This is a genomic window from Paenibacillus sp. J31R98, from assembly GCF_056269245.1.
Genome location: NZ_JBWDNO010000002.1, coordinates 921,559 through 979,229 on the forward strand (window position 1 = coordinate 921,559; position 57,671 = coordinate 979,229).

The 57,671-nt window shown below is 52.7% G+C and carries 54 protein-coding genes and 1 other annotated feature (2 of these 55 only partly in view); of the genes, 8 read left to right on the forward strand and 46 right to left on the reverse strand.

Going from position 1 to position 57,671, the window contains the following annotated elements; genetic code table 11:
- Nucleotides 1-2,808: the 5' portion of a helicase-exonuclease AddAB subunit AddB gene (gene addB, locus AC0YNX_RS12895; protein ID WP_475816059.1), read on the reverse strand. It extends 741 nt beyond the left edge of the window; 2,808 of the gene's 3,549 nt are visible here — the first part of the coding sequence; its start codon is at nt 2,806-2,808; its stop codon lies beyond the left edge, outside the window.
- Between the two features lie 482 nt (nt 2,809-3,290).
- Between addB and AC0YNX_RS12900 the strand changes: the two genes are divergently transcribed.
- Nucleotides 3,291-3,611, forward strand: coding sequence for a CD3324 family protein (locus AC0YNX_RS12900; protein ID WP_475816060.1), 321 nt, complete (start codon nt 3,291-3,293; stop codon nt 3,609-3,611).
- 84 nt (nt 3,612-3,695) lie between these two features.
- On the opposite strand, the gene AC0YNX_RS12905 is transcribed toward AC0YNX_RS12900, so the two are convergent.
- Nucleotides 3,696-5,111, reverse strand: a complete 1,416-nt coding sequence (locus AC0YNX_RS12905; protein WP_475816061.1) for a class I SAM-dependent rRNA methyltransferase — start codon at nt 5,109-5,111, stop codon at nt 3,696-3,698.
- Nucleotides 5,112-5,230: 119 nt separating this feature from the next.
- Between AC0YNX_RS12905 and AC0YNX_RS12910 the strand changes: the two genes are divergently transcribed.
- A complete protein-coding gene (locus tag AC0YNX_RS12910) occupies nt 5,231-6,217 on the forward strand; it encodes a Na/Pi cotransporter family protein (RefSeq protein ID WP_475816062.1) in 987 nt (328 codons plus the stop codon).
- A gap of 60 nt (nt 6,218-6,277) precedes the next feature.
- Here the strand turns inward: AC0YNX_RS12910 and AC0YNX_RS12915 are convergent, their stop codons facing one another.
- The 19 genes from AC0YNX_RS12915 to gpr form a co-directional block, all read right to left on the reverse strand.
- Entirely contained in the window at nt 6,278-6,703 is a 426-nt protein-coding gene (locus AC0YNX_RS12915) for an NUDIX hydrolase (RefSeq protein WP_475816243.1), read from the reverse strand.
- A gap of 123 nt (nt 6,704-6,826) precedes the next feature.
- The gene (gene mtaB, locus AC0YNX_RS12920; RefSeq protein ID WP_475816063.1) at nt 6,827-8,194 is read right to left on the reverse strand and encodes a tRNA (N(6)-L-threonylcarbamoyladenosine(37)-C(2))-methylthiotransferase MtaB; all 1,368 of its coding nucleotides are present in this window, start codon (nt 8,192-8,194) and stop codon (nt 6,827-6,829) included.
- A 5-nt stretch (nt 8,195-8,199) separates the two neighbouring features.
- Nucleotides 8,200-8,970 (reverse strand): 16S rRNA (uracil(1498)-N(3))-methyltransferase, encoded by a 771-nt coding sequence (locus AC0YNX_RS12925; protein WP_475816064.1) that lies wholly within the window; start codon nt 8,968-8,970, stop codon nt 8,200-8,202.
- Between the two features lie 135 nt (nt 8,971-9,105).
- Entirely contained in the window at nt 9,106-9,813 is a 708-nt protein-coding gene (locus AC0YNX_RS12930; RefSeq protein WP_475816065.1) for a site-2 protease family protein, read from the reverse strand.
- A 53-nt stretch (nt 9,814-9,866) separates the two neighbouring features.
- Entirely contained in the window at nt 9,867-10,832 is a 966-nt protein-coding gene (prmA, locus tag AC0YNX_RS12935) for a 50S ribosomal protein L11 methyltransferase (RefSeq protein ID WP_475816066.1), read from the reverse strand.
- A gap of 160 nt (nt 10,833-10,992) precedes the next feature.
- On the reverse strand, nt 10,993-12,018 hold the full coding sequence (locus AC0YNX_RS12940) for a Gfo/Idh/MocA family protein (protein ID WP_475816067.1): 1,026 nt from the start codon (nt 12,016-12,018) through the stop codon (nt 10,993-10,995).
- Nucleotides 12,018-12,392: a cupin domain-containing protein gene (locus AC0YNX_RS12945; protein WP_475816068.1), complete on the reverse strand. Its 375-nt coding sequence runs from the start codon at nt 12,390-12,392 to the stop codon at nt 12,018-12,020. Before AC0YNX_RS12945 ends, AC0YNX_RS12940 begins: the two co-directional genes overlap by 1 nt.
- Nucleotides 12,393-12,502: 110 nt before the next feature.
- Nucleotides 12,503-12,697 carry a hypothetical protein gene (locus AC0YNX_RS12950; RefSeq protein WP_475816069.1) on the reverse strand — a complete coding sequence of 65 codons (195 nt, stop codon included), beginning with the start codon at nt 12,695-12,697 and terminating at the stop codon, nt 12,503-12,505.
- A gap of 19 nt (nt 12,698-12,716) precedes the next feature.
- A complete protein-coding gene (locus AC0YNX_RS12955; protein ID WP_475816070.1) occupies nt 12,717-12,881 on the reverse strand; it encodes a YfhD family protein in 165 nt (54 codons plus the stop codon).
- An 82-nt stretch (nt 12,882-12,963) separates the two neighbouring features.
- Nucleotides 12,964-14,094 carry a molecular chaperone DnaJ gene (dnaJ, locus tag AC0YNX_RS12960; RefSeq protein WP_475816244.1) on the reverse strand — a complete coding sequence of 377 codons (1,131 nt, stop codon included), beginning with the start codon at nt 14,092-14,094 and terminating at the stop codon, nt 12,964-12,966.
- Between the two features lie 188 nt (nt 14,095-14,282).
- Entirely contained in the window at nt 14,283-16,118 is a 1,836-nt protein-coding gene (dnaK, locus tag AC0YNX_RS12965) for a molecular chaperone DnaK (RefSeq protein WP_475816071.1), read from the reverse strand.
- 61 nt (nt 16,119-16,179) lie between these two features.
- Entirely contained in the window at nt 16,180-16,752 is a 573-nt protein-coding gene (gene grpE / locus AC0YNX_RS12970; RefSeq protein ID WP_475816072.1) for a nucleotide exchange factor GrpE, read from the reverse strand.
- A 48-nt stretch (nt 16,753-16,800) separates the two neighbouring features.
- A complete protein-coding gene (gene hrcA / locus AC0YNX_RS12975) occupies nt 16,801-17,826 on the reverse strand; it encodes a heat-inducible transcriptional repressor HrcA (protein WP_475816073.1) in 1,026 nt (341 codons plus the stop codon).
- A gap of 149 nt (nt 17,827-17,975) precedes the next feature.
- Nucleotides 17,976-18,437, reverse strand: coding sequence for an N-acetyltransferase (locus AC0YNX_RS12980; protein ID WP_475816245.1), 462 nt, complete (start codon nt 18,435-18,437; stop codon nt 17,976-17,978).
- A gap of 119 nt (nt 18,438-18,556) precedes the next feature.
- Nucleotides 18,557-19,714, reverse strand: coding sequence for a radical SAM family heme chaperone HemW (hemW, locus tag AC0YNX_RS12985; RefSeq protein WP_475816074.1), 1,158 nt, complete (start codon nt 19,712-19,714; stop codon nt 18,557-18,559).
- 233 nt (nt 19,715-19,947) lie between these two features.
- The gene (gene lepA, locus AC0YNX_RS12990) at nt 19,948-21,765 is read right to left on the reverse strand and encodes a translation elongation factor 4 (protein WP_475816075.1); all 1,818 of its coding nucleotides are present in this window, start codon (nt 21,763-21,765) and stop codon (nt 19,948-19,950) included.
- Nucleotides 21,766-21,831: 66 nt separating this feature from the next.
- Nucleotides 21,832-22,302 (reverse strand): hypothetical protein, encoded by a 471-nt coding sequence (locus AC0YNX_RS12995; protein WP_475816076.1) that lies wholly within the window; start codon nt 22,300-22,302, stop codon nt 21,832-21,834.
- Between the two features lie 31 nt (nt 22,303-22,333).
- Entirely contained in the window at nt 22,334-23,665 is a 1,332-nt protein-coding gene (gene spoIIP / locus AC0YNX_RS13000) for a stage II sporulation protein P (RefSeq protein ID WP_475816077.1), read from the reverse strand.
- 486 nt (nt 23,666-24,151) lie between these two features.
- Nucleotides 24,152-25,156 (reverse strand): GPR endopeptidase, encoded by a 1,005-nt coding sequence (gpr, locus tag AC0YNX_RS13005; protein WP_475816078.1) that lies wholly within the window; start codon nt 25,154-25,156, stop codon nt 24,152-24,154.
- A gap of 190 nt (nt 25,157-25,346) precedes the next feature.
- Between gpr and rpsT the strand changes: the two genes are divergently transcribed.
- A complete protein-coding gene (rpsT, locus tag AC0YNX_RS13010) occupies nt 25,347-25,619 on the forward strand; it encodes a 30S ribosomal protein S20 (protein ID WP_475816079.1) in 273 nt (90 codons plus the stop codon).
- Nucleotides 25,620-25,694: 75 nt separating this feature from the next.
- Here rpsT and holA read toward each other — a convergent pair whose 3' ends face one another.
- The 4 genes from holA to AC0YNX_RS13030 all read right to left on the reverse strand — a co-directional run bounded on the left by holA (nt 25,695) and on the right by AC0YNX_RS13030 (nt 29,920).
- Complete coding sequence (gene holA / locus AC0YNX_RS13015; RefSeq protein ID WP_475816080.1) at nt 25,695-26,717, reverse strand: DNA polymerase III subunit delta; 1,023 nt, start codon at nt 26,715-26,717, stop codon at nt 25,695-25,697.
- Nucleotides 26,718-26,964: 247 nt separating this feature from the next.
- The gene (locus AC0YNX_RS13020) at nt 26,965-28,185 is read right to left on the reverse strand and encodes an anti-sigma factor family protein (protein ID WP_475816081.1); all 1,221 of its coding nucleotides are present in this window, start codon (nt 28,183-28,185) and stop codon (nt 26,965-26,967) included.
- Nucleotides 28,182-28,730, reverse strand: coding sequence for an RNA polymerase sigma factor (locus AC0YNX_RS13025; RefSeq protein WP_475816082.1), 549 nt, complete (start codon nt 28,728-28,730; stop codon nt 28,182-28,184). The genes AC0YNX_RS13020 and AC0YNX_RS13025 overlap by 4 nt, the downstream gene beginning before the upstream one ends.
- Before the next feature lie 230 nt (nt 28,731-28,960).
- Nucleotides 28,961-29,920: a D-2-hydroxyacid dehydrogenase gene (locus tag AC0YNX_RS13030; protein ID WP_475816083.1), complete on the reverse strand. Its 960-nt coding sequence runs from the start codon at nt 29,918-29,920 to the stop codon at nt 28,961-28,963.
- Between the two features lie 161 nt (nt 29,921-30,081).
- Between AC0YNX_RS13030 and AC0YNX_RS13035 the strand changes: the two genes are divergently transcribed.
- A complete protein-coding gene (locus AC0YNX_RS13035) occupies nt 30,082-30,417 on the forward strand; it encodes a hypothetical protein (RefSeq protein ID WP_475816084.1) in 336 nt (111 codons plus the stop codon).
- 73 nt (nt 30,418-30,490) lie between these two features.
- Here AC0YNX_RS13035 and AC0YNX_RS13040 read toward each other — a convergent pair whose 3' ends face one another.
- The 3 genes from AC0YNX_RS13040 to AC0YNX_RS13050 form a co-directional block, all read right to left on the reverse strand.
- Nucleotides 30,491-33,106, reverse strand: coding sequence for a DNA internalization-related competence protein ComEC/Rec2 (locus AC0YNX_RS13040; protein WP_475816085.1), 2,616 nt, complete (start codon nt 33,104-33,106; stop codon nt 30,491-30,493).
- A gap of 392 nt (nt 33,107-33,498) precedes the next feature.
- Complete coding sequence (locus AC0YNX_RS13045) at nt 33,499-34,017, reverse strand: deoxycytidylate deaminase (protein ID WP_475816246.1); 519 nt, start codon at nt 34,015-34,017, stop codon at nt 33,499-33,501.
- 100 nt (nt 34,018-34,117) lie between these two features.
- The gene (locus AC0YNX_RS13050; protein ID WP_475816086.1) at nt 34,118-34,687 is read right to left on the reverse strand and encodes a ComEA family DNA-binding protein; all 570 of its coding nucleotides are present in this window, start codon (nt 34,685-34,687) and stop codon (nt 34,118-34,120) included.
- Nucleotides 34,688-34,877: 190 nt separating this feature from the next.
- Between AC0YNX_RS13050 and comER the strand changes: the two genes are divergently transcribed.
- Entirely contained in the window at nt 34,878-35,717 is an 840-nt protein-coding gene (comER, locus tag AC0YNX_RS13055; protein WP_475816087.1) for a late competence protein ComER, read from the forward strand.
- Between the two features lie 62 nt (nt 35,718-35,779).
- Here the strand turns inward: comER and leuS are convergent, their stop codons facing one another.
- The 14 genes from leuS to AC0YNX_RS13125 form a co-directional block, all read right to left on the reverse strand.
- The gene (gene leuS / locus AC0YNX_RS13060; protein ID WP_475816088.1) at nt 35,780-38,221 is read right to left on the reverse strand and encodes a leucine--tRNA ligase; all 2,442 of its coding nucleotides are present in this window, start codon (nt 38,219-38,221) and stop codon (nt 35,780-35,782) included.
- A 75-nt stretch (nt 38,222-38,296) separates the two neighbouring features.
- Nucleotides 38,297-38,530 (reverse strand) — a binding site (T-box leader).
- Nucleotides 38,531-38,609: 79 nt separating this feature from the next.
- The gene (locus AC0YNX_RS13065) at nt 38,610-39,377 is read right to left on the reverse strand and encodes a class I SAM-dependent DNA methyltransferase (RefSeq protein ID WP_475816089.1); all 768 of its coding nucleotides are present in this window, start codon (nt 39,375-39,377) and stop codon (nt 38,610-38,612) included.
- Between the two features lies 1 nt (nt 39,378).
- The gene (locus AC0YNX_RS13070; protein WP_475816090.1) at nt 39,379-40,290 is read right to left on the reverse strand and encodes a CvfB family protein; all 912 of its coding nucleotides are present in this window, start codon (nt 40,288-40,290) and stop codon (nt 39,379-39,381) included.
- Complete coding sequence (gene rsfS / locus AC0YNX_RS13075) at nt 40,287-40,634, reverse strand: ribosome silencing factor (protein WP_475816091.1); 348 nt, start codon at nt 40,632-40,634, stop codon at nt 40,287-40,289. The genes AC0YNX_RS13070 and rsfS overlap by 4 nt, the downstream gene beginning before the upstream one ends.
- Nucleotides 40,631-41,206: a bis(5'-nucleosyl)-tetraphosphatase (symmetrical) YqeK gene (gene yqeK / locus AC0YNX_RS13080; RefSeq protein ID WP_475816092.1), complete on the reverse strand. Its 576-nt coding sequence runs from the start codon at nt 41,204-41,206 to the stop codon at nt 40,631-40,633. Before yqeK ends, rsfS begins: the two co-directional genes overlap by 4 nt.
- Nucleotides 41,196-41,783, reverse strand: coding sequence for a nicotinate-nucleotide adenylyltransferase (gene nadD / locus AC0YNX_RS13085; RefSeq protein WP_475816247.1), 588 nt, complete (start codon nt 41,781-41,783; stop codon nt 41,196-41,198). The genes yqeK and nadD overlap by 11 nt, the downstream gene beginning before the upstream one ends.
- A 100-nt stretch (nt 41,784-41,883) precedes the next feature.
- Nucleotides 41,884-42,174 carry a ribosome assembly RNA-binding protein YhbY gene (yhbY, locus tag AC0YNX_RS13090; protein ID WP_475816093.1) on the reverse strand — a complete coding sequence of 97 codons (291 nt, stop codon included), beginning with the start codon at nt 42,172-42,174 and terminating at the stop codon, nt 41,884-41,886.
- Between the two features lie 24 nt (nt 42,175-42,198).
- Nucleotides 42,199-43,059, reverse strand: coding sequence for a shikimate dehydrogenase (gene aroE / locus AC0YNX_RS13095; protein ID WP_475816094.1), 861 nt, complete (start codon nt 43,057-43,059; stop codon nt 42,199-42,201).
- 51 nt (nt 43,060-43,110) lie between these two features.
- Nucleotides 43,111-44,232, reverse strand: a complete 1,122-nt coding sequence (gene yqeH / locus AC0YNX_RS13100) for a ribosome biogenesis GTPase YqeH (protein ID WP_475816095.1) — start codon at nt 44,230-44,232, stop codon at nt 43,111-43,113.
- Nucleotides 44,229-44,759, reverse strand: coding sequence for a YqeG family HAD IIIA-type phosphatase (locus AC0YNX_RS13105; RefSeq protein ID WP_475816096.1), 531 nt, complete (start codon nt 44,757-44,759; stop codon nt 44,229-44,231). The genes yqeH and AC0YNX_RS13105 overlap by 4 nt, the downstream gene beginning before the upstream one ends.
- Nucleotides 44,760-44,876: 117 nt before the next feature.
- Nucleotides 44,877-47,120 (reverse strand): DUF4129 domain-containing transglutaminase family protein, encoded by a 2,244-nt coding sequence (locus AC0YNX_RS13110; RefSeq protein WP_475816097.1) that lies wholly within the window; start codon nt 47,118-47,120, stop codon nt 44,877-44,879.
- Nucleotides 47,117-48,370, reverse strand: a complete 1,254-nt coding sequence (locus AC0YNX_RS13115) for a DUF58 domain-containing protein (RefSeq protein ID WP_475816098.1) — start codon at nt 48,368-48,370, stop codon at nt 47,117-47,119. Before AC0YNX_RS13115 ends, AC0YNX_RS13110 begins: the two co-directional genes overlap by 4 nt.
- 5 nt (nt 48,371-48,375) lie before the next feature.
- Complete coding sequence (locus AC0YNX_RS13120; protein ID WP_475816099.1) at nt 48,376-49,332, reverse strand: AAA family ATPase; 957 nt, start codon at nt 49,330-49,332, stop codon at nt 48,376-48,378.
- Between the two features lie 135 nt (nt 49,333-49,467).
- Nucleotides 49,468-50,325: an endonuclease/exonuclease/phosphatase family protein gene (locus AC0YNX_RS13125; protein WP_475816100.1), complete on the reverse strand. Its 858-nt coding sequence runs from the start codon at nt 50,323-50,325 to the stop codon at nt 49,468-49,470.
- 81 nt (nt 50,326-50,406) lie between these two features.
- Between AC0YNX_RS13125 and AC0YNX_RS13130 the strand changes: the two genes are divergently transcribed.
- Complete coding sequence (locus tag AC0YNX_RS13130) at nt 50,407-51,459, forward strand: hypothetical protein (protein ID WP_475816101.1); 1,053 nt, start codon at nt 50,407-50,409, stop codon at nt 51,457-51,459.
- 31 nt (nt 51,460-51,490) lie between these two features.
- On the opposite strand, the gene spoVAE is transcribed toward AC0YNX_RS13130, so the two are convergent.
- The 3 genes from spoVAE to spoVAC are packed head-to-tail and all read right to left on the reverse strand — an operon-like array spanning nt 51,491 to nt 53,339.
- Nucleotides 51,491-51,841 (reverse strand): stage V sporulation protein AE, encoded by a 351-nt coding sequence (gene spoVAE / locus AC0YNX_RS13135; RefSeq protein ID WP_475816102.1) that lies wholly within the window; start codon nt 51,839-51,841, stop codon nt 51,491-51,493.
- A 24-nt stretch (nt 51,842-51,865) separates the two neighbouring features.
- Nucleotides 51,866-52,882 carry a stage V sporulation protein AD gene (gene spoVAD, locus AC0YNX_RS13140; protein ID WP_475816103.1) on the reverse strand — a complete coding sequence of 339 codons (1,017 nt, stop codon included), beginning with the start codon at nt 52,880-52,882 and terminating at the stop codon, nt 51,866-51,868.
- 1 nt (nt 52,883) lies between these two features.
- Complete coding sequence (gene spoVAC / locus AC0YNX_RS13145) at nt 52,884-53,339, reverse strand: stage V sporulation protein AC (protein WP_475816248.1); 456 nt, start codon at nt 53,337-53,339, stop codon at nt 52,884-52,886.
- A gap of 300 nt (nt 53,340-53,639) precedes the next feature.
- Here spoVAC and AC0YNX_RS13150 point away from each other — a divergent pair, with 300 nt between their 5' ends.
- On the forward strand, nt 53,640-54,293 hold the full coding sequence (locus AC0YNX_RS13150; protein ID WP_475816104.1) for a transcriptional regulator: 654 nt from the start codon (nt 53,640-53,642) through the stop codon (nt 54,291-54,293).
- A gap of 476 nt (nt 54,294-54,769) precedes the next feature.
- Here the strand turns inward: AC0YNX_RS13150 and AC0YNX_RS13155 are convergent, their stop codons facing one another.
- On the reverse strand, nt 54,770-55,900 hold the full coding sequence (locus AC0YNX_RS13155; RefSeq protein WP_475816105.1) for a LacI family DNA-binding transcriptional regulator: 1,131 nt from the start codon (nt 55,898-55,900) through the stop codon (nt 54,770-54,772).
- Between the two features lie 154 nt (nt 55,901-56,054).
- On the opposite strand from AC0YNX_RS13155, the gene AC0YNX_RS13160 reads away from it, so the two are divergent.
- Nucleotides 56,055-57,671, forward strand: the 5' portion of a protein-coding gene (locus tag AC0YNX_RS13160; protein WP_475816106.1) for a beta-galactosidase. Its footprint extends 1,533 nt past the window's final position; only the first 1,617 of its 3,150 coding nucleotides appear in the window; its start codon is at nt 56,055-56,057; the stop codon falls past the right edge of the window.

Genomic DNA, 57,671 nt, shown 5'->3' on the forward strand with positions numbered 1-57,671 from the left:
TCCGCCGGACAGTGGAATCGTAACCGGAGGCAGCGGGCCATCCGGTCCGAAGCCGATTTCAAGACCAATCGGCTGGAATTGTGCACGCCGAGCATGCTCGCCAAGAATAATCGCCGCCTGGCTAATAATATCGCGCAGCTTGCGCGCCACATATTGATGACGGCTGCTGCTGAACAAGATTTGCGATTGCAGCCGCTGCGCCAATTCGCCAACGACTTCAGCGGACAGCTGGCGCAGCTGCTCCGGCGTGTACGCGCCGAACTGATCGCCAAGCGCCTCCGTGAGTCGGTTCAGCGCAGCGTGGAATAGCTGTCCGATGTCCGGCGCAGCAAGCTTGTACATGTCTCGCTCACGAAGCCGTAGACCATGTATGGCAAAATGCTGAAACGGACAAGATACGAAACGTTCCATCCGCGATACGCTGCCGCGAAGCCTCTGTCCATAGAGCAAATGAGCGGTTTCATAGGACAGCGATACTTCTTCATTGTTATATTGGAGCGAAGCAACTAGCCTCTGCAGCTTGTCCTGCCACTGCGGGCGGACAGCGAACCAGTTGTACGCTTCCCACCAGATCGGAGCAATCTCGCCGCCATGCTTCCAGCTTCGCAGCTGTGTAATCAGATAGGACAGCGTACGCTCCGAATGCGCCATGAAGGCTTGCTGCTCGCTCTCCGGCATGCTCGGAACCGGCTCGCCAGCTACATTCTCTTCCTGTAAGCCAGGGAAGAGCTGTTTCAAATGCCTTATGACCTCAGATGGATGCAGGCTCTTGCCTTCCTCATCCGCCAGCGGCCAGCTAATCCACAGATGTTTACTTGGCGTTGTCAGCGCGCCATAGATCATGAAGCGCTCGTCGAGCAGCTTCCGGCGTACGCCCGGCGCCATCACGAGACCCCCGTACTCAAGCGTCTCGCGCTCAGCCTCCGTTAGTACGCCGTCTTCCTGCATGCGCTGCGGCATGACACCATCGTTCGCGCCAAGCAGGTAGCATACCGACACTTGTCCTGAACGCGTCCGATCCATGCTACCGATCAGCACTTGGTCGAGCGATGGCGGTACCGAGGCGAGCTTCAAGCTCTCAAGCCCCGTCTCCACCATTCCTGCGAAGAGCTCTACCGGCATCGCTTCCGCGCCGGTCATCTCTGTCAGCTGATCGAGCAGATCCATTACACCGTCCCACAACTGGCGATGCTCTCGCGCCTTTAGCGGATTGCCGCCGGCAACCGCTTTGCGGCTCCAACGCTCCAGCCGATCCGGCACTTCGATAGCAATGAATAAGCGATACAATGCCTCGCACATTTGCCTGACGCTACTCGCCTTCTTCAATTCGCGCGTAAACTTACGGATTACAGGTATCACGGCTTCTCTTGCAGCCATAATAACTTCGAACTCGCGCAGTTCCTTCTCTCCCGCCAAGGCAGGATCGCCTTCGAGCGTATCCCGCATCATAGGCTTCCATTGGCTGAGCGTCGTCCAGCGATTGCCGTTCATCCCTGTCGCGAGCGCATGATTCTCTAGCAAATCAAAGCTCTCGCGCGTCAAGCTGCCGTCCTCTGGTATGAGCAGCTCCGTCTTAATGCAGCGGAATACGGCCTCGAACCGCCAGCCATGCACCGCAATCTCCAGTGCCGAACGAATGAACTCGACAAAAGGATGATGCAGCGCTGCGTTCTTCTGATCGAGAAAATACGGTATTTCATAATCAGCAAATACCGCTTTAATATAGTCGTTATAATCCGGCGCATTGCGAACCATAACCGCCAAGTCGCGGTATCTTGCGCCTTCATCGCGCACTCTGCGCACAATATCACGCGCTACCGCTTCTACTTCAGCCCTACGTCCTGCTGTTGCGTGCAGCGAAACGCCGCCATCACGCAGCTCATCTTCGGTGAGCGTAAGCCGTCCCCGTCCGCCATAGTACCGTTCCACATGCGCGAGCATTGGGTTCTCCCGGAATCGGTACGGCGTTCCTTCCAGAAACAGCGGTTCCTCTATCGTCACGCCGTTCGCAATCGCTATATCTCTCAGCTTCATATACGTCTCTGCCGTCGGACGGAATAAGTCCAGCTCATGAGGCTGCTCGCCTAGCTCATAGAGCTTATCGAGGCAGAGCGTGATCGTCATTGCTTTGCTATGCTTCATGAGCGATGCCAGCGCATCAAATTCCTTTGGCGTGAAGCCGTGGAACCCATCCACCCATATTTGTGTATCCGCCATGGAAGGCGCTTGATGAAAGCCGCGAATAAGCCAGCTCAAATAATCCTCTGCATCTACATAGAGCCCTTCCAGCTCTTGTTCGAGGTGTTCGGAAATTCGCATAAGATCATTCAGCTTCCGCCCGAGCAGCGAAGTGCTCTTCTGCGGCAACCGATTGATCGCATAGTCCGATAGCTGCGAAGCGTCAATGCCATATCGCTTGAGCTCCGTCATCAGCTCGCCCAGCCGCTCGATAAAACCGTGCTGCGTATGCGACCCTTGGAACAGCTGCAATTGCTCCTCGAGACGATGGACGATTTTGTACAGCAGCATGTTCTTGCCGTTCTCGCTAATCGGAATAAGCGCTGTACCGCCGGTTTCCTGCATGATCCGGAACGACAGCCGCCGGAAGCTGAGCGCTTGCGCCCTTATACTGCCTTTAAGCTCCGAATGATTCAGCAGCTCGTATTCCGTCTGGAATGTCGCCTGCTCCGGCACCAAAATCACGATAGGCGGTCCTTCCGGCTGCTCCAGCACCTGCTGTCTAATCTCATCCAGACAATGGTGCGTCTTGCCTGAGCCTGAGCGGCCAATTACAAAACGAAGCGTCATGACCTGCCAACCTCTCTCCTCTATTCGATTCTATTATTCTACCATAGGCGATCCACTCATTTCATCCTATAATACAAACATTTGTTCTTATTCTTACAAGGTAAATAGTGCAATGGAGGGATTAGCCAGCGTAACAAATGATTATAGCTGTTCTTTCGCTTGCTGGTTGTTCGCTTGCTATGGCTTAATATAGATGTCGGGCCCGACGAATCTTCGCGAAAGGAGATGATCCAATTGATCAACCAAAACGAGGTGGCTTTCGCCTAACAGCGGAAGTCATCTTCAGAGGGAGGCTGCGATGCCTCCCTCAACTACCATAAAAAGGATGACGGATTGAACCGTTTTCAATTATAATGAATGTGTGAAGCACGATTTCGCAGTGTGATCGTGTTTTTTTATATTTTGATTAGAGGAGGTGTACGACATGGTAATCTCGACTTCTGGTGCTGTTGCAACGGGCGATATGAACAAGGAGGTTTACCTTGAACTACAAAAATGGAAAAGATGTGCTTCCCCCTAATCTGCTGAAAGAACTTCAGAGCTACATTCAAGGAGAATTGCTGTATATCCCGAAGCCGCACAACGAACGTGCCGCCTGGGGGGAGAAGAGCGGATCTCGCATTATGATCAAGCGTCGCAATGAAGAGATTTTCCAGCATTATGCGAGTGGAAGCTCTGTGCAGGAGCTGGAGCGGCAATACCACCTATCCAGCGAGAGTATCCGGAAGATCATTATGAAGACACGCAGTGCAAGTGCGATATCCGTACAAGCCGAATACGAGGCTGCAAAGGCACGTATATGACAATAGAGAAGAGCCCTCCAGATCGAAGCCGCATGGCTGATACTGGAAGGCTCTTTTTAATGTGTTATGAAATCGATCCGCCTTCTAGCGGCTCCGCACTTCAAATATGCCAAATTTCAAATAATGACCCTCGTTCACGCCGACGATCTGCGGATGATCCTTGCCAGCAGCGCGCCATTCGATAAGACGCAGCGTCTTGCCAGCGTCAATCGCTGCTGCCTGAATCGTCTCCAGGAACAAGTCAGGACGCATATGGTAGGAACAGCTCGCGGTTACGAGATAGCCGCCTTCATTGACGAGCTTCAGCCCGTGAAGGTTAATATCTTTGTAGCCTCTGACCGCGCCTTCAATTGCGCTTCTCGACTTCGTGAACGCCGGCGGATCAAGAATGACAACGTCCCACTTGCGTCCCGCATCGCTGAGCGGCTTCGAAGTATCGCTCTTACCTGCTGCGCGATCATGGCGTTCCTCGATTCCCTTCACTTGCTTGCGAAGGTACTCGAACGCATCGGCTACGACAAACTCCACACGATCCTCAAATCCATTGCGGATGACGTTACGGCGGGCCGTATCGATGGCATGCTCGGATACGTCCAGGCACGTCACCTTCTTCGCCCCGTATTTGCATGCGTGGAGCGTAAAGCTGCCTGTATGCGCGAAGCACTCCAGCACAGTTGCACCGTCCCAGAACGGGAACGTGACGACTTTGCCGTTGGCGTTGACAGGGACAAGCTTCTCTTCGTTTAACGATGCGATTGTGCCAGTATCATCCGACTGCGCCGCTTTCGTCTCTGCCGCATCGTCTGTCGGCACCGGAGCAAGCTTGATGCCGCTCCGCGCTCCCCAGCCAAGCATAAGCGGCGCGATTGAAGCGCGGTTCTCGCGCTGATCGAAGAAATAGCCCGTCTTCTGCCCTTCTACAATATCGACTTCCATCTTCAGTCCGTTCTCGATGATCTCCACGATCCGCGGGCAATCGCCATAGAGAACGCCTGTCCGCTGCTCCAGCCCTTCCAGCTCGCGCACCGACACGTCGCTGCGCTCATAGATCCCTTGAGGCGCAAACGCTTGGATAAGTGCCGCTACGATGTCATCACGGCGCGCATCCATACCGAAAGTGAGAAGCTGGACAACAAGTACGCCTCCGAAGCGATCCACAATTAGACCCGGAAGAAAATCCGCCTCTCCGTAGACCAAGCGGCAATCACTGCCTTGAACGAACCGGCTGCGATGCTGCTTGCATTGGTTGAATCGGTCAACGAAGAATTCTTTGTCCATCGCTGCATCTTGTTTATACGAAATAACACGCACCGTAATTTGCGAGCGCGGGTTCCAGTAGCCCGTTGCCAGATAACGCCCTTGATGCGTCACGAGATCAACTAAATCACCTGGCGATGCTTCTCCCTCCACCCGATTGATCTCGCTTGCGAACACCCATGGGTGCCCGGCTTCCAATCTTTTTTTGCGATCACGCTGCAAAATCGCTTTTGCCCGTTCCATTCCATCTCCACCTTTTCTTCATGCATGTTGCTTGTTGATGCTTGTCATGCTCGTCCTGCGCCTAGCATATGTATTTATATTCAACGATTGAGCTGTGTTACGAAAGGAGAATGAGTGCAATGCTCCATACAATCTTCATTCCGATGACGCTCGGCTTTATTCTCTTCCTGCTCGGCATGCGGGCAATGGAGCTTGCGCTTCAACGCTCCGTTGGCAACCGTCTGCAATTGGTGCTGCAAAAGTTTACCTCAACGCCGCTGCGGGGAATGCTTGTCGGGACAGCAACAACGGCTGTACTGCAGAGCAGCACAGCCGTTACCGTTATCGCAATCGGGCTCGTTAACGCCGGGGTCCTTACGTTCCCGCGTACGCTCGGCCTCATTCTTGGCACCAATATCGGCACTTGCCTGACAACCGAGCTCATTGGGATGAACTTGAACCGGCTTGGCTGGCCGCTGTTTCTGCTAGCGCTCGCACTATGGTTCGCGACCGTCGTCTTCGGCGAGCTTGGACTTGGCGCTTGGCTTAGCCGAAGCAGAAATGGGCTGCTCCGCTTCCTTCTGCCGCTGCGCAGCCTAAGTGTCGTCCTCGGCGGCTTCGCCCTGCTGCTCATCGGCATTGGGCTTATGCAATCCGTCGCTCCGGCGGTGCAGTCGACGAAGTTCTTCCACGAGTTCCTCGCGCGAGCCGAAGTTAGCGTGCTGTGGGGAATCGCGGCAGGAGCCGTACTGACCGCGATGGTGCACAGCAGTGCCGCCGTCATCGGCATCGTCATGGGCCTCGCCCAGTCCGGCGCGATGCCGCTACCGATCGGCATCGCCATTGTGCTCGGCGCGAATGTCGGCACCTGCGTCACCGCCGTCATTGCAGCGCTCGGCGGCACGCGAGCCGGGCGGTTCGTGGCGTTGTCGCATGTGCTGCTCAACGTCGGCGGCGCAGCGCTCTTCGCTCCTTTCGCTGCCGAGCTCGGCGCGGCAGCGGCCTGGCTCACACCTTCGCCAGCAGGGCAAATCGCCCACGCGCAGACGCTGTTCAACGTACTCAGCTCGCTGCTGGCGCTGCCGCTATGTTATCTTCCGAAACTGCGGAAGCTAACCCCGGCTTGAGCTGCTGTTTACTTTCAATCATAACTGCCTTTTGCAGTTATCCAATGTCTCACGAAACACCTACACGCTAATCCCCAGCAGCTTAAGCGCCCCCGCCACGATCCGGTCATTATTGTTATAGCCGGACTGCTTCTGCCGTCTCCATGCTTCGGATGGCTCGAACCACTCGACGCCGCGGATTTCCTCGACCTGCGCCTGCAGCTTGCCGCCTACTGCCTCCACGAGGTAATAGTGGACTTCTTTATCGACAAGCCCTTTGGATTCGTGATTGTACTTGTATTTGATCTGGTCAATCGGCGCGATAATAACGCCTTCCATGCCCGTCTCTTCTACAATTTCACGCAGCGCTGTCTGTTCGACCGTCTCGCCGGGCTCCATTTTGCCCTTCGGCAACGAGATTTTGCCATAGCGATCCTGAATCAACTGAATCTGCAGCGCACCTTCATGCTTGCGGAACACAACTCCACCTGCTGAGATTTCTTTCATCCCGTTCGTTCCCCTTTGCGCTTTCATGAAATGGCTCGTATGTAGAGCAAGGATTCTCTCGCAGCCCAAACGTGGACAGCTAAAGAATCCCTGCAGCAAGTTTACTGTTGCACTTCGAAGTCATTACGCCTGCATCGCTTGCGGCAAAGTAGCAGAAGCTGCAGTCTTCGCATCAAGAACACGTACCAGCTGGCCTCGGCATTCATTAACGCCAGCTTCCGTAATTTTCACTCGGCACAGCTCGCCGACCAGATCAATTGAACCCTCGAACACCACTTGAATGTAGTTGTCCGAGTAGCCCATGATGAGACCGGAACCTTCCGAACCCTTATGCTCGCGCTCCGGAATGATATCAAGCACTTCACCGACGTACTTCTTCGCATATTCCAGCTGCATTCGCTCGGAGAGATCAATCAGCTTATGAACGCGTTCGTTCTTCACTTCATCATCAATCTGGTCTTCCATACGCGCCGCAGGAGTACCTGTACGCTTGGAATAAGGGAATACATGCATCTCGGCAAAATTCATCTCTTCCATGAATTTAAAGCCGTTCTCGAACATTTCATCCGTCTCGCCCGGGAATCCGACGATAACGTCTGTTGTGATCGCTACACCTGGCATCGCCTCGTGCAGCAGCTTGATTTTCTCAGCGAACTCTTCCGTAGTGTACTTTCTGCGCATGCGCTTCAGCACTCCGGTATCGCCGGCTTGCAGCGGAATATGGAGATGACGGCACATTTTGCTCGAACGGTTGAGCACGTCAATCATATCTTCATCAATCTGGCTAGCTTCAATGGAACTGATTCGAATACGCTCGAGGCCTTCGATCTTATCCAGATCCCAGATCAGATCCGACAATTTGTAGTTCTCCATATCATCACCATAACCGCCGGTATGAATGCCTGTCAGGACGATTTCCTTGTAGCCCGCATCCACGAGCTGGCGCGCCTGGTTCAGGACACTTTGCGGATCACGGCTGCGGGAAAGACCGCGCGACCATGGAATAATACAGAAGGTGCAGAAGTTGTTGCAGCCTTCTTGAATCTTCAGGAATGCACGAGTACGCTCAGCAAAATCAGGCACGTCGAGCTCTTCGAACTCCCGTGTCTTCATAATATTGCGTACGGCATTGACCGGTTTGCGTTCTTGGTGTAAATCGGAAATATAAGACATCAGCTTGTCTCGGTCCTGCGTTCCGATAACAAGGTCAACGCCTTCAATCGCGAGAATCTCGGCAGGCGACGTCTGCGCGTAGCAGCCCGTAACCGCGATAATCGCATCAGGATTACGGCGAATCGCACGGCGGATAATCTGTCTGCTCTTCTTATCCCCTGTATTCGTAACCGTACAAGTATTGATTAAATAAACATCAGCTGTCGTCGTCTCGAAGTCAACCTGTTCGTAGCCTTCATTCTTAAACAGCTGCCATACCGCTTCTGTATCATAGAAGTTAACTTTGCATCCAAGTGTATAAAAAGCAACTGATGGCATAGTTGTTAAACGCCTCCCATTTCTCCGGATTCATACATGAGGCAGGCGAGTCCAACCATCGCAGCCGTTTCCGTGCGTAAGATTCGCTTGCCCAGGCCGACGATTACTGCGCCGGCTTCCTCTACTTCACTCGCTTCACGCTCAGTGAAGCCGCCTTCGGGACCAACGATGAGCAATATGCTGCGCTCCTCGCTGCCCCAGCCATGGCGTGCCCGCTGCGCGGATATTGCATCCCGCAAGCCGAGGCCGCCGCCTTCCTTCTCATAACAGAACAAAGCCAGGTCGTAAGCCTTGATCATCGCGACCAGCTCTTTCCATGAAGCAACGGCTTCAATGGCTGGAATTCGGCTGCGATGCGCCTGCTCCGCCGCTTCCTTCGCGATTTTGCCCCAACGCTCCAGACGCTTGGCTTCCTTCTTACCGTCATATTGAACAATCATTCGCTGAGACTCAAACGGTACGAAGCTGACTGCACCGATTTCGGTTCCCTTCTGAATGACAATTTCCATTTTATCGCCCTTTGGCAAGCTTTGCGCAACAGTAACCGACCATACCGGCTCACTGCTTACAGGCAGCCACTCCGATATCTCGGCCTCCACATTGCTCGGCGAGAGCGTGCGAATGACCGCTTCAGCGACTCGCGACTGTCCGTCGCTCACTATAATGCTATCTCCTGCTTCCATCCGCATCACGCGAACGACGTGATGGGCATCGTCACCGGTAAGCACGACGCGATTGTCCTGCATCTGCTCCGGCGTTACAAAATAACGTTGCATGGGCCAAACCTCTCTACTCCAAAAATACGGGCTTGAGGACGAAACGAACATCGCCTCACGAAAAACTCCAACCTACATGATACACGTTTTGACGTACCTTTGCTAGGGAGGGCAAACATTTTCCAAGCTGTCTAATTACTTGAGGAAGTCGTTGTCAAACTGCTGCCAATCCACTTGCTTGAAGAATAGGTCGAAGAAATGGATGAGCCCGGAAATGATATTGCTCGAATACATAAACAATGGATCAAGCGTTGCAGCGCGAAGCGGCGGAATGAAGACGATGAGGAGAAAAATAAAGATGCCCCAGTGTGCATTCTGATCCATGCGAATTCGCAGCGACGTCGGTACAAGATCCTGGATAATACGGTAGCCATCAAGCGGCGGAACCGGAATAAGGTTAAAAATAAAGAGCACGATGTTGAGCGTAATCAGATAGTGCAAGAAATGAACGATGGCCCGGTGAACACCGATCGAACCCGCATCCAGCAAACCCGTTTCGTTCAGAACATAAACAGCGAAAATGCCGATTGCTGAGAGCAGCAAGTTGCTAAGCGGCCCCACAGCCGAGACAACAATCCCCATCAATCGGGGATACTTGAAGCGTCCCCGGTTGACAGGTACCGGTCTTGCCCAGCCGAAGCCGGCAATCAGAATAAGGATTGTCCCCATCATATCGAGATGGACGCGCGGATTGAGCGTTACACGACCAGCATCATATGCGGTCCGATCTCCGAATAGATAAGCAAAATACGCATGCGCGAATTCATGTACCGTAAAGGCAATCATGATAACTAGAAAAACAAACGGTAAATCATTTAAAGGGTACCATAACAAATCCGACACCGATTATATTCCTCCTAAGGATATAAGCTTCGGCTACAGCCGAGTCTCCCCGCTTATTCCGGCTTCTTCGCTACGAAAGCGATCCAGTCTTGATCGCGCTGGCGGTCGATAATCGTAAATCCTGCTGCCTGCAAGCCTTCCTCAACCGCATCTTCCTTGTTCTTCCAAATCCCCGATGCGATATAAGTGCCGCCTGGCTTCAGCGCAGCATATACGTCATCAATGAAGAGAAGAATGATCTCTGCCAAGATATTCGCCACAACAACATCAACCGGAACCGTAACATTCAGCTTCTGATCGCTGTTCAGGACGCCAAGCAGGTCGCTCAAGTACACTTGGATATCGTCTTGCAGGTTGTTGAGACGCGTATTCTCCGTTGCAGATGTGACTGAGATGGGATCAAGATCAAGCGCGAGAACACGACGCGCGCCTAGCAGCATCGCGCCAATGGCGAGAATACCGGAGCCTGTACCAACGTCGATGACTTCTTCATCGCCTTTGATGACCGATTCCAATGTCCGCAAGCACAGCGCTGTCGTCGGATGCGTTCCTGTTCCGAAAGCCATACCCGGATCAAGCTCAATGATGCGCTCTTCCGGCGAAGGCGTATAATCCTCCCAAGTCGGTTTAATCGTCAGACGCTCCGATACACGGATTGGCTTGAAGTACGTTTTCCATGCATTCGCCCAATCCTCTTCGTCAACCATCGCTTTGGAGATCGTATATTCGCCTGGTTCAATATCATACTCGCGAAGCTCATCAATGCGGGCAATCAGCGTTGTCGTTAACGCCTCCACATCCGTATCCAACTCAGAGAAGTATCCTTTAATAACTGCATGTCCTTCCGGAATATCGTTCAGCGGATGCTCATACCATTGGCCGAGCGAAGTATCTCTTTGTTTATTGAGTGTGCCTGATTCTTCAATGGATACTCCGTCTGCATCCATTTCATGCAAGAAGTTGGATATCATCTCAATCGCTTCTTCGGTTGTCGAGATCGTTATTTCATGCCATTTCACTTGAATATGTCCCCCTGAATTTAACACTAGTTTGGTGTATATTGCTTCTATTTTACACTGTTACACGCTTCCAAGCAAAAACAGGCCACGCATGCAAAACAAGCCTCCTCAGCATCCGATGCGAAGAGACTTGTTCAAGCGAGCGTATGATGATGAAATATTAGTTCGTAACGATATAGCTCTCAGGATACTTAACCGCACCGCTCGCAGAAGAATCTGCGAATGCAATAAGCGCAGCCAGTGTATGCAAGTTATCTCGACCGGACAAGGCCGGCTCAGCGCCATCCTGAATCCGTGCAGCGAACTCCTCAAGCACGCTATGAATGCCTTGCTTCGAATCAGGCAGCGGACCGTCTTCATATGGGATATACCGCTTATTCTGCTCCTGATCAACGATATAGACGCCATAGCCTTGTCCAAGATCGCCTAAGTGGACAGAGCCGTCCTGGCATTGAACCCGCCATTCCCCTTCCCATGGCGATGACAGCCCTTTGGATACGAGACTGCCCAGGTAGAATACCGGCATGCCGTTATCCAGTTCCATGCTAGCTTGAACGTTCGGATGGCCTTTGTACATGCTGCCTTCGATGTTCCACGTCTTCCCCGACACCGAGCGGATATTCGACTCGAACAAGTAGCGGATCATGTCAATATGGTGGACCGCCATCTCAAGAAGCATGAAATTATTCATCACCTGCTGATAGTCTTTGCCGAAGTGATCGTAGAAGAACTGCGCTTGTACGAAGAGCGGCTTGCCTACTGCGCCTATCGCGTTCTTGAGCGAAAGCACATGGTTCTGGTAGCGGTAGTTCTGGCTAACCATCAGAATAAGCTGTTTCTCCTTCGCTAGTTTAACAAGCTCGCAGCCTTCTTCGACATTGAGCACGAACGGCTTTTCGACCAAGACATGCAGCCCTTGCTCGAGGGCAGCTTTACAGATTGCATAATGGTAAGGAGAAGCTGCTGTAACGAAGACGGCATCTGCTTTCAGCGCCGCGAACGCTTCCTTGTAATCCGTATAACTGTGCTCATCGGCTACGCCAAGAGTTGCAGCACATTCTTTCAATCGGGCTGGATTAATCTCCACTACGCCGGCATACTCGAAGTCAGGCGATTGCTTGACGAAGGCTTGCGCGACGCCGAAGCCATGCATGCCAAGACCAACTTGAATGATTCGAAGTGTCATTATACATCGTCAACTCCTTTGAATAAGTAGCCCACTTTTCCGCCTTCCGGCATAATGCCATAAATATATACAGCAACCATTTCCTCAGTGACGACCAAGGAATGCTCGTCGCCTCGCTTTGTCAGGACCATATCGCCAGGACCGATTTCGTATGGATCGCCTTCCGTGGTGCAAGTGCCTCTGCCGCTAATAATAATCCAATACTCATTGGCATCGTGATAATGCAGCTTGACGATATCTCCGACTTTCAGATGGTTAATCCCGTAGTGGCTAAGCTCGCTCCACTCAGGGTAAACTTGCGTGCTATTGTAAAAGTTAACTGGCATTCGCTGCTCCTCCTTGAAATTCGTGCCCGCGCACAAATCGTGTTCCATCGTCTATTGTGCCACAATTGTAAGCGCTTGTATATTCATAAAAAAAAGATGCCTCTGTCTGCGAGTTCCGCATCAGGAGGCATCTTTGTCAGTTTGTTACATTCTCCAAGTTACATTATCGCTGTTCCGCCGGTCTGCTCAATCAGATGAATCGTTCGTTCGATGAGTTCATCGCCAACAGTAGCCGTGAACGTAGCGCTATCGGCATTCCCGTCAACCTGCTGTACGCGGAGGTACTGCAGCTTCGCCTGCGCTTCGCGAGCACCGCTTGCGTCCTGGAACGTAGCGTGAATCGTTGCGGTCATCTCGTCACGTCACGCCTCTCTAGGAATTCTCGGCTCTTGCGTCCGCTTCGGCCGCACGCTGCTGGGCGACACGATCCGCTTCGTCAGCGAGTTCCTCAGAGAACTCGACATCCTCGTTCTTGCCTATTGGCAAATCGGCGAAATTCACTTTCTCAAGGTCTTGGTTTTGATTTTGATTAGTCATCGGTTACGCCTCCATGTTCAATTTGAGTTTGGACACGAAGGTTAGCATAGACCAATGGTTTCGTTCTTATGCTAATTGCCGATTATTCGCCGCGGAATGCTTTCTTCATCTTATCGAAGATCGATTCGTGATGCTCATGCTGCACTTCACCAGATGGAGCGCCTACCCCACCGAATTGACGAAGCAGATCCTTCTGCTCTTCGCTCATGTTGGTTGGCGTGACAACCGTCACCTTCACATGCTGGTCGCCTTGACCGTAGCCGCGCAGACGAGGTACCCCTTTGCCCTTCAGACGGAAGTACGTGCCTGTCTGTGTGCCGGCAGGAATCTTCAGCTTCACTTTCTCCGTGAGCGTCGGAATTTCGATCTCATCGCCAAGCGCCGCTTGCGCGAAAGTAAGCGGAACTTCACAGTAGATATCGTCGTTGTCACGCTCGAAGAAGTCATGCGCCTTCACGCGAATAACAATATACAGATCGCCCGCTGGGCCTCCGCGCGTGCCGCTCTCGCCTTCGCCGCTGAGACGGATTTGTGCGCCTTCATCTACGCCGGCAGGAATCTTCACGTTAATTTTGCGCTGCTTCTTCACTTTGCCTGCGCCATGGCAAGTCGTGCACTTCTCTTTAATGATTTTGCCTGTTCCGCTACAGGACGTACAAGCACGACGGTTCACCATACGGCCGAACGGCGTATTCTGAACAACCTCTTGCTGGCCGCTACCACGGCAAGTCGAGCATGTTTCCGGCTTCGTGCCAGGCTTCGCGCCTGAACCCGAGCAAGTGTCGCAGTTCTCGGTACGAGGAATCGTAATTTCCGTTTCCTTGCCGAATACGGCTTCCTTGAACTCGATCGTCATCGTATATTGAAGATCGTTGCCGCGCTGAGGCGCATTCGGATCACGGCGACCGCCGCCACCGCCGAAGAACATATCGAAGATATCGCCGAAGCCGCCGCCGAAGTCAGCACCGCCGCCGCCACCGAAGCCTTGGTTCGGATCGACATGCCCGAAACGGTCATACTGCGAGCGTTTTCCATCATCGCTCAGGACGTCATACGCTTCTTTCACTTCTTTGAACTTGCTCTCTGCATCCGCCGCTTTATTCACGTCTGGATGGTATTGGCGCGCCATCTTCCGGTACGCTTTCTTAATATCATCATCCGAAGCGCTCTTCTCAACGCCAAGCACCTCGTAATAATCACGCTTGTCTGCCAAAACCGTCACCCCTTCTATATCCGGATATTCGCTGATTTCTCTCTCCCGAGCACAACCAACATTGCCATCAAAAATAAACCATTCCTTACGATCACGCAAGTGGTATTTATATCTAGACATAGCAAGAAACGGCTGCGCCGTCCAGAAATTTTCTCGGACGGCGCACCGTTTACACGAATCAGCCTAACTTATTTCTTATCGTCGACAACTTCGTAGTCTGCGTCAACTACGTTATCTCTGCCTTTAGCTTCGCCAGCTTCAGGACCTGCGCCTTCAGCGCCGCCTGCTGCGCCAGCTTGCTCATACAGCTTCATCGACAGCTGCTGCATAATTTCAGTCAGCGCGTCCGAAGCGGCTTTGATTTGCTCTACATCGTCTGTTGCCAGAGCTGCAGTTACTTTCTCTTTCGCTTCGTTCGCTTTTGCGATTTCGCCAGCGTCTACTTTGTCGCCAAGATCTTTGATCGTCTTGTCAACCGTGTACACGAGCTGATCAGCGCTGTTCTTCGCTTCAACAAGGTCACGGCGTTTGCGATCTTCTTCCGCGTTCAGTTCAGCGTCTTTCATCATGCGATCAATCTCTTCTTCGGACAAACCGCCGGAGGAAGTGATTGTGATCTTCTGGCTCTTGCCAGTGCCTTTATCAAGGGCCGATACGTTAACGATACCGTTCGCATCGATATCGAAAGTAACTTCGATTTGCGGTACGCCGCGCGGCGCCAGTGGAATGTCACCAAGCGTGAAGCGTCCGAGGGTCTTGTTGCCAGCAGCCATTTGGCGCTCGCCTTGCAGTACGTGAATCTCTACGCTTGGCTGATTGTCAGCATACGTGGAGTACACTTGCGATTTGCTTGTAGGAATCGTCGTGTTGCGGTCGATCATCTTCGTGAACACGCCGCCAGCAGTTTCGATACCGAGCGACAATGGAGTTACGTCGAGCAATACAACGTCTTTCACATCGCCAGTCAGTACGCCTGCTTGAACCGCTGCACCAAGTGCTACAACCTCATCCGGGTTAACGCCTTTGTGCGGGTCTTTACCGATCAGTTTCTTAACTGCTTCTTGGACAGCAGGAATACGAGTCGATCCGCCAACAAGAACGACTTTGTCGATGTCGCTTGGGGACATTCCAGCATCGCTAAGTGCTTGGCGAGTTGGACCCAGTGTGCGCTCAACAAGCGCTGCGGACAGCTCTTCGAACTTCGCGCGAGTCAGGCTCATTTCCAAGTGCTGCGGTACGCCGTCAGCCATTGTGATGAACGGCAGGGAGATCGTCGAAGTAACCATACCGGACAGTTCCTTCTTCGCTTTCTCTGCTGCGTCTTTCAGACGTTGTACAGCTGCTTTATCTTTAGAGAGGTCTACGCCTTGCTCTTTCTTGAATTCACTTACGAGGTAGTCGATGACCACTTGGTCGAAGTCATCGCCGCCCAGGCGGTTGTCACCGCTAGTTGCTTTTACTTCGAAGAAGCCATCGCCGAGCTCGAGGATCGATACGTCGAACGTACCGCCGCCAAGGTCATAGACGAGAATTGTATGATCTTCTGTTTTCTCAAGACCGTATGCAAGCGCTGCTGCTGTCGGCTCGTTGACGATACGCAGCACTTCAAGGCCTGCGATCTTGCCGGCATCCTTCGTTGCTTGGCGCTGGCTGTCGTTGAAGTAAGCAGGAACCGTAATAACGGCTTGCGTTACCGTTTGACCCAGGTAAGCTTCAGCGTCTGATTTCAGCTTCTGCAGAATAATTGCGGAAATCTCTTGCGACGAGTAATCTTTACCGTCGATTACTTCTTTATGGTTTGTACCCATATGACGTTTGATGGAGCTAATTGTACGATCCGGATTCGTGATCGCTTGGCGTTTTGCCGCTTCACCGACGACACGCTCGCCGTCTTTCTTGAAGCCTACAACCGATGGTGTTGTACGATTACCTTCCGGATTCGGGATGACGACAGCTTCGCCGCCTTCCATTACCGCTACGCATGAGTTTGTTGTTCCAAGGTCAATACCGATTACTTTACTCATAATTTAGAAATCCTCCTTAGGTCTTTATTACATAAAATTTAAGTATATAGGCAACTGAACGTTAACCGCTCACTTTCACCATAGCGGGACGCAGCACTTTATCCTTCAGCACATAACCCTTCTGCACTTCTTCCACAACGATGCCTTCTTCATGCTCATCGGACTCCACTTGCATAATCGCTTGGTGGAAATCCGGATTGAACGGCTCACCTACAACCTCCATTGCTTTGAGGCCTTCAGCTTCAAGCACTTGCTCGAATTGGCGGAAGATCATATCTACGCCTTTAGAGAACGATTCAACATCGCCGCCGCTCTTTGCAGCTTCAACCGCGCGACCGAAGTTATCGACAACCGGCAGCAGCTGGCTGATGAGCTTCATCGAAGCGTATTGCGCGAGATCTTCCTTCTCCTTCATCGTACGGCGGCGGAAGTTATCAAAGTCCGCTTGTGCGCGTAAGTAACGCTGCTGATTCTCATCCGCAAGCTTCGTGAGCTCGGCGATCCGGGAGTCTTCTGCGCTTCCTTCTTCGGCTTGCGAAGCTGTTTCCTCTGCTGGTACTTCCTGCTCTTCCACAGAAGCACTGTTCACTTCATTGATATGTTCCTCATCTGTATGCTGTTCATTCACAGACACGAGCGCTTGCACCTCCTGAAAATAATCCCTGTCTTACATTACATTTGGTCATTTGTACCATCGGCCGAGCAGTACTGCCATATCCTTCGACAAGAGATCGAGCAGGCCAATTACTTTACCGTAATCCATCCTCGTCGGACCGAGAATGCCTATCGTGCCAAGTTGCTGTCCATGTGCTGAATACGTCGCTGTAATCAAGCTGCAATTATTAATTGCCTCATGAGTATTCTCTGTCCCAATCCGAACCGCAATACCGCTCGGAAGCGAACTGAACATCTGCATGATCGTCGGCGTCTCATCGAGCAAGTCGAGCACCGTCTTCACTTTGTCGACATCCTTGAACTCAGGCTGTGTCAGCATGTTCGTTGCACCGCTCAGGAATACACGGTGGTCATCTTCGCTGTGCAGCGCTTCATCCAACACCCCAAGCAGCCGTTCGCATTGATCCGCATAACGTCCAAGCTCTTGGCCAACCTCGGAATACAGCTTCGATTTCAGCCTTACCATCGGCACCCCGATCAATTTCGCATTCAAAATATTAACAGCCTGCTGCATCTCATCCATGCTCATATCAGCCGGAATGGAAATGGTGCGGTTCTCAACATGGCCGGTGTTCGTCACAATGATCGCCACCGCCGTGTCATCGCTGATCGGCACCAACTGGAAATGCTTCAGCGAATTCGCAAACGTCTCAGGTCCCAGCACAATGGAAGTATAGTTCGTCAAGTTGGACAAAATACTTGCCGCATGCTGAATGATCTGCTCCATCTGGTTCATCTTCTCTGTGAAGAAGGAGCGAACCTTCTGTACATCATGATCATTCACCTCGCCCAATTGGACAAGATGATCGACGTAATACCGATAACCTTTAATGGATGGGATTCGACCCGCTGACGTATGGGGCTGCTCCAGAAACCCGAGCTCCTCCAAATCAGCCATCTCATTCCGAATCGTTGCCGGCGAGAAGCTGATGTCGCTTCGTTTCGAAATACTGCGAGAACCTATAGGCTCCGCCGAGCGGATATAATCATCAATGATGACGTTCAAAATCATTCGCTGCCGTTCAGTCAACATCGCAGTCCCTCCAATTCGTTATCGTTACATCGTTAGCACTCGTTATCGTTGAGTGCTAATCATTAATACAAAAATACCAAACCGACTTATCGATTGTCAAGTCAGTTCGGCATTTTCGGGACATCTATAAAGCGTACAATTTGTGTACGTTAATTCAGCATCTTCAGCACAGCGATCTCATCGCACGCATGCTGTTTCGGACAGTGGATGCAATCGGTCCAAACTTTCTCAGGGAAGATCTCTTTATTCACAACCGTGAAGCCGTTCTTCTCGAAGAAGCGGACTTCATAGGTCAGCGCCATAATCTTCGGAATGCGCTGCTCCCTTGCTTCATAGATCAACTGATCAACAAGCTTGCTGCCGATTCCTAGCCCTTTGTAGCCTTCGGAAATGCCGAGTGAGCGAATCTCTACAAGATCGGCTCCAAGCTGAGTCAACGAGCCGCAGCCGACAACCTCGTTCCCAACTTCCGCTACGACGAATGTATCAATCTGGCGCTTCAGCACTTCGCGTGATCGCGGCAGCATAATTCCTTTCTCGGCGTAACCTGCTATTAAATCCACTAACACTTCCACATCGTCTTCGGTCGCCTTTCTGCATACCGCTTGCAACGCTTGCACTCGCACTCGCCTCCAACCTTGCTCCGAAATTATAATTCCAACATCAATATGAATAAATATACATCATCACTGTTTGGTTCACAAGTACTAATTACCATGAAATCCTCAGCTTATTCGCCAATAAACGCGCCGAAAACCTCATTGCCGAGCGGGATGCCCTTCTCCGATAAACGGTAACCGCCACCACGATCTTCTGTACGCTCTAGCAGCCCTTGCGCAAGTACCGCCTCGAGTTGTTCACCAAACTCGCTCTCGATCGTCAGACCCGGGAACTGCAGCGAAAAATCATCATTGCATACGCCATCCAGCATCCGCAGTCCGACCATCATAAAGTCTTCCATCGCTTCATGCTCCGGCACCGGATTCGTCTCCAGCCGCGGAAGTCTATTCAATGAAGCATCAATGAATGGCTGGATGCCTTTAATGTTAACGTGCCGCTCGCCCCTCGCATAGCCATGCGCGCCAGCGCCTAGCCCGTAATAAGGTTCGTTCCGCCAGTAGGTGATATTGTGCTTGCTCTCAAAACCAGGCTTGGCAAAATTGCTGATCTCATAATGACGGAATCCTTCCGCCTTGAGCGTAGCGATCAGATGCATATACATAGCAAGCTCGTCCTCTTCTGGAGGAAGAGGCAGTTCATTGCGCTCATACAAAGCGTGGAACAAAGTGTTCTCTTCGACCTTCAAGCCATACAGCGAGTAATGCGGCAGCTCAAGCTTGAGCGCTCGGGCGACGCTGTCCGATAGTTGTTCGACCGTTTGGCCTGGAAGCCCGAACATGAGGTCGATCGACAGGTTATTGAAGCCAGCCAATCTCGCATTCTCAATACTGCGGTATACATCATCTACGTTATGAATGCGTCCGATCCGCTCCAGCAAGCCGTTATCGAACGATTGCACGCCCATGCTGATCCGGTTTACTCCGCCTGCCTTCATGGCATGCAGCTTATCGATATCAACCGTTCCAGGATTCGCTTCCATCGAGAACTCCGCATCCGGATGAATCGGGAAGTAACGCTTCACCGAAGCAAGAAACCTCTCCATCTGCGGCGGAGTCAACACTGTCGGCGTACCTCCACCAACGAATACCGTACGAATCTCTTCTGGCGGCAGCAGCTCCACGGTCATTGCCATCTCCCGCTCCAAGGCGTCGAGATAAGCATCCACCGGCTGCCCCTTCAGCACATACGAAGTGAAATCACAGTAATGGCACTTGTTCGTGCAGAAAGGGATATGAATATAAAGCGCCCGAGGCGCGTGCTGTAACATTGCTTTGCCTGACCTCCAATGCTCCCTTGAAATAAAAACAAGGGAGCTCTTATGCTCCCTTTAAAAACGTGATTGTGGCGGATAGGCCGGAGTGGCAGTGATGGAATGGAGCAACGTAGTGGTCGCCTTTGTAGTCTGATTCCAACCTATAAATGTCTTATACAATCAAAGGAATCAGAACTACAACAGCGAGCGGAATCCATCACTGGCCGCAGGCCTTTTCCTCACTAGTACTAGTCTTCGTCAATCTTCAGAACAGCCATGAATGCTTCCTGCGGAACCTCGACGCTGCCGACCTGCTTCATGCGTTTCTTACCTTCCTTCTGCTTATCAAGCAGCTTCCGTTTACGGCTGATGTCACCGCCGTAACACTTGGCAAGAACGTTCTTCCGCATCGCTTTAACGGTCTCACGCGAAATAACTTTGTTGCCGATCGACGCTTGAATTGGTACCTCGAACATTTGGCGCGGGATCAGATCTTTGAGCTTCTCGCAAATAATCCGGCCGCGGTTGTACGCGCGGTCACGGTGAACGATAACGGACAGTGCATCGACCATCTCGTTGTTAAGCATGATGTCCATCTTCACGAGCTTCGATTGGCGATAGCCAACCAACTCGTAATCGAACGACGCGTAGCCTTTCGTGCTCGACTTCAGCTGATCGAAGAAGTCGTAGACGATTTCGGACAACGGCATATCGTACGTAATCGTAACGCGGTTCGTATCCAGATACTCCATGTTCACGAACTCGCCGCGTTTGCCTTGGCAAAGCTCCATAATCGCGCCGACATAGTCGTTCGGGACGATAATCGCTGCTTTAACATAAGGCTCTTCAACGTATTCGATCTTGCCGACTTCCGGATAGTTCGACGGATTATCAATCTCAATCACATCACCATTCGTCAGCGTAACCCGATACACAACGCTCGGCGCAGTGGTGATCAGAGGAATGTTGAACTCGCGTTCGATCCGCTCTTGAATAATTTCCATGTGCAGCAGGCCAAGGAATCCGCAGCGGTAGCCGAAGCCAAGCGCAGTTGACGATTCCGCTTCGTAACGAAGCGATGCATCGTTAAGCTCAAGCTTCTCAAGCGCATCGCGCAGATCGTTGTAATCCTGCGTTTCAATCGGATACAAGCCGCAGAACACCATCGGGTTGATCTTACGATAGCCCGGCAGTGCCTCTAATGCAGGCTTCTTCGCATCGGTAATCGTATCGCCGACACGCGTATCCTTCACGTTCTTGATACCTGCAACGACGAAACCAACGTCGCCGACAGACAATTCACCGACAATGCCCATGCGCGGCATGAACGCGCCGACTTCGATAACCTCGAACTCTGCGCCAGTCGCCATGAAGCGGATTTTCTTGCCTGCTTTGATATGACCGTCAAGGACACGCACGTACACGATAACGCCTTTGTAAGGGTCGTAGTGGGAGTCGAAGATAAGCGCTTTAAGAGGCTCGTCCGGATTGCCAGTAGGCGCCGGCACTTTCGTCACGACTTGCTCCAAAATCTCCTTAATACCGATACCGGCCTTCGCCGAAGCATGCACCGCATCGCTTGCATCAAGTCCGATTACGTCCTCGATCTCTTGCTTCACGCGTTCAGGCTCTGCGCTTGGCAAGTCGATCTTGTTAAGCACCGGGATGATTTCCAGGTTGTTATCAAGCGCGAGGTAAACGTTCGCAAGCGTCTGCGCTTCGATCCCTTGCGCCGCGTCAACGACGAGAAGCGCGCCTTCGCATGCGGCAAGGCTGCGCGAAACTTCATAGGTGAAGTCGACATGTCCTGGCGTATCAATCAAGTTGAGGATATATTCTTCGCCGTCATCGGCCTTGTATCCCAGTCGTACGGCTTGCAGCTTTATCGTAATACCGCGTTCGCGCTCCAGATCCATCTGGTCGAGCACCTGCTCTTGCATTTCACGCGAGGAGAGCGCGCCGGTAAATTCAAGAATCCGGTCTGCTAATGTTGATTTCCCATGATCAATATGGGCGATAATTGAAAAGTTTCTAATTCTCTTTTGCCGTTCATGTACATCCGACATGCTAAACCCCCAGAGGAACCTTATTGCTAATCATTCTTGTTATTATATCAGTTTGCCGGAATACCATCAATCCGTTACTGATTCGAAAAATGAAACGACCATTCGGATCCCCTTCGACGACATCGTTTGCAGCACTCCAGCCGTGCCGTCTGCGACCTTGTTTACCGTCGAATCGCTCTTCAGTTCCGGAACGCCTGGTAGCCGTTTGTCCAGCTCCTCCTGCAGCTTGCGCTCGTAAGCGCGGCGCACCTCTTCATCCGTCCGGCCATGCTGCGCATCTGCTACTGTACGGCGCTCCGGCACAATATAGATTTGATTTTCCGGCAGCTGCTCCTGTTCTGTCACTGTACTGGACGTATCCGCGGGAAGCTGCTTCGATGTCAGGCTTGTCTGCGGGTTGACAGCTTCCGCCCCGTTGCCGCCGGATACCGGTCCATAGATTCGCTCGATCCCGCTCGAAGCGAGATCGATGCCGAACATAATTACTAGCGCTGCTGCAGCCCCGACCATAACCATTTTCATCGAATTTTTGCGCATACTCCACTCTCACCTTTCTACATTCCAATTATTATTTTGAAGTGGATACTTTCTCCGCATCCCAATAAATGTCCGAGATTACCTTAGCCAAAACATCAATCGTCCGGTATGACTCTTTCAACGTGTTGTCTACACCGCCAACTTCGATAAGCACGCTGTGCGGCGATAACGATTGGTTGTATTCGCCGTTCCCGCTCGCCTTCGTCTTGCCGAGCACGCCGCGCGACAGACCCGGATATTTCTTCTCCAAGGCTTCATGAATCTTATTGGCGAGCGCCTCGTTCTGACTCCAATGCGGGTTCGCAAGCCCAATAACGAGGAACACCTGAGCATAGGTGACACCGTCAATCGTGATCGTCGTGTTCTTGCGGCGAAGCGAGTCGCGGTGGATGTCGAAGAAGTAGCTTAGGTCTTCATCTTTTGCCATCGCGCTTACGACCGTTTGTTTCGAATATTTATAGGATAGGAGCCAATTGTAATTTTTAACCGTAGAGGCATAGTCTGTGCCTGAAGATATCGAGCCGATACCTTTCTCTTTGAGCTGTGAAGCGAGCCGTTTGCCGAGAAGCGTAACGTTCTTTACCGGCGATTCCGCATATTTCTTGCTCGAGACCTCCGGGAACCACGATTCACGACTGTGTGAGCTGTAGATGAAGACGACGTTGCGGTCGCCGGTTGTCGGCTTTGCTGGCTCATCCGTGCTTGGCGTGTCGTTCCCCTTGTCAGGCAGTGATGGCGTATCGGTGATCGTGCTGTCTGGTGACGAATTCGAATCAGAATCGTCGGCTGAGTTCTCTGAGTTGTGATCCGCACCGTCGTCTCCTGATTCCGTTGACGTGTCCAAATCCCCTGCTGGGTGATCAGGTCGATCCGAATCTCCTACTACACTTCCCGGATTCTCATCGCCTTCCGGCGGAACCGTATCATGATCCTCTGACGCGACATTGTCCCCGGTACCTGATCCCGGTCTTAGAATAACGGTGCTGTCTCCTCCCAACCCTGGGTACTGGCTCGAAAGCAGGCTAAGCGGCTCAGCAGGATTAATATCCGTCAGCATCCGAAGAAGGAAAGAACTCGCCTGCTTGCCAGTGATGGACCACTTCTTATCCGCTTCGCCTGTACCCGGCATCTCCATCGCAAGCATGTCTGAGAATAAGCCGCTGGACACCGACGCTGCGAAGCCTTTCATCGACGAGATTGGAGAGCTCGCCGTCTTCTCATGTACAATGACGCCAATTCCTACAACAAGGACAAGGATCATCGATCCGAGTGACAACAGGGCAAAGGTACGGGCCGTTACGAGCAGCTGGCGTAGGCGCAGGCTACTCTTTCCAAGGTTGAACGTCATGATTAATCGTTTCATTGTGCTTGTCTTACCTCCTAAGCTCCATTATTGCGGGGATACCCTTTTGCACGAGGCTAGTATCACTTTATGAAGGCAGGAGAGTTAATAGAACCGAAAGTTTAATAGAGTCTGGAATCTATTGATCGATTTAATAGAGTTGCGAGTTTCATAGGAGGTGCAGAGAGCGATTCGTGGCATAACCCCTACCCACTCCCCCTCCTGCGGCTAACGGTTCCTAAACACCTTATTCGTCCAAAAAACAGCCTTTAGAAGTTGTAACGGACTCCAGAAGCGTTATTGCTGCTTATGAAGCCGAAAACAGCGGACTTCATCGGAATAAGGCCTCTGAGTTCCGTTACATTCCCGAAACGAGCAAATATCGCCAAATAGAACGTCTGAGTTCCGTTAGCTCTATGAGCTTCTGTTTACTACAGTCAGCCTCCGCATTAAAAAAGCTCCACCTGCCTCAATTGGCAGATGGAGCTCTATCTAGCAGCAGATCAGTTAATGCGTATAAGCCGCAACGTTGTCCTTATCAACCGCTTCATGCAGCGCAGCATTCAATCCGCTGGCAACAATATTAGCGATATCCTCGATGAATTGGTCAATCTCCTTCGGGGTCACAAGCAGGTCATGCCCTAGCGGACCAAGTGCTTCGCGTACAAGCTGGAGCCGCTCATTCTCGTCGATGGAGTCGAGCAGTCCGAGGAAGTTGTCGGCGTTGTTCGCGTGCTTCTTCAGGTGCTCCCGCATCAGATCAATGCTGTTGCTCACGATGGTAGACGCGTATAGCACGGTCGGAACGCCGATCGCAATGACGGGCACGCCTAGAATCTCCTTCGTCAGCCCGCGCCGCTTATTGCCGATGCCTGAGCCTGGATGTATCCCTGTATCGGCGATTTGTATCGTCGTGTTGACACGCTCCAGCGCTTTCGAAGCAAGCGCATCGATCGCGATAATAAGATCAGGCTTGGAGCGATCGACGATGCCCTGCACGATCTCGCTCGATTCGATGCCGGTAATGCCAAGCACCCCGGGCGCAATAGCACTCACATTGCGGTAACCAGGTGCCACTTCGTTCGGCATCAGCTCGAAGAAATGCCGAGTCACAAGCGAGTTCTCCACGACGATCGGCCCGAGCGCATCGGGCGTCACGTTCCAGTTGCCCAAGCCGACGATCAACACCTTAGCCGTCTTACTGATGCCAATACGCTCAAGGAATGTTGCGAACTCCTGTGCCAGCTTCGTTGCGACACGGTCTTGAAGGCCGGTATCCTGCTTGCGCAGCTCCGGGACCTCGAAGGTGACGTAATTGCCGATCATTTTGCCCATGATGCGGGAGCCTTCCTCTGTCGTCACTTCGAGCCTCGTTATCGTAATGCCGTCATCTTCGGAGATGTCTGACGTAACGCCAGGGACAGGTCCCTTCCCTCCGGCTTCGGCCAATTCTTTCGCTTCCAGAGCCAAGTCAATTCCTGGATTAAATTGCTGTAGATCAAGTTCACTCATGCGATAAGGGTGCTCCTTCCATCCGTTTGTCATTAGTGTGCGATGGGTAAGGATGAATTATGCGGCAGAAAGTCACGCTGCGAAGCGGATTCGTCTGTATTGCGCTATTGCTTTTTGGACTTGCCCATGATACACTATGTCAAGTTGTGTTGTTACCAAGGGTTTTCCCTTTTTACAGGAGGTGAATGCAATGCCAAACATTAAATCCGCAGTCAAACGCGTTAAGACAATCGAGAAACGCCGCGCTTTGAACGCTTCGCAAAAATCAGCTCTTCGCACGGCCGTTAAAGCTGCTGATCTAGCTGTTGTTGCTACTGATGTAGAAGCTGCTAAAGCTGCTCTGCTCACTGCTACGAAGAAGCTTGATAAAGCTGTAACTAAAGGCCTGATTCATAAAAATGCAGCTGCTCGCAAGAAGTCGCGCCTGGCTAAAAAGCTGAACGCACTTAGCGCTCAAGCATAATTAACGAAACCAATGAAAGTCCTGCTCTTCGCTTCCGGCGAATAGCAGGACTTTTTTTATTGTGTTTATTCTCAGTTATACAGCAAGCGATAGTAAGAACAGTTCAAGCCCAAGCGTCTTGTCCACACGGCCGGTCTTCATATTGTAATCAAGCTCCGCAAGCCGGTTCAGATGCTTGCCTAGCGTCTGCGCGCTGAATCGCTTTGCTTTCTCCGCAGCCAGCTTCACTGCATACGGGTGCAAGCCAATCTGCCCCGCCATCTGCTGCTGCGAATAGTTATGCTGCTCAAGCTCCTTCACCTGAAGCATGATGCGGAACTGCCTTGCTATAAGCGCTGCGATCTTGATTGGCTCCTCGCGGCGCAGAAGCAGCTCTCCGTAGAGCTTCAGCGCACGCTCGACCTGCAGCGAAGCCATCGCGTCTATAAGCGCGAATACATCCTCTTCGACCGTGGAGGCGATTAGCTGCTCCACATCCTCGCCGCTAATGCTGCCGCCGCTTCCAGCATGCAAACAGAGCTTGTCCACCTCATGCGCAAGCTGCTGCATGCTGGTGCCCGTTCTGGCGAGCAGCAGCTGCGCTGCATCACGGCTCATCGATCTTCCCTGCTCTTCCGCCCGCTTGACCGTCCATTGCAGCAGTTCATTCTCCTGAAGCTCCTGGAACGGCATAAGCGCGTCCTGCTCCTTCAGCAGCTTCACCACCTTGCGGCGCTCGTCGAGCTTCTCCGCCATCACTTGAAAGACGATAACGCTCGTCTCACAAGGCTGCTTCAAGTAGGCAAGCAATGTATCCGTACTATGCTCAAGCTTCGCTTCTTTCCCTTGCGCTGCGGCAAGCACGGAGCTGTCCCGCACAAGCACAAGCTTGCGAGACGCGAAGAACGGCAAAGTATCCGCTTCTGCGACGACTTCCTCAATTGCTGTCTCCGACGTATCATATTTCACGATGCCAAGCTCCTGCTCGTCCGGCGGCAGCAGCTTCTCTGTGAGCGCTGTTACGAACTGCCGCATCCGATAACGGTCTTTCCCATACAGCACATAGACGGGACGGAACTGCCCAGCTTTCCATTCTTTCTGTGCATCCTTAAGCTCCATCTTGAAAACCCCCTTTAAACCACCAACATAACGATAGCGCCATTCTGCCAAAAACGCAACAAAGGGATGAGAGCTGTTTCCAGCTTCATCCCTTTGTCCCCGAGCATCTATATAAACACCCAATCACATACGGTCCGCGGTACCGGTGTCGGATGGTCATACGATCGTCTTGGGGAGCATATTCAACTGACTGCTTCCCTGCTTCTACACCATACGCAAACATCACGACATGTGTGCATGAGCCGGATTAATTTTTGCTAGATTCCTGCTCGGAAGCGGATTTCACTTCAATGGCGAATACTTTCTTCGCGCCACCATCAGCTGTCGTTTCGTAAGTCAGTTCCTTACTGTCTTGTGACCACTTCAAATTGGCAATACCTGCACGTTTATTTCCTTGGAAGACAAGCGCGCTATCCTGCACCGTATAGATCTCGATTCGACCATCCACAATAAAAGCTTGATACTGGCCATCCGGCGAGATCGGCGATGCATTGACTGTATTGTTCATGTAATTCTGATTGGTCTTCCTGTCATTCGTCGTCGAGTCGGTTATCGACATCGATCCACCGGTCTCTGTGTTAATCCCTTTGTCGCCTGCTGCGCTGCCTGTACCGCTGTTATCCGCAGCTTTGGTGCCTGACTCGTCTGCACTTGTAGTCGAATCTGCAGAAGTACCGCCATCAGCTTTGTTCTCCGAACCAGCATCTGAAGTATCGTTCGAGCCGGTGATTTCTACATTTGGTGCATTCGCGCCTGCCGCAGGAGCATCTTTATCCGAGTCCCCTGTGGTGAGCGGCGGCATGATCTCACCATTCGGATCGACGTTAAGCGCCTGCGGATCACTGCTCTTCTTCACAGCGTTCGATGAAGAAGCAGCTTTGTTCGAAGACGTATCGGACGAGCTTGTATCTGTGGAATTTGCGCTTTCTGCCATGAGCGCCTTCTGATCCATCGTGCTTGTATTCGCAGCGCTGTTGTTTGTGCTCATACTCGTATTGTTCGCCGCTGCCGAATCCGCAACAGCTGCATCATCGCTAGCATTGAAGCCACTCCGGTTCGAATTGTAATTGAACATGAAGAACACGAGTACGACAGCCGCGACCGCAACGCCGGCAAATGCGCTGATGGTATATCGCTCCGTCCACTTGCGCTTGCCTGAGCCAATCTTCGCCGCTTCTTCGAATGGAATCACTTTAGCCGGCTCAGCTTTTACTTCTACTTCTTCATTAACAACATCGCCGCTAATATCCAGTTCAGCAAGACGTGGCAGTATCGCATCCACCAAACTGTAGCTTGGCGTCACTTTAGGTAAGCTTTCAAGTCCTTCGTTCAGCAGTTGAAGCCGCTCCATCATAGCTGCACACTCGGGGCATTGCCGTGTATGAGTCATCAAGATTTCGGTCTCTTCACCATTCAAATCATCATCTAGTTGACGCTGCATATATTCTGTCACCTCTTGACAATTCATCCTCGGACCCCCCCTCTCTGATAGTCATGCAAGTACGTTTGCAGCTGTTGCCTTGCCCGGAATAAATAGGATTTGACCGTATTTAGCGGCAGATTTAACGAATCTGCAATCTCATTGTAAGAAAAGTCCTGCAAGTACCTCAGTACAACAACTGCTCTGTGATGCTCGGGCAGCTTATCAATCGCCATTCGAATATCTTGCGCAGCATAGGAAGTAAGCACTTCCTCTTCGACAGACGTATGATCCTGGAACACCATCTCGTGTTCTTCAATCGAAATGGTCGGCTTGTTACGCCTGAATTTGTCGATACATATATTCGTTACGATCCGCTGCACCCAGGTTTTAAACTGCGCTTTCTCTTCATAGGTGCCGATCTTCGTATAAATCCGAATAAGCGCTTCTTGTGCGGCATCCATAGCATCTTGCTCATTGCCTACAATATAGTAAGCTGTCCGATAGACGTGATTCTCAATCTCGCGCAATAGAGTAATCAGAGCGTCGCCATCGCCGGCTTGTGCGGCTTTTATAAGGCCTTGCTCTACCACGGAGGATCCCCCCTCATGCAACCTTTCAGACGGAAAGGTTCGTAATAATGTTGCAGCAGTTTTATAAATTCTTTATAGAAATTTTAATTTGCATCATTTCTCAAAAATAAGTCATCTTGCACTTTTTAAGCAAACTACCTCAAAATCATAGCAGAAAACAGAACAGCCGTACACCCTGCTAGGAATTCCCAGTTGATGTACGGCGCTTATTCTATTCGCTCAAACCTGAATCAATACTGGGCTTGCAAGTCTACGATGTTCCTTACTACCGTACCGCTTTTGCTATAATGTGCCAAATTGTCCAAAATAATCTCAAGAGCCCGATCCATATAAAGAGCAGTATCCCCAGCAATGTGAGGCGTTACGATCACCTGCTCCATCTTCCACAAAGGGTGGTCCTCAGGCAGCGGCTCCTGCTCGAACACGTCAAGTCCCGCTCCGGCAATAACGCCGCTCTGTAGAGCATCGACGAGCGCAGCGGTGTCCGTCGTAGCTCCTCTTCCAATATTTATGTAGCAAGAGGTGCGCTTCATTGCAGCGAATTCCGCCTTACCGATTAGCTGACGCGTGTCACTCGTCAGCGGCAGGCAATTGACCACATAATCGCTTTGCGCTAATACTTCATGAAGTTCATCCAGCGAGTACATGCGGTCCACCCACTCAGCCGGCTTGCCGGATTTGCGGATGCCGAGCACGTTCATGCTGAAGGCTTTGGCAATCTTTGCGGTCTCAACGCCAATCGCGCCAACACCAAGAATCGCAATCGTCTTGTGGTGCGCTTCGCCCATGCCGGGTTCAGGGCGCCAGTTAGCCGCCTGCTGGTTACGAACATAAGTGTGAACTTGGCGGGTCAGCCCGAGCAGCATTGCGAAGATCGATTCCGAAATCTGATAAGGATGAACGCCGGATGCGTTCGTCAGCGTAATACCTCGCTCCTTGATTCTGCCCAGCGGAATGTGATCGACGCCTGCGCCTAAATTTTGCACCCATTTAAGCGGCGTTCCATCGGAATGGACGATCTTGAGAACATCGCGGTTAAATCCTAGAATAACTTCAGCACTCGCCAGCTGCTCTCTTGCAGCTGCCTGTTCAGAGCCGCTGACATCTATGTATGTAAATCCCGGAGCAGCTGCTTCTATTGCTCTGACCTGCGCTTCCTCGAATGGATGAACTGAAACAATTGTAGCCATCTTTAATGTTCCCTCCTCTATCGTGCACAAAGATTACCATCCACTGCCAGACGGTGTCAAACACCTTTTTTGTAAAGATTATTTTAATAAAAACAATTGGACAACCTTTTAAACCCGAGTATAATACTAGGTATAATGCCATCGAAAGGGGTTTGGCCAGCATGAATCAAAACAGTCAGCAAGGAAACCAGCGATGGGTAGACGATTATTTGGATATGTACAATTATGCAGGGCAGATCGGCGATGCCGAGTGGCAGCAGCAAATTCTTGCCGCAATTCGCAACCAGGAACAAATCTTGCGCGAGGAAGAGCTGGTTGCAGCGAAGGAACAGCTGTGGGAGCAATTCAACACGGTTAACCATCAAATGATGGAACTGATCGCACGGCGCAAATATTGCGAGAATGCAGATGAAGATATTACGATCAAGGAGCTTATCGAAGACTTAAAGCAGCAGCGGATTGAGCTCGCTAAGCAGATTAAGAAGATTTGCTCGTAGTTACTATGCATTACATAGATTTCAAGGCTATAGCTAACACCACGTAATAGCTAACACTAACTAGCATCCCCCTTCACTCATTGTGATCGGGGATTTTTTGTTTGACAACGAGCTTGCCATTCGGACTTACACGGAATTGGACTTCGCCTCCCCAGTCCGTGCGCTTCACTGGGATACCCGCCGCATCTAATCGGTTGATTACGGAATCAGCTGGATGGCCGTATATATTATTGCGGCCGACTGAAATAACAGCCGTTCGTGGCTGCCAGTAGGAGAGCCATTGATCAGATGTTGATGTTTTGCTGCCGTGATGAGATATCTTCATAACGTCGATTGGGATCAAGGGTGCTCGTGCTTCATTCTGCTGAAGCTCCGCTATTATTTGCTGCTCTTCCGCAATATCGGCATCGCCAGTAAAGAGAAACTGGCGGTCGTAGAGGCCAAGACGAAGTGCGACACTATGTCCGTTCTGCTCTTCTTCATCTGAAATGGAACTAGGTGAACTAGGCGTGTTCAATATGGATAGGGACGTATGCTTGTCTAGCCTCCACTCAAGACCGGCACGTGCAGGGTATAGAGGAATTTCTCTTTCAAGCGCATCTCGAAGTAACGTAATAGCGTCTTCCGAGCTCTTCCACGTCCCATTCCACAGGATTGCTTTCACAGGAATATTTGACATGATTGCACGTAGCCCCTTAATGTGGTCGCTGTCCAGGTGGGACAAGACGAGCAGGTCAATGTGATGGACTCCTCGCTGTTGAAGCAACGGCAAGAGCAGCTTCTGCCCCACCTCGAACGGGTCCCTCCTTTCCCGCCACGCCCCACGGTTGCCAAACTGAACGGTCCCACCACCATCAATGAGAACATGTTTCCCTTCCGCAGATCGGATCAGAATGGAATCGCCCTGTCCCACGTCAATGAACTGCACGTAACCTTGTCTATCAAGAGCATCGGGTTTATACGCCCATATGAGCATAGCCACTAATGTGAGAGAACTAAGCAGGAGCTGCAGCCGAGTTACGCGCTTGCCGAAGCTTGAGTCCATATCTTCGAGCTGAATGAATGGCGTTGCTGGGATGTCTAATCGAGCGCTACCCGCGTGCTCTTCGCCAGAGAGTGTTAAGCTTGTCTCATTGATTCTGTTCAGAGCCGAGAAGAGAAGCAGGAGTGCTGCATAACAGGCTATTACCCACCACAGCGAAGGCTTTGCCCAAATATACCGAAAACTGTTCCAGCTGCTGAGCTTAGCTACAAAAGCAAACGTAAGCTCATTGCCCATAGCCGTTGCTTGCGCTGAGAGCATGCCCGCGGGATGCCACATGCTGTCCAGCAGCATAGATGCGCCGCCGAGCGGCATAACAATAAAGCTGATGAATGGCACCAGAATGAGATTTGCCAGTAAAGATAAGAGATGCAGCTGATTAAAGTAGTATAACGTGAGCGGTAGCGATACCGCTTGCGCTACTAGGGTGACTGCGAGCAGGTCAAGCAGCGATGCCTGCCATTTGTACTTGCCGCGAGGTAAGCAGCGGCGGATCGGCGCGACGCCGAAGATGAGACCCGCCGTTACGATAAACGACAGCTGGAAGCCGACGTTTCCTAACATATACGGGTCCCACACGAGCATCGCGAGGGCAGCGGCTGCAAGTAAATGCAGCCCGTCCTTCAGCTTGTGCATGCGTGCCGCAGCAAGTCCGAGCATCGCCATAATGCCGGAACGGACGATCGACGCCGATGCTCCAGCGAGGAGCACATAGAGCGGCACAGCCGCAATGAGCAGCATGAGCATGCGCTCCCGAGTCATGCGAAGCAGACGCAGAAACCCGCCAAGCACGTAGAGGAAGACCGCTACGTGCAGGCCTGAGATGGCCAGTATATGCGTTAGCCCCAGCTGCGCGAACTGGCGGTACAATGTGGGATCGAGATCATCGGTTATGCCGATGACGAGGCCTTTCATGTAGCCGGCTTGGATGCCCGGGTACAGGGCGTCCATACGCTTGCCGAGCGCTTCGCGCGCGGCATCCATGCCCCTGAGCAGCGCCGCAGTGCTTAGGCGCGGCCCGGCGCTTGTTGATAGCGCAGCTGCTCCGTCTGCGCTGAACAGCCAGTGGATGCGCTGGCTGTTCAAATACCGGCGATAGTCGAAGCCGCCGAAGTTGGTCGCGGCTGCAGGCGCAGCCAGCTCGCCTGCTGCGGAAATGCGCTGCCCTCGCCGCCAGCTGGCAGCATCGGCGAGCTCACTCTCCTCTGAGAGCCGAACCTGCAACTGCATGCGTTCGCCACCAAGTTCTCGCTGCTCCGGCTCGCTCGTAAGCTTAACCGAAGCGACCTTCACTACCATCTGTACAAGGTCGCCATCTACTTCCGGCGGCTCAGTGATAACCCCGGTTATCTTCGCCGGATACGTTATCGCTCCCATCGGAACTGCTTCTTGTGCGGCGGCAAGCTCCGCAGGAAGTCCTGTCACATTGCGGGCATCCGTCCACATGCGCTGCCCAGCCGAAAGCGCGAACGCTGCCATACATGCGGCAGCCAGCTGCCAAGACGCTTGCCGCATCAACGTCAGCGCGAGCAATAGAGCAAACACCGCCGCCCCAGCCAAATAGGTGCCAGGGTTCGTTAGCCCCGCAGCCGCGCTGCTGCCGAGCACCCAGCACACTGTAAACCATATCAGCGGCCTCCTCGCCATACACTTCCCCTCCTCTACTCGCTGGATGATATAAAGAGCGGTACAGCGTACCAATCATTGCGAAAATTCGTTTTTTTTCTCATCCACGTGTGCTACCTAATAACACTCTTCTCGAGTTTTAACGTCATTTCTCATCCACGTGTGCTACCTCGTAACACTCTTCTTAGAACTTCTTCGTTTTCTTCAGCATTTGTGTGACTCAGTTACCCTCTTTGATGGCGATCTATCAAGTCTGTAGCCCACCTAACCAGCTACAACCGCTCCCAGTCAGCAACAAAAAAAAACCTCTTCCCGCACCTGCAACAAACCTCCAAACCTGCCGAGCAATCGGCAGACTTGCGGAATGTCCAGATGCAGCAAGAGGTTCTTCCTCATTAAAGCTGCTTCTAAAGCTATGAAATGATATCCATGCCTGCTTGAGCCGGGGGCTCATAGGAGACAAGATTACGAAAAATGATTCCTTTTAACTCCATGAGTGCATTCACTTTATCGCTGTCCTTGGAATAAGCGCGATGATACACGATCTCCACAACGCCGCTGTTGGCCAACATGTTGGCGCATGTCCAGCATGGCTGATCCGTCACATAGACCGTTGAGCCTTCCCGGTCGATCCGGTCCGTGAAGAGCAGCAGATTCTGCTCCGCATGAATCGTGCGTATGCAGCGCTGCTTCTTGATCATTAGTTCCTGCTCGCCATCTACCTGCATTTCGTATTCCTCTACAATCATGCAGCCGTCTTCGGAGCAATCCGAGACTCCCATCGGCGCACCGTTATATGCCGTACCGAGCAGCTTCTTCCCTTGCACCAGCACAGTTCCGACATGTCTGCGCGGGCATCTGGAGCGAGTCGATACCATATACGCGATGTCCATAAAATAGGTGTCCCAGTCTTTTCTCATGTTGTCCTGCATGTTCTCAGCCATTTCTACTCGTCTGCCTCCCTAGTTAGCACATGTACGGGCTCGTAAACGTATGATCATTAGTAAGCTTATTCTGTCTATTGTCGCATAATCAGGGCTGCAGAACAATGAAAGACTTCAGCTTCTCAAGCAGCTTTGGTCCAATCCCCTTGACTCGGAGCAAGTCGTCGGCACGTTGATACAATCCGTTTTGCTCCCGATCGGCTACGATGGCCTTTGCCTTCGAAGCTCCGATTCCAGGAAGCGTGTCCAACTGCTCGGCGGTAGCATGATTAATATCGACCTTGCCATCCGCAACTGGCGGCTGCGCAGTCGCACTATCCTTCGTCCCTACACCCGACGCATTTCCTGTTCCCGCGCCTGTTCCCGCGCCTGTTCCCGCTACTTTCCCTGCACCTGTATCCGCATTTTCACCGGACTTCACCTCATGCGACTCCTTCTTCTTCTCTGCCGCAACTTCAGTCTCATCAGAAGTTTTCTGCTTCTGCTCCTGCTTCTGCTGACCCAGCGTGCGTTCAACCTGTTCGTTCACCGCCACCCAGCCAGGCTGCGCACTGCTCTTTGGTTGATACAATGCGGTGCATACCAGCACGACAGCGGCAACGAGCAGCCCAATGATAAGCAGCTTCTGTGGATTCATCATGTTGCTTCTCGGTTTCATTCCCACCATATAAGCCTCCTTCAACTGACAAAATCTTTTTTATGCTCCAATCGGTCATGTTGGCCTTGCCGCCTTGCATACCGTAGTAAGAGCGATAGATTGAAATACTTTGTTTTGCCCCCGCGAACAAACTGTGCTGAAAGCTGCGCTTCGTTTCTTGAAACGATTGGCGCCTTGAGGAGGGATTGCGATGAATGTCGGGTTTATCGGGATTGGGAGCATGGGCAGCTTGCTCATCGATACGTTTATCGGATCGGGAGCACTGAAACCATCGCAAATTACCGCCAGCAACCGCACTTATTCAAAAGCAATCGCACTAGCTGACCGCCATCCCGGCCTGCAGGCTGTCCCTTCTAATCGCGATGCGGTCATCGATCAAGATGTTGTCTTTCTATGTATCAAGCCGATGGAGTTCAAAGCGGTTCTGGACCAAATCCGTGATGTCGTACTACCGCACCAACTTGTGATCTCCATTACCAGTCCTGTACTGCTGGAACAGCTCGAAGATGCGCTTAATTGCAAAATCGCCAAAGTCATCCCGAGCATCACCAATAACATGTGCAGCGGCGTCACCTTGTGCATGTACGGCAACCGAATGACCGATGCCGACATCACCCGTCTGAATGGTCTACTCTCTTATATCAGCGAACCTCTCCCAATTGAAGAACAGCATCAGCGCGTCGTATCCGATCTCTCGAGCTGCGGCCCAGCTATTATGGCCTTCCTGCTGCAGCGGTTTATCGATGCAGCCGTCGAGGAGACCGGCCTCCCTCGCGATCAAGCGCGAGTCATCGCCTCCGAGATGCTGCTTGGCACTGGCCAGCTGCTCACTGCCGGCGGCATGACGCCAGAGGAGCTGCAGAGCCGCGTCTGCGTGCCGGGCGGCATTACGGCACAAGCGATTGCCTTGCTGAACAACGAGCTTGATTGTGTGTTCAACCGGCTTATCCGCGTCACTCATGCCAAGTACGAAGAGGATCTGGAGCGCGTATCCGTCTCTTTATACGGCAAAGAGGTGAACGGCCCTTAGCGCATGCTTTGCGCCAAGAGGTCGTTCACCTCTTTTTTTCATGTCAACCAATCATCAGCGGTTTAGCCGACAACGATGTTAACCAGCTTGCCTTTAACAACGATCAGCTTGCGGACGGTTTTGCCGGCAATCGCTTCAGCGACCTTCTCCGACTCCTTCGCAATCCGCTCCATCTCTGCTTCGTCTGTATCCGCAGCGATCGAGATACGATCGATGATTTTGCCGTTCACTTGCACGACGATTTCAACCTCTTGGTCAACCGTGAACTTCTCTTCATAAGTTGGCCAAGCTGCATAAGAGAGCGAATCGGTAGACCCAAGCTTCGACCACAGCTCTTCCGCGATGTGCGGAGCAAGCGGCGACAGCATCTGAACGAAGCTTTCCATCGCTTCACGCGGCAGCGATTCCGCTTTGTACGCGTCGTTGACGAAGATCATCAATTGGCTGATCGCCGTGTTGAAGCGCAGATTCTCGTAATCGTCCGTCACTTTCTTCACTGTGCGGTGCCAAGTCCGTTTGAACGCCTCGGACCCTGCGTCCTGACCGATTTTCTCGACCAGCTCGCCATTCTCTCCAATGAATAAACGCCATACGCGGCTAAGGAAGCGGTACATGCCCTCTACGCCGTTCGTATTCCAAGGCTTCGTCGCCTCCAAAGGACCCATGAACATTTCGTACATACGCAGCGTATCTGCGCCGTACACGTTCACGATATCATCCGGGTTAATAACGTTGCCGCGGGATTTACTCATCTTCTCATTGTTCGTGCCGAGGATCATGCCTTGGTTCACGAGCTTGTGGAACGGCTCCTTCGTATCGACTACGCCGATATCGTAGAGCACTTTGTGCCAGAAACGAGCATACAAGAGGTGAAGCACCGCATGCTCGGCGCCGCCGATGTACAGATCAACCGGCAACCATTCCTTCTGTTTCTCTTTGGAGCACAGTTCTTTATCGTTATTCGGATCAATGAAGCGCAGGTAGTACCAGCAGCTGCCTGCCCATTGCGGCATTGTATTCGTCTCGCGGCGAGCTTTCATGCCCGTCTCGGGATCAACTGTCTCAACCCACTCCGTTACGTTCGCAAGCGGTGACTCTCCTGTGCCGGAAGGCTTGATTTGATCAACGTCCGGCAGCAAGAGCGGCAATTGATCGTCAGGAACCGGCTTCATTGTGCCGTCTTCCAAGTGGAGAATCGGAATCGGCTCGCCCCAGTAACGCTGGCGGCTGAACAGCCAATCGCGCAGACGGTAGGTGACTTTGCCTTGGCCTTTGCCTTCTGCTTCGAGCCATTCGATGGCACGCGCAATCGCTTCTTCGTTGCTAAGACCGTTCAAGAAGCCGGAGTTCACGTGTGCGCCGTCGCCAGCATACGCCGCTTCGCTCACGTCGCCGCCGGAAACGACTTCGACGATTGGCAAGTTGAACTGCTTCGCGAATTCCCAGTCGCGTTCGTCATGGCCTGGAACCGCCATAATCGCGCCTGTTCCGTAGCCTGCAAGCACGTAATCCGCAATCCAGATCGGCACAAGCGCGCCGTTAACCGGATTAACCGCGTAAGCGCCTGTGAATACGCCGCTCTTATCTTTGTTCAGGTCAGTACGCTCCAGATCGCTCTTGCGAGCAGCTGTCTCTTGATAGTCCTTCACTGCAGCGCGCTGCGCTTCAGTCGTAATGGCATCAACCAGCTCATGCTCAGGAGCAAGTACGCAGTACGAAGCGCCGAACAGCGTATCCGGGCGCGTTGTGAACACAACGAGCGAAGCATCGTGACCGTCAATAGCGAAAGTCACTTCTGCACCCTTCGACTTGCCAATCCAGTTGCGCTGCATGTCCTTGATGCTCTCTGTCCAGTCCAGCTCTTCCAAATCTTCAAGCAAGCGCTCTGCATATTCCGTAATGCGAAGCACCCATTGGCGCATCGGTTTGCGGATTACCGGATGGTTGCCGCGCTCGCTGAGGCCGTTAATAACCTCTTCGTTCGCAAGCACCGTTCCAAGCGCCGGGCACCAGTTAACCGGCACTTCAGCTACATAAGCAAGACCTTTATTGAACAGTTGGATGAAGATCCACTGTGTCCATTTGTAGTAATCCGGATCCGTTGTGCTGAACTCGCGGTCCCAGTCGTACGAGAAGCCGAGCGACTTGATCTGACGGCGGAAGTTGTTAATGTTCTTTACCGTGATCTCGCGCGGATGCTCGCCTGTATCCAGAGCGTGCTGCTCTGCCGGCAAACCGAATGCGTCCCAGCCCATCGGATGAAGGACGTTGTAGCCGCGCATTCTTTTGTAACGCGATACGATATCTGTTGCCGTGTAGCCTTCCGGATGGCCTACGTGCAAGCCTGCCCCGGATGGATACGGGAACATGTCGAGTGCGTAAAACTTCGGCTTCCCTGCATCCTCTGTCGTCTTGAATGTCTTGGATTCATCCCAATAACGCTGCCATTTCGGCTCAATAACGAGCGGGTTATAGCCCTGCTGCTCTTGGCGCTCCTGTGTCATAAATATGCCTCCCAATTGTCTATGCAAACTTGTTCTTGCCGAGAAAATAAAAAAACTCCCGCCCCTAGCGTCATCGCTAGGGACGAGAGGATTATGCTCCCGTGGTACCACCCTAGTTAGCAAGCGGTATGCTTTACCGCTGCTCACTCTATGCCTTTAACGCAGGCGAGACGGCACGCTTGAAAGTCAACCTGACTGTTCACGTGCGGCTCCAAGGCGAGTTCACTTCACGCTGGTCCGGCTTGCACCTACCGCCGGCTCTCTGATCCAGACGCTGCTGAAGCTACTGCTCCTCTTCAACACCTTATTAAACAAAAAATAGATAGTTCGATTATAAATAAGCAGCTTATGCCATGTCAAGGAAAAGCGCCTAGAACTGACAGTATTATCACTTGACAGCTGCAAAAAACAATCGTTCCGCTTCACCGGTTGCCGGCTCTAGCTTGAAATCAGCAAACAGCTCGACTTTAGCAAAGCCTGCACCATGCAGCACTTCCTGCAGCCACGCTGCATCGTAAGCTCTCTGCACATGCGTTTCTTCGATTCGAGTGAAGCTTGCGCCTCTCGAATCAGCACGTGCGAAGATCGTCAATTGATGCTCGATTTCGACACGCTCTTCATCAAGCTCGCATGTCCATATGTATGCCACATCCGGCTCATCGAGGACGAAAGGTTGCTCGCTTGCATAACGCTCCAGCGTTGCTGGCGAATGTACATCGAACAGAAATACGCCGCCGGGCTTCAGCGCCCGATAAGTCGCTTCTATCGCGGCCACGACATCCTCTTCTTCGGTTAAGTAGTTTACGCAATCACAGAAGGAGATGACCGAATCGACTTGTTCGCCAAGCTCCCATTCCGTCATGTCCTGCTGCAGCCACGTAACCGTCCCTCGCGCCGGTCCACCGCTGCGAACCGCATCATCCCATTTGCTTTGTCCGATGGTCAGCATGTCCGAGGACAAGTCGATCCCATAGACTTGATATCCTTGCCGAGCAAGCGGGATTGCGATGCTGCCTGTCCCGCAGCCGAGATCAACGACTGTTCGCGGTGTCCCGTACCGCTGCCAGCAAGCATCCGCAAACTTCAGCCACTCCGGATACGGCATATCCGCCATCAGCCGATCATAGACGGTGGCAAACTGCCGATAGGCTTCCATGCTAACCCTCCTGCTTCTCAGCAGCAGCAGCAGCCTGCTCGATTAGCTTCGTCCAGTTGCCTTCCTGCGTTACAATACCCTCACGCATCAGCTTGCCAAGCGCGCGCTTGAAGGCGCCTTTGCTAATGCCGAATTTCTGCTTGATGATATCCGCTGTAGTGGCATCGGAGTACGGCATTGCGCCATTCGGACGCTCTTTCAGGAACGCTAGAATCCGGTCGGAATCTTCTAGGCGACCTACTTCCTTGCGCTGCTGCATCGACAGATTGACGCGACCGTCCTCGCGAACGAACGTTACTCTAGCTTTCACCCGCTCACCGAGACGAAGCAGTCTTGTCCGATCGTCCGCCGGTATTAAGCCATAAGCTCCGAAACCAAGCACCCCGCCGTCAATCATGACGAAGGAACCGATCTTCAGCGTCTTCGTTACCCAGCCTTCCACCCACGTGTTATGCCACGAAGATGGCGCGTGAAAAGCAAGCTCAGCCAACTCTTCTTCGAAAGCCACCTTCGCAACGAGGCGGCCAATCTTGTCGTGCGCGAGGATAACATGCACCTCATCACCGACTTTTGGACGCAATTCCTTCAGCTCGGGTTGTTCAGACAATGGCAGCAGCAACTGCCGGCCAAGTCCCATCTCAAGGAATGAACCGATCTTCGGATGAATATCCGCCACTTTAAGACGAGCCACTTCTCCTAATTGGATAAGCGGCTTCTTCATCGTCGCAGCGATACGGTCCTCGGAATCGAAGAATAGAAATACATCATAGAATTGCCCGATCTGCGGGCGGTGGCCGACAAGCTCGGTGTAGTGCATGAGCACTTCGTTCTCGCCATCGGTCATAAAGTAACCGTAAGGAGATACCTCACGAGCTAGCTTCAAATTCTGTGTTGTGCCTGCTACGAGATTCATGCTAATTCCACAACCTTCGCATCGGACCAAAGACGTTCGATGTTGTAATATTCACGCTCATCGCGATGGAATACGTGAACAACCACGTCGCCGATGTCTACAAGCACCCATCTGCAAGTATCAGCGCCTTCGATGCCGCGCACCCGAGCGCCTCTCGCTTCCGCCTGCTTGCGAATTTCAGTCGTGATCGCTTGCACCTGTGTATCCGAATTACCGTGACAGATGACAAAATAGTCCGCGACCAGTGAAATGTTCATCAAGTCCAGCGCCACCACGTTATGCGCTTTCTTATCTTCCGCCGCTGCTACGACGGCTTTCAGAAGCTCCTCTGAAGTTACTGTCATTGCTCAGCCTCCCTTAATTGAAGTATTAAATCATTCCGTGCCGCAACGGTGAGCGGATAGATCCGCTTTCCCTGCAGAAGCAAGTAAGAAATCGTAGAATCGAAACCAGCAATAAGTGCTTTTTCCACACTATGCTCGGCTATTTCTCTTATTTTATGCACACCTGGAAAATCGCGGCCAGGCTCCATATAATCGGCGAGACAGACGATTTTGTCCATCAGCGTCATTCGCTCACGACCGGAGGTGTGGTATCTGATTGCGTCCAGCACTTCATTGTCCGCGATGCCGTAATCACGTGCAGCGACGAAAGCACCTACCGGCGCATGCCACAACTCTTTGTCGTATTCGAGCAAATCGCTTGGCAGCCCTTCCTCCCGGATAATCGTCTCCATCCGCGAGGTCGGCCAGTATTTGGCGACATCGTGCAGAATCGCAGCCAGCTCCGCTCGAACCGGATCGCAGCCGAACCGCTCCGCGAGCAGAATCGATGTCTCCATCACGCCGAGCGTATGCGTCCATCTGCGCTCAGGCATCTCTGCCTTCACCGAAGCCATCAGTTCATTACGATTCATAGAGTTCATTCCTTCGAATAAACGAATAGACTTTCTCCGGCACGAGGAAGCGAATGGAACGGCCCTCTGCAATGCGTTCCTTGATAACCGTCGAAGACAGCTCGTAAAGCGGCATCTTCACAACGGTCAATCTGTCCTTGAGGTAATCCGGAAGCTCATCCACTTCCATGTTCTCGCCGCCGCGAGTTACGCCGATGAAGCGTACCAGCTGGGCCAGCTCCTGAATGTTATGCCACTTCGGCAGATCGTTCACGCGGTCAGATCCGATAATAAGACTGAATTCCCGTCCCGGATATTGAGCGCTCAGCTCTTTGATCGTATCGATCGTGTAGCTGGTGCCTTCCCGCTCCAGCTCCGTATCCATCGCACGGAAATGCGGCTGGAAATCAATCGCCCGATACACCATCTCAAGTCTCGTAGGTCCATCAGCAAGAGGTCCGTTTTCCTTAAGCGGCGGGTGGCCGGCTGGAACAAACCAAACTTCGTCTAGACCGCATGCTTCGCGCGCCGATTCGGCAGCGAGCAAATGGCCATAATGGATCGGGTCGAACGTGCCGCCCATAAAACCGACTTTAATCAACGTACATTCTCCTCTCGCTGTTAAAACCTTTTGTATTTAAAAGATAGAGCTGCTGCGCGCCTTTTTTTACAGAGCAATAAACATACAAAACCAGCCCTTACGGCAGTTCAATCGTTTTATGATCTTTACTTTCTTTGTACAGCACAATTGTCTTCCCGATCACTTGAACAAGCTCGGAGCCGGATTCGGATGCAACCCATTCGCCCACTTCTTTCGGATCTTCAATGCTGTTGTTGAGCACAGAGATCTTAATCAGCTCACGCGTTTCGATCGCTTCTTCGATGTGACGGATCAGATTCTCGTTCTTGCCTTCCTTGCCCACTTGAAAAATCGGGTTCAAATGGTGCGCCAGCGAGCGCAGATGACTCTTTTGTTTACCTGTTAGCATGTTAATTTTCCTTCTCTCGTCAAATTAGGACTGCTGCAGCGCTTCAAGCACCGTCTCCCGCATCGCATCTACCGGCGCAGGCTGTCCCGTCCAATATTCAAAGGCATAAGCGCCTTGATAAATAAACATTCCTAGACCGCCGTGGATCCGACAGCCTCGCTCACGCGCTTCAGCAAGGAAACGTGTCGTAAGCGGATTATAGATCAGGTCGCTCGCTACTGAATTCGGCTTCAGCCACGAGCTGTCAATCGGCGTTTCCTCCACGTTCGGGAACATGCCGAGCGACGTCGTATTAATAATAATATCACTATGCCCGCAAGCCGCTTGCAGTTCATCCTGGCCGATGGCCCGGATAACCGGAACAAGTCCGCGGAATGCCTCCGCCAGCTCTTCAGCGCGGGCAACGGTTCGATTCGAGATCGTAACGGACGCCACGCCTTCACGAGCGAGCGCATAAAGGATGCCTCTTGTCGCTCCGCCAGCGCCGATGATGAGCACATGAGAGCCTGCAAGATCAGACTTCGCTTCTTCTTTAAGCGACCGGACATAGCCGATGCCGTCTGTATTGTAGCCTTTCAAGTGACCGTCGGTATTGACGATCGTGTTAACCGCGCCAATCACTTGCGCGCTTTCGTCGATTTCATCGAGCAGCGGCATAATGTCAAGCTTATGCGGGATCGTGACGTTCACGCCGCGAATGCCCATTGCCCTAACCCCAGCGACGAAGTCGCCAAGCCGATCAGCTGTTATATGAAAAGCGGTATAGATCCCGTTGATCCCGCATTCCCGGAACGCCCGGTTCATCATAATCGGCGATTTCGAATGTCGAATCGGATCGCCGATGACGCTATATAGCACCGTATGACTGTCTACCTTGTTGCCCATCCTTTACGTTCACTCTCCCTTAAACATATGGATGTTCCCTGACTAAACCGATTAAATCAGCGCATCGCGCATAAGGACCCGAACGCCCTTCGGCACGTGAATGTCAACGAGTGCGCCGCTTGCGCCGTTCACGTGAATCCAGCCGAGGCCAGAGATGAACAAGTCAGTCTCCGAGTTGCGGCGTACCGTCAGGCGGTGCCGCGTCCAAGCTGGCATTTCTTCCAGCTGTTCCTTCGATGGAGGAGCCAGCAGCTCGCCCTTATGGTTGGCGAACAGCTCGTCGGCACGCTCGAGCTTCGTCCGGTGCACCTGCAGCGCATTCGAAACATAGAGAGTGAACGATTGACGATCTCCTTCGATAAAATCAAACCGCGCAAGAGCGCCGACAAACAGCGTCTGACCACTGTTCAACTGGTACACGAGCGATTTGACCGGTTTATCCGGCAGCAATGAGCCGAGTACGTCGCGAGGTACAATCTCGGTCATCCGATGCGAGTAAACGATCCCCGGCGTATCAATGATATCTTTGCCGTCATCGAGCGGAATGTGTACCGCATCGAGCGTCGTTCCTGGGTAACGCGACGTCGTGAGCTCGCGCTCCAAGTCGCTGTAGTCATGAATAAGGCGATTGATGAGCGTCGACTTGCCGACATTCGTGGCGCCGACGACATAGACATCGCGGTTGCCGCGGTGCTCGCCGATTGCTTCGATGACACGCTCGAAGCCGATATTACGCTTCGCCGAGCAGAGTACAATATCAACGACGCGGAGGCCTTGTGCCTTCGTCTGCTTCTGCACCCAGTTCAGCAGCCGGTTCGGGTTAATGCCCTTCGGCAGCAAGTCAATCTTGTTCACGACAAGCAGCACCGGATTGTTGCCGACGAAGCGCTGCAAGCCGGAGATCAGGCTGCCTTCAAAGTCGAACAAGTCGACAATATGGACGACTAAGCTATTCGTCGAGGCAATGCCCCCGAGCAGCTTCAGGAAGTCGTCCTGATCAATGGCGACCGAAGCCGCTTCATTATAGTTTTTAATACGGAAGCAACGCTGGCAAATCGCCGGCTCCTTCGCAAGCGCCGCTTGCGGAATGTAACCGGGCTTGTCCACTGTCTCGGTCTGCAGCTTGACGCCGCACCCTGCGCACGAGGTCCCATTTTCTAGCTGATTGGTCATGATTTTCTTTGTTCCTCCTCGGGCCAGAGCCCTTTTTTGCGGAGACTTCTTAGGGCAATCTTCTCCATCATACGGTTAAACTTCGTCATAATGCCTTCTTCATTCGGCGCAATCGGCGCTACAAGGATGGTGTATAGCCCCATCCGGTTGCCCCCAAGCACGTCGGTCATCATCTGATCGCCGGTAACGGCTGTCTGCTCAGCCGGCAGCCCAAGCACTTCAAGCGCACGGTGAAAAGCGCGGTTCGCAGGCTTACGCGCCGCATGAACGTATTTAATGTTGAGCGGGTCAGCAAACTTGGATACACGCGTCCGGTTATTATTCGAGACAATGACAACCTTGAAGCCGAGAACGCGCACATCATCGAGCCACTTCACAAGCTCCGGCGTGGCAAGCGGTACTCTCGCTCCTACAAGCGTATTGTCCAGATCGGTAATAATGCCGCGAATCCCTTGCTCTTTCAACTTCTGCAAATCGATATCATAAATGGTATTGACGCGCATTTGCGGCAACAGCCGTTCAAACATAGTTTCGACTCCCCTGCTATCGCTATCACGCAAACTATACCATAATTAGTGATTTTGTTGCAAAGAAAGCCGGCATAGATGCAAGGCACATCTACGCCGGCTCCCTTACGCCAAACCTCATCCTAAATGTTCACGGATTTTTTTCATCGTAACCGTCACGCGCTCAAGCTCCTCTTGAGTCACCTGACTGCTGCTGTACATGGCCTTCTCGAAAGCGTGCTGGACTTCGTGGAAATACGGCTGCAAGGTCGATAGCCGTCCGGACCATCGTCCCATCGTTTCGCGTACTGTGTCGTTCTCGTTGTAATCCAGCCCTTTCTTCCGGCAGAACCGGATCAGACGGTTCGTCTCCCGTACAACTCGTTCATTAACCGTACCGGATCTTCTTTTAAACCATTGTCTGATCTTCGATACGACGCGGAACCTGAGAATAATAAAGAGTAGAATAAGTGCGACTGACGCGGATGCCGTCGTCCATATGATCCATGGCTGCAGCTCATAGTCTGAAGGCGCTTCGGTTTGAGTAATGGATTCCGGCTCAACGTCTGGCGCAACTACAGGCTCTGGCGCGGTTCGATCCTTCGGCAGCGCATAAGGGTATGCAAACCCGGACGTCGCTTCGAACGGCAACCAGCCATATCCGTTAAAATAAATCTCGACCCATGAATGCGCATCCGCATTGCGTACTGTATACGTGCCCGCACCGGTTGGATTCGTATCGACGACTCCGCCCATGCTTTGCTGGCGCATCATATCAGCATCATTAGGGAGCGTGCCAGGCGAGTATCCCTTCACCCAGCGGGAAGGAATTCCGATCTCACGCGCCATCACAGCAAGCGCGGTGGAGAAATAATCGCAATAGCCTTCGCGAACCTCGAACAAGAAGGAATCGACGAAATCTTTGCTCACCCGCTTCGTAACATCCGGGGTATTCGTATAATTGTACGTCTTCTGCAAGTAGGCGACTAGCAGCTGCATCTTGTCATATGGCGTTGCGCCAGTCTTCGTAATTGCTTGAGCAAGCGACTTGACGCGTTCCGGAATCGTAGGAGGCAGCTCCAGATACATCGGGTCGATGTCTGTGCTCTTCTGAACAGCCGCTCCGCTATGAAGCTTCTCTTCATCAAGAACCGGCACCTTCGACTTGATCGTATACTTCTTCGGGTAATTGGCCGAACCAAGCTTCATCAAACGAAGCTCCCACGCTTGCGATAACCAGCTTAAGCTCGGCAAGCTGGTCTTCCCATCTACGGAGACGACGGAGGAGATTGGCGCTGCACCGAACAGCACCGGATACTTGGTCTTGCTAATCATTTGCACCGTCTGCTCGACGAGCTCGGTTTCGGTCGTTGATTCCGTATACAGCGTCTTAAATGAGGTGCCGCTGGCAACGGGACCACTGCCCTTCTCCAGCTTCTCCGGCACAGCCTCAATCCAGCCGTTACCGTTATAAAACGCTCTCGTCTCCCCGCGCCAATAACTCTTCTGCGAAGTCGTTACCGTCATTACGGGCGAATAATCGAACTCGAATCCGCCGCCTAGCGATGCGTCGCTTCGGCTGTAACCGGATTGGCTATTATCGCTGTCCTTCGATGCGGGTATCGTGATCGCTTTGTCGCCGATGAAGGAAGGCACCGTCTCGTTACGAGCTTCTTTCCACGCCGTATAGGGATCGGTCAGAATCGGGTTGATCGCCGGAACGAACAATCCAGCGCCCATGACGAGCATAATGATAATCGACATCGGCAGGAAGAGACTCAGCGGATATTCGAGCAGCTGTGACCAATTCTCGGGATGCCGCTTCTGAAAGCTGGCAAAATGGCTCGCAACGAGCCAGCCGAGGCCAATGAACACGATCCAAGCGATCTCTTCCCACAGATGAATAGGCGTGAATAAGGAATCCGCCGCTGCAAGCGATAGAATCGCAACGAGAATAACAAACATAATAAGGAGCCTTTTGTGCCGCAGGAGCACTATGCCATGGAAGACAGCCCATACGCCAAGGCTAATCCAGATAAAGGGCTGGATCTGATCGAGCTGCAAGCCAAGCCAGTCCACCCAGTCCAGCAGCTTCCTCTTCTCGCCGGCGAAAGGGATCCATTCATAGCCAGAGTAAACGGCGTTAATGAGCACAAGGATGATAAATTGGATCGAACCTGACCAAATCTTCGATGAGATCAGCAGATTGGCGGCGACTGCGGTAAACAGCACAGCGTTCACAATCGTGAACGTCTCTTCCCACCAATAATCGCCCAAGCATCGAATCCATTCATAAATCAGCAAGGCGGATAGCACAGCCGACAGCTTGCGATACACATCAGCAGACAACCATTTGAACGCTGCACGACTTACTGCTGTCATCCTTTACCACCCTCCAATACGTCCGGCAATTCCTGCAGCGTACTGATCGTGTGAACTGCAATGCCGCTCCGGCGCAGCAGCCGCAGCCACTCGCCGGTGCGAATATCGCTGACATTGTTCCGCTCTGTGCCGCCGTTCTTCAAGTGCACGAGCACCGGCACGACTCCGGTCCGGTTCAGCCATTCCATCGCGCGAACCGTCTCCTCGCCCGTCTGCGGGCTGACAACAACGACGAACGAGCCCGCCTGCGTAATGGCGCCAGATTGGCGCAGCGCCCGGAAGAGCGGTTGATCGCCGTCTGCCTGCACGCGTACGAGATGCTTCATCATCAGCTCCCGCTGATCGGGCGATGCCGTCGGCGCGAAGCCATCGGTCCGCGAGCCGATCGAGACGAGACCGACAGCCGTTCCCCGGCGGAAGCCGAATTCCAGCATCGAGGCTGCTGTAGAAACAGCGAGCTCGAACTGATCCTGCTTCTCATATGCGCCGACGTACCGGTCAAGCACGACTACGGTTCGAGGCAGCGATTCCCGCTCGAACTCCTTAGACTTCCATTGCCCCGTCTTGGCAGTCGCATTCCAGTGGATACGCGACAGCCTGTCGCCGTAGATATATTCGCGGACGCCGTTGATTTGCGTCGTTTCTTTCGCTGCAAGCCGAGAAGCGGAAGTCGAGTACGGACCTTTGGCGCCGCGCTTCAGCTGTTTCCATTGCCGAATGGCAACCGTACGCGGATAGACGCTGAACGGCACGGACGACTCGAAGCTGCCCTTGTGTTCGAATAAGCCGAAGATGTCACGTGTCGAGCATTCCGTTGCTTCGAACCGGTACACGCCGCGTTCCAGCGGCGGCGTAGTGTAACTAACGGAGCCGGCTCTGCGGTAACTCGGCACGAAGGACGCTTCGAACGGTACAGTCTTACCGCCCAGCGCGGTGAGACGATCGTGAACGAGCACGTAAGGAATCGGCCAAACGCCCGGAATTTGGACGGATATTTGAACTTCGAGGCGCGAACCGGCTGACAGGGATTGCTCGGCAATCGTAGATGTCCCGCTGCTGAGCTTGCGGACTCCGGTTACCCCGCCGATGCCGCTCCATCTGCCGAACACCAAATAAATGAGCAGCACATTGAAGATACAGAACAGCATGAATGACGTTTTCCCGCCTTGAAAGAGCAGGAACAAGAGTGAGGAAATATAGACAAGGCCGATTAGCCGCCATCTTAGCAACGTCGCTTTAGCCGTAAGCATAGCATTTAACGCTCCATACGGACTGGCACTTGCGTATCGCGGACGACAGCACGGACAACATCCTCCGTGGACAAACCATTCATTCGAGACTCGGTATGCAGAATAATCCGGTGAGCCAGGACACTGCTTGCTAGCTGCTTCACATCGTCCGGAATGACATAATCGCGCTCCTGCAAGAAAGCATTCGCCTTCGCCGCTGCCGTCAGCGATATCGCTGCGCGCGGACTTGCTCCGAGCTGCACGCCGCTATGCGCACGTGTGCCGCGGATAATGCGGATGATATAGTCAGCAACCGCTTCGTCTAGGTGAACCCGCTTGACAGCATCCATCATTAAGGCAACCTCTTCGACGGAGATAACTGCTTCCAGCTTATCGGCCGGCGACGACGCGTTCGGAGAAATAATCATTTGGCGCTCCGTCGCCGCATCCGGATAACCGAGTGAAATCTTCATCATAAACCGGTCGAGCTGCGCCTCGGGCAGCGTATACGTACCATCGAATTCAATCGGGTTCTGCGTCGCAATTAATGTAAATGGAATCGGCAGCTCATAGGAATCGCCATCCACTGTGACATGGCGCTCTTCCATCGCTTCTAGCAGGGCGGACTGAGTCTTCGTCGTGGCGCGGTTAATCTCATCCACAAGAAGCAAATTCGCCATGACCGGACCAGGCCGGAACATAAAAGATTCATTCTTCGGATGATAGATGGCTACGCCAGTAATATCGGTTGGGAGTAAATCGGGATTACATTGAATACGGCGGAATTGGCCGCCAATCGTACGAGCAAGCGCTTTCACAAGCTGCGTCTTGCCAGTGCCCGGAACATCCTCGATCAGAACATGGCCGCCTGCAAACAATGCGGTTAACAGCAATTCGATTTCGGCTTCTTTACCCAGGATGCAGCTGACGAGGTTGCGGCGAATTTCGGTAGATAAGCGATAATTGGCTGTTCGATTGTCCATGACAATCCCTCCCGGATGATAGTGGTAGAATTTTGATCCATATTCTATTATTTTACAGAATATACAACTGCGCGTATAGCCGCAAAAACTGCCAAAAAAAATTGGAGAATCCCACAGGGACGCTCCAATTGGCACTTACAAAGGCTTGATCTGGAAGGTAGACATGACAGCGGCGTGGTCTGACGGCCACTCATTCAGTTCATGGCTGCCGAAGCCTTGCGGTTCTCCGTGTACAACAACTTCGGAAGCTGTTACAGCTACCCCGCTGCCGTGGTAATAGAGAAAGTCAATGCGATCTTGCGGCTCGAACGGATTGTCGCCCCAAGGATGTTCAGGCGTATGCACGGTTGACCAGGTGATGCCCGGCATCGAGATCGGATCAGGATGGATGACGCGGTACGAATCTTCGAATCCCGCTTCCTCCACCATACGGCTGACCGGCCATTCGATGATATAATCGTTATGCGCCGCACGCGCAGCTTCCGTCCAATCCAGATGAGAAGGCGCATTGAAATCGCCCATAAGGAATAATGGCGCGTCCGATGCCACAAGCGGCTCAAGCGCCTTCAGCATAGCTGCAATCTCTTTGCCGCGAACGTCCGTCTCCATCGCGACAATATCTTCTGCCGTCCTGCCATCGAAGAGCGCCCAGTACGGACCATACGGATCATAGTAGAGGTGCGTGCTTACCGCGATGATGCGCTGCCCGGATGGAAGCTCGATGTGCGCTGCGACAGCGCTTACTTCTTCCAGATAGAAAGAGTCTACAATCGGATATTTGCTAATGATGCTGCAATTGCCACGGCCTTCATTATTTTGACGGAAGTGCCAGCCCAACTGCTTCGCGACTGCCTCAGCCGGATCAGGTGTTTCCTGAAAGCCGACGATATCTGCTCCCGAGTTCGCTACAGCCCGCGCGATCTTGAGAACGCCGTCTTGAACCGCTTCTCCGCCGAGCCAAGTGTTAAGCGTCATAATTTTAACTTGATCCATATTGTCATCATGCTCCCATCATACGAGTGTACTCGCCTTAGTATAAGGACAAGCGGAATATTCCGTAAAGGAGAATGAAGCATGAAAGTTGGAACTGCACGACAAATCGCCACCGAGTGGGTGAATCATCATGCCAGCGCAGCACCGGGATTTACAGGCGCTTATTTCAGCGGATCGACGGTCGAAATGCAAGATGAAGCCTTGCTGCCCGCGGCCTCTGACATTGATATCATCGTTGTGACGGAAGAGGCGGAGCCTCCTCTCAAGCTTGGCAAATTCATCTATGGGGGCGCTCTCCTCGAAGTAACCTACCTCTCCTCGCGCCAGCTATCCTCCTATGAAGAGGTACTGACCAACTACCATCTGGCAGGCAGTTTCCGAGTGAACACCATTATCGCTGATCCTAGCGGAAGACTGCGTGAGCTGCAAGCGCAAGTGTCCTCCAGATTTGCAGATGAGTTCTGGGTGCGACGGCGGTGCGAGGATGTCCTGAGCAAGATTAGGAATGGGCTGCAGCAAAATCTTCCGTCTTCCGCGCAGCTAGACACCCGCGTGAATGCTTGGTTATTTCCGACAGGAGTGATGACGCATCTGCTGCTCGTGGCTGCGCTTCGCAATCCGACGGTGCGCTCCCGCTATGCCGCCGTCCGTGAGGTATTAAAGGCGCATGATGGCTTGGATATTCATGAGGAGCTGCTCGCCCTGCTTGGATGTGAACAGATGACAGCGGAGCGCGTCAAGGTGCATGTCTCAGCGCTTGCCGATACCTTCGACATCGCTGCAGCCGCGGCGAAGACTTCCTTCTTCTTCAGCAGCGACATTACGCCGGCCTCCCGCCATATCGCCATTGACGGCTCGCTTGAGCTCATTCGGTCCGGCCTGCACCGCGAAGCCGTGTTCTGGATTGCTGCTACCTTCGCCCGCTGCCATGCGATACTAAGCGCCGATGCACCTCCTGAAGTGCAGCAGCGGTGTTTGCCTGGCTTCGAAGCGCTGCTCGCTGATCTTGGCGCTCTTACCGACTCCGAGCGCCTGCGCCGCGCAGAGGCAGCACTTCAGTACTTGCCCAAGCTTCAGCAAACGGCGGAGCTCATTATGGCAGCAACGAAAAAGACACCGGGGCAGCAGCGGTAACGCGCTTGCTGATTGCTCCAGTGTCTTCTTGTTAGCCCTTCGGACGGACGGCAAGCGCCGCCAAGAAGGAGAATATAATGGCTGCGGATATACCCGCGCTCGTAATGCTGAATATCCCTGTAATGATCCCGATCCAACCGTCCTCCTGCAGCTCCGTCAGCGCCCCGTGAAAAAGCGCGTTGCCAAAGCTCGTAATCGGCACGGTCGCCCCTGCTCCGGCGAACTTGATCAACGGGTCGTAGACGCCGACTCCGTCGAGCACGGCCCCAGCTACGACAAGCGTTGCCATCGTGTGCGCCGGGGTTAGCTTGAACACGTCGAACATCAGCTGTCCGATGACGCATATTCCGCCGCCGACGATAAAAGCCCACAAATAAATCATCGCTCGAATGCTCCTTTCCTTCGCTTATCCATGCAACGGGCTCTCCAATGCGACGGCATGCGCGATGCAAGGAATCGACTCGCCTTGCTGGAATGACAGCGGGGAGAGCAGCGCTCCTGTCGCGCAGACGAGAATCCGTTTCAATTCGCCTTGTTGCAGCCGCTTGAGCAGATGTCCGTAGGTGACGACAGCCGAGCAGCCGCAGCCGCTCCCGCCTGCTTGCACCTTCTGCTTCGCCACGTCATAGATCATCAATCCGCAATCGTTGAACACGGTTTCCTCCATAGGAACGCCGTCGCGGTGAAGCAGATCTTTGGCAATCGCATGCCCTACAGTTGCGAGATCGCCTGTAACGATGAGATCGTAATCGCCCGGCGTCCTGCCCGTATCGTTAAAATGCATCGTCAGCGTATCGACCGCCGCCGGCGCCATCGCAGCGCCCATATTGAAGGGGTCGGTGATGCCGAGATCGACGATCTTGCCGATCGTCGCACATTCAACGATCGGTCCGTCGCCATCTTGGGCAACGACGACCGCACCGGCGCCGGTGACCGTATACTGCGCTGTCGGCGGCTTCTGCGAGCCATACTCCGTCGGATAGCGGAATTGCTTCTCCGCCGTGCAGTTATGGCTGCAAGTGCCGGCCAGCACATAATCGCCCGACTTGGAGTTGACGATTAGCGATGCAATGGCAAGCGATTCCATCGACGTCGAACACGCGCCGAACACACCGAGATAAGGTGCTCCGATCGTACGGGCGGCGAAGCTGTTGCTGATGATCTGATTCATCAGATCTCCACCAACATAGAATTGCAGCTGCTGCTTGTTCACTTTGGCATATTGCAGCGCCATATCCGACGCTTGCTCCAGGAGGAGCCGCTCGGCTTTCTCCCAGCTCTTCTGCTGCATATCAAGCTCCGGATGAACAAGGTCAAAGTCCGCTGCCAGTGGCCCTTCTCCTTCATCCGGGCCAACAACCGTAGCTGCGCCTATAATGACCGGACGCTGATCGAACCACCATGTTTGTTTGCCGCGCAGCATATCAGTGCCCTCCCTCGATGCCAAGCACGAGATAAACAAGAGCGATCAAGAACGCCGCTACGACTCCGAACACGATAACCGAACCCGCCAGCTTGAACATGTTCGCTCCAACGCCAAGCACGAGCCCTTCCGCGCGATGTTCAAGCGCTGCGGAACACATCGAATTGGCAAAGCCCGTTACAGGCACTGCCGTCCCTGCCCCGGCCCACTGGGCGATTTTATCGTAGACGCCGAAGCAGGTCAGAATGACAGAGAGCAGAATAAGCACGGCTACGGTAGGGTTGCTCGCTTCCTGACGGGACATGTTAAGCCCGTACATAAACACTTCCTGTATGGCTTGTCCGAGCACGCAAAGAAACCCGCCAACGAGGAACGCTTTCGCGCAATTGGCTAATACCGAGCGGCCGGGCTCACGTGATTTCGCGAAATTTTGATACTCTTTAGGTGACATCGTCATCTTCTTATATTTGTTGCCGCCAGCGCTCTTCGTTGCGATGATGCACGCCTCCTCTTGAATCGTCTTCATGGAGTATGCGTCAATTGAGACACAATTATGCCAGTGCTGGGGAAGCACAGCCAGCCATGACAAATAAACCTTTGGCAGCTGAAAAGAATTGAATCTCCTTGTGATTCATGGTATATTTTGTGCAATATTCGGTGTGAAGAACATGCCGCTTCGATATGTCTTGTCGATCAGACAATGACGTACTGGGGCGGCTTTTTTATTATCTTTCGAAGGATGGGGCGTGCTCGGAGAATGAATAGATTTGACGAAGTCTATCGAAGCTGGCTGGAGGGGCAGATGGCCGAGGAGAAAAATCCGAGAAGACGAGAAATGCTTAAAAGGGGTTTAAGTCGCGGATCAATCGATTTCTTGCGGTGGATCTGGTTTCCTGCTCTAGGAAGTCTGGAGCACTTATACCCGGAATATGAGGTCAGGGACTTCAATAACGGTTATCGTTATCTAGACTTTGCTTACATGCCAGGCAATGTAAAAGGTTGTATTGAAATTCAAGATTACCGCAGCCATGCCCGGGACATCGAAGCAAGCCGTTTCAAAGATTTATGCATGAAACAGTCCCTGCTCGCCCTTGATGACTGGATATTTCTCCCTATCGCATACTTGTCCATCCGTGATGACGCTGGAATGTGCAAGCAGCTTGTCCTCTCCTTCGTTGGAAAGTTTCGAGCCAGCGCTGTCCACACCGAGCTGGGATGGGCTGAAGCCGAAATTTTACGATATGCTCACAGAATGCTGCGTCCCTTTACGCCTGCCGAGTTATCTAATCACTTACAGCTATCTGACAATCGCGTACGGGTTATTCTTCGCAGCCTGCTAGAGAAAAAACTGCTAGAGGTAGCCAGTGGGTCTCAGCGTTATCGGACTTATCGACTCGTGAGAATAAATTGATCCCGGTTGAAATTCTAAGGGTTGTCCGAGCGGCTATTCCGCGAAAATGGCTGTATTGCATCTTCTAATGGTTGCCACAGATCTTATTTGGTGCAAAAAGGTCGATATGCTAGGTAAATTGCCAAATAAGCTTGATGGCAACTGTTACATGATAAAAAAGCGCGTATTAAGCAAAATAGCCACTGTCACAACCGTTAGATGTCAGGTGAAGCCCGCTTGTAACGATAAACATTCCTTAAGAAAAATAGCCATCCCGGAGGATGGCAGGGCTTATGGCAGCAACGCGACAACTAGCAGAACGACAAGGAGGATGAAAAGAACAAGCGCCAGCAGCATAAACATTCCGCGGGCCGAATGCAAATTCAACATAGGGAGAAGCTCCTCTCAGCCATAGATAGGCTCTTGCGCTATCCTATGCAGGCTTGTGCGGAATTGAGATTGTCCCTTGGGAATTTGCTGGGTCTTCGCCTTGAGCCCTAGCCGGATTCCCGGACGACCAGCTGCGCCCGGAGAATGATCTTCTCTGGCAAGCTTGACGGCTGCTTATGCTTCCGGGCGAATGCTTCAACCGCTCTAATGCCGAGCCATTCCTTCGCTAGATCAACCGTTGTGAGCGGCACAACCGCAGACAAGCTCCTCGCAGTATTATCTATGCCAACGACGCGAACCTGTTCGAGCAGCCCGCGCTGCCGCAGCAGCTGCAATAAGGGAAGGGCAATGTCATCATTGGCGCAAATAAATCCATCCGGAAGCTCCTGCTGGGAAATTGCCGCGTCGAGCCGACGTTCTATTGTGGACTCCCAGCCCCTTGACATCGGAACACCGTCGCCTCCATAAGGGACCGTCCATTTCTTCAATTGGAAGCCGTCGCTGCGTCTGGCTGCCCTCGCTTCATCCATTGCGAGCCGGCAGCCCCACCAACGTTCCTTGAAGCTGACGGCGAAGCTGTCGCGTCCAATAAACACAAGCGAGCGGCTGCCTTGCGACAACAGATGATGGCAGGCCATCCGCCCCGCTTCCGTGTTCGCATGGAGCACCGCATCCGCGCCAATCATCGGCTCTTCGTGGTCAACGAGAACAATCGGCAGACCGAACCGATTCAAGGTGAGCAAGGTGCCAAGCGGACATTTGCCGGCAATGATAAAACCTGCAGTATTGGATGGCAGATGACGATCTCCTGGTACTGTCCAAGTGCTCAGCTCGTCTGGCCCGAAGGTGAAGAACTCCGGACGAAAGCCTTGCAATCGGCAGCCTGCCTCCAGCCCTTCCTTCACGCGAAGCCAGAAGAACGGCTCCTGCTCATGGCGGATGTCGAGGCCGATGTAGATGACGGGAAGCGGAGCTTCCGTAAATGTATTCTGATTCGCAAGAGAAGCGTTTTCAGCATCCGTATCGTCTTCGGCCCCAGGCCTAGACCCGTTGTCACTATCAGCCTGAGCCTTGCCCGGACTTGTCCGAACGGTGTAGCCTAGCGCAGCGGCGAGCGACAGCACTTCTCTTCGCGTCGCATCGCTAACGCCCGGCTTGCCTGCAAGTGCTTGCGAAACCGTATATTTGGATACGCCGAGTCGCTCGGCGATCTGCTGCATCGATATTTTGCGAGCCATAGAAAGCCTAGCTCTCCTTTCTGCCTCATGCTGCTTAAAAACTTGACTTTCTCCTATTTTATCTCTAAAGTGTGCCTCGAATAAAGCGTTCTTGCACCTAACAAACCTAACAAAATGAAAATATTATTCACGACGAGAGGCAGTGGCAAATCAAATGAGCAATTGGATTCTGTTTTATGATGAGAACTTCCCTTATTCCGGCGAACGTCCGGATGCTAGTGCACTCGCACGTTTAAGTGAAACCTTCCGCATTGTCGGCGCGGACGAATTGGCTTCGCAGCTGCAGGATGCCGCAGTTTATGTGCATTTGCACGGCTCTTACTTCCCGAAAGAAGCATGGCCAGCAGTGATGGCGCATGTGAACGCAGGCAAAGGCTTAATTGCGGCAGGCGGCGCTCCATTCAAAACGCCGGTATACAAAGATGGCGGCGAGTGGATTGCGGAGCCGAACCAAACGGCTTACCATCAGCAGCTGCATATTAATGAAGCGCTTGTTGTGCAAAGCGAAGGCATAAGCAGCTTGCAGCATTTCCGCGACCTTCCTCTCTTCGCCGGTTATGAATCGCTGTTCACAGTTGAACCGACGTTCGGGCTCGCGCTGCATATCACGCATGCCGACGACTGTCCGGGCGAAGGCGGAACGTCAGGTCCGATCGACGCTCATATCTATCCGCTCCTGCGCGGCATTAGCGGTGACGGACTTGCGCGCGAGCTGTCTGCGCCTGCAGTGCTTCTCGAACATACGAAAGGCCAGTTCAGCGGCGGACGTTGGATGCTGATTAACCAGCCGTTGCGCAGCGCATTCTGGTCCGGAGCCGGCGCAGAGGCGCTCGCGAAATGGGCAACATTCACGGCACAAGGCGTCACTGAGCTCTGGCTCAAGCCGAACTACGGCTCTTATGAGCTTGGCGAGCGCCCTGTATTTATGCTCCAAGGTCAGCAGCTGCTTACGTCTCGCGATGCCGAGAAAAGCGCTTGGACGTTCAACCTGCGCGTGCTTAAGTCGAATAGCAGCACCGTTAGCGAGCCTGCTCCGAACTTTATTTATAATGATGCCGAATTCACTGAAGTATGGCGTTCCGATGTTGAGCTGAACATCAGCCGCGAGTTGACGCTTCATCGCCTTGTTGCGCCGCAGCCGGTAGATGCTGGCTTCTATGTCGTTGAATGTGTGGCAACTGCCGCATCTGGCGAGCACCGCCTGCTCCGTCAAGGCTTCTGGGGCATGGATCAAGAGCTGCTCACTTCGGGCGAAATGATTACTTGCGACCGCGATTACTTCTGGAAGAATGGCCGTCCGCTTCCGATTGTCGGCATGACATATATGACGAGCGACGTTGCGCGTAAATACCTGTTCCTGCCGAATGCGGCCGTATGGGATCGCGATATGGCACAGATGAAGCGCGCCGGCATTAATTCGATTCGGACCGGGATCTGGACCGCGTTTCGTTATGTCATGTACGTCGATGGACATCCGTACGAGGAAGTTCTTCGCGCTATTGATGCATTCTTCCTTACGGCGAAACGCCATGATCTTGAAGTGACATTCAACTTCTTCGCCTTCACGCCGGAAGCTTGGGAAGGCGTCAATCCGTACCTGGACCCGCGCAGCGTAGAAGCGCAGAAGCGTTTCATCGCCGCAATCGTATCGAGACATGCCGAGTCGAAGCATGTGCATTGGGACTTGATCAACGAGCCGTCGATGTTCGATCCGAAGCGCATCTTCAGCGGTCCGCGCTCTGCGCAGGACAAGTTCGAGAAAGCGCACTAT

Coding starts and splice junctions, on each gene's coding strand:
- AC0YNX_RS12905 (WP_475816061.1), bottom strand. CDS start 5,111: ATGGAACGGGCAAAAGCGATTTTGCAGCGTGATCGCAAAAAAAGATTG.
- AC0YNX_RS12910 (WP_475816062.1), top strand. CDS start 5,231: ATGCTCCATACAATCTTCATTCCGATGACGCTCGGCTTTATTCTCTTC.
- AC0YNX_RS12915 (WP_475816243.1), bottom strand. CDS start 6,703: ATGAAAGAAATCTCAGCAGGTGGAGTTGTGTTCCGCAAGCATGAAGGT.
- mtaB (WP_475816063.1), bottom strand. CDS start 8,194: ATGCCATCAGTTGCTTTTTATACACTTGGATGCAAAGTTAACTTCTAT.
- AC0YNX_RS12925 (WP_475816064.1), bottom strand. CDS start 8,970: ATGCAACGTTATTTTGTAACGCCGGAGCAGATGCAGGACAATCGCGTC.
- AC0YNX_RS12940 (WP_475816067.1), bottom strand. CDS start 12,018: ATGACACTTCGAATCATTCAAGTTGGTCTTGGCATGCATGGCTTCGGC.
- AC0YNX_RS12945 (WP_475816068.1), bottom strand. CDS start 12,392: ATGGAACACGATTTGTGCGCGGGCACGAATTTCAAGGAGGAGCAGCGA.
- AC0YNX_RS12950 (WP_475816069.1), bottom strand. CDS start 12,697: ATGACCGCAACGATTCACGCTACGTTCCAGGACGCAAGCGGTGCTCGC.
- AC0YNX_RS12955 (WP_475816070.1), bottom strand. CDS start 12,881: ATGACTAATCAAAATCAAAACCAAGACCTTGAGAAAGTGAATTTCGCC.
- dnaK (WP_475816071.1), bottom strand. CDS start 16,118: ATGAGTAAAGTAATCGGTATTGACCTTGGAACAACAAACTCATGCGTA.
- hrcA (WP_475816073.1), bottom strand. CDS start 17,826: ATGTTGACTGAACGGCAGCGAATGATTTTGAACGTCATCATTGATGAT.
- hemW (WP_475816074.1), bottom strand. CDS start 19,714: ATGTTACAGCACGCGCCTCGGGCGCTTTATATTCATATCCCTTTCTGC.
- lepA (WP_475816075.1), bottom strand. CDS start 21,765: ATGTCGGATGTACATGAACGGCAAAAGAGAATTAGAAACTTTTCAATT.
- AC0YNX_RS12995 (WP_475816076.1), bottom strand. CDS start 22,302: ATGCGCAAAAATTCGATGAAAATGGTTATGGTCGGGGCTGCAGCAGCG.
- spoIIP (WP_475816077.1), bottom strand. CDS start 23,665: ATGAAACGATTAATCATGACGTTCAACCTTGGAAAGAGTAGCCTGCGC.
- gpr (WP_475816078.1), bottom strand. CDS start 25,156: ATGAGTGAACTTGATCTACAGCAATTTAATCCAGGAATTGACTTGGCT.
- rpsT (WP_475816079.1), top strand. CDS start 25,347: ATGCCAAACATTAAATCCGCAGTCAAACGCGTTAAGACAATCGAGAAA.
- holA (WP_475816080.1), bottom strand. CDS start 26,717: ATGGAGCTTAAGGATGCACAGAAAGAATGGAAAGCTGGGCAGTTCCGT.
- AC0YNX_RS13020 (WP_475816081.1), bottom strand. CDS start 28,185: ATGAATTGTCAAGAGGTGACAGAATATATGCAGCGTCAACTAGATGAT.
- AC0YNX_RS13030 (WP_475816083.1), bottom strand. CDS start 29,920: ATGGCTACAATTGTTTCAGTTCATCCATTCGAGGAAGCGCAGGTCAGA.
- AC0YNX_RS13035 (WP_475816084.1), top strand. CDS start 30,082: ATGAATCAAAACAGTCAGCAAGGAAACCAGCGATGGGTAGACGATTAT.
- AC0YNX_RS13040 (WP_475816085.1), bottom strand. CDS start 33,106: ATGGCGAGGAGGCCGCTGATATGGTTTACAGTGTGCTGGGTGCTCGGC.
- AC0YNX_RS13045 (WP_475816246.1), bottom strand. CDS start 34,017: ATGCAGGACAACATGAGAAAAGACTGGGACACCTATTTTATGGACATC.
- AC0YNX_RS13050 (WP_475816086.1), bottom strand. CDS start 34,687: ATGAAACCGAGAAGCAACATGATGAATCCACAGAAGCTGCTTATCATT.
- comER (WP_475816087.1), top strand. CDS start 34,878: ATGAATGTCGGGTTTATCGGGATTGGGAGCATGGGCAGCTTGCTCATC.
- leuS (WP_475816088.1), bottom strand. CDS start 38,221: ATGACACAGGAGCGCCAAGAGCAGCAGGGCTATAACCCGCTCGTTATT.
- AC0YNX_RS13065 (WP_475816089.1), bottom strand. CDS start 39,377: ATGGAAGCCTATCGGCAGTTTGCCACCGTCTATGATCGGCTGATGGCG.
- AC0YNX_RS13070 (WP_475816090.1), bottom strand. CDS start 40,290: ATGAATCTCGTAGCAGGCACAACACAGAATTTGAAGCTAGCTCGTGAG.
- rsfS (WP_475816091.1), bottom strand. CDS start 40,634: ATGACAGTAACTTCAGAGGAGCTTCTGAAAGCCGTCGTAGCAGCGGCG.
- yqeK (WP_475816092.1), bottom strand. CDS start 41,206: ATGAATCGTAATGAACTGATGGCTTCGGTGAAGGCAGAGATGCCTGAG.
- yhbY (WP_475816093.1), bottom strand. CDS start 42,174: ATGCTAACAGGTAAACAAAAGAGTCATCTGCGCTCGCTGGCGCACCAT.
- aroE (WP_475816094.1), bottom strand. CDS start 43,059: ATGGGCAACAAGGTAGACAGTCATACGGTGCTATATAGCGTCATCGGC.
- yqeH (WP_475816095.1), bottom strand. CDS start 44,232: ATGACCAATCAGCTAGAAAATGGGACCTCGTGCGCAGGGTGCGGCGTC.
- AC0YNX_RS13105 (WP_475816096.1), bottom strand. CDS start 44,759: ATGTTTGAACGGCTGTTGCCGCAAATGCGCGTCAATACCATTTATGAT.
- AC0YNX_RS13110 (WP_475816097.1), bottom strand. CDS start 47,120: ATGACAGCAGTAAGTCGTGCAGCGTTCAAATGGTTGTCTGCTGATGTG.
- AC0YNX_RS13115 (WP_475816098.1), bottom strand. CDS start 48,370: ATGCTTACGGCTAAAGCGACGTTGCTAAGATGGCGGCTAATCGGCCTT.
- AC0YNX_RS13120 (WP_475816099.1), bottom strand. CDS start 49,332: ATGGACAATCGAACAGCCAATTATCGCTTATCTACCGAAATTCGCCGC.
- AC0YNX_RS13125 (WP_475816100.1), bottom strand. CDS start 50,325: ATGGATCAAGTTAAAATTATGACGCTTAACACTTGGCTCGGCGGAGAA.
- AC0YNX_RS13130 (WP_475816101.1), top strand. CDS start 50,407: ATGAAAGTTGGAACTGCACGACAAATCGCCACCGAGTGGGTGAATCAT.
- spoVAE (WP_475816102.1), bottom strand. CDS start 51,841: ATGATTTATTTGTGGGCTTTTATCGTCGGCGGCGGAATATGCGTCATC.
- spoVAD (WP_475816103.1), bottom strand. CDS start 52,882: ATGCTGCGCGGCAAACAAACATGGTGGTTCGATCAGCGTCCGGTCATT.
- spoVAC (WP_475816248.1), bottom strand. CDS start 53,339: ATGACGATGTCACCTAAAGAGTATCAAAATTTCGCGAAATCACGTGAG.
- AC0YNX_RS13150 (WP_475816104.1), top strand. CDS start 53,640: ATGAATAGATTTGACGAAGTCTATCGAAGCTGGCTGGAGGGGCAGATG.
- AC0YNX_RS13155 (WP_475816105.1), bottom strand. CDS start 55,900: ATGGCTCGCAAAATATCGATGCAGCAGATCGCCGAGCGACTCGGCGTA.